The 56,330-nt window shown below is 75.0% G+C and carries 52 protein-coding genes, 2 pseudogenes and 1 riboswitch; of the genes and pseudogenes, 22 read left to right on the top strand and 32 right to left on the bottom strand.

Annotated features, from left to right (window positions below):
• Positions 1 to 128: 128 nt before the first annotated feature.
• Together LCD35_RS08355 and LCD35_RS08350 are read right to left on the bottom strand one after the other, a co-directional pair.
• Complete coding sequence (locus tag LCD35_RS08355; protein ID WP_224956738.1) at positions 129 to 1,340, bottom strand: AGE family epimerase/isomerase; 1,212 nt, start codon at positions 1,338 to 1,340, stop codon at positions 129 to 131.
• 189 nt (positions 1,341 to 1,529) lie between these two features.
• On the bottom strand, positions 1,530 to 2,651 hold the full coding sequence (locus tag LCD35_RS08350) for an epoxide hydrolase family protein (protein ID WP_224977739.1): 1,122 nt from the start codon (positions 2,649 to 2,651) through the stop codon (positions 1,530 to 1,532).
• Positions 2,652 to 2,734: 83 nt separating this feature from the next.
• Here LCD35_RS08350 and LCD35_RS08345 point away from each other — a divergent pair, with 83 nt between their 5' ends.
• From LCD35_RS08345 to LCD35_RS08330, 5 genes and pseudogenes are all read left to right on the top strand, one after another.
• Positions 2,735 to 3,289, top strand: coding sequence for an ABATE domain-containing protein (locus LCD35_RS08345; protein ID WP_224956741.1), 555 nt, complete (start codon positions 2,735 to 2,737; stop codon positions 3,287 to 3,289).
• 150 nt (positions 3,290 to 3,439) lie between these two features.
• A pseudogene (locus tag LCD35_RS29855) lies at positions 3,440 to 3,847 on the top strand (SMP-30/gluconolactonase/LRE family protein); the annotation flags it as partial.
• Positions 3,848 to 3,926: 79 nt separating this feature from the next.
• The gene (locus tag LCD35_RS29850; RefSeq protein WP_308015825.1) at positions 3,927 to 4,343 is read left to right on the top strand and encodes an SMP-30/gluconolactonase/LRE family protein; all 417 of its coding nucleotides are present in this window, start codon (positions 3,927 to 3,929) and stop codon (positions 4,341 to 4,343) included.
• 271 nt (positions 4,344 to 4,614) lie between these two features.
• A complete protein-coding gene (locus tag LCD35_RS08335; protein WP_225044002.1) occupies positions 4,615 to 6,408 on the top strand; it encodes an acyclic terpene utilization AtuA family protein in 1,794 nt (597 codons plus the stop codon).
• Complete coding sequence (locus tag LCD35_RS08330) at positions 6,395 to 7,876, top strand: CoA transferase (RefSeq protein ID WP_224956743.1); 1,482 nt, start codon at positions 6,395 to 6,397, stop codon at positions 7,874 to 7,876. The genes LCD35_RS08335 and LCD35_RS08330 overlap by 14 nt, the downstream gene beginning before the upstream one ends.
• A gap of 128 nt (positions 7,877 to 8,004) precedes the next feature.
• Here LCD35_RS08330 and LCD35_RS08325 read toward each other — a convergent pair whose 3' ends face one another.
• The 10 genes from LCD35_RS08325 to LCD35_RS08280 all read right to left on the bottom strand — a co-directional run bounded on the left by LCD35_RS08325 (position 8,005) and on the right by LCD35_RS08280 (position 18,432).
• Positions 8,005 to 9,261 (bottom strand): MFS transporter, encoded by a 1,257-nt coding sequence (locus tag LCD35_RS08325; RefSeq protein WP_225044001.1) that lies wholly within the window; start codon positions 9,259 to 9,261, stop codon positions 8,005 to 8,007.
• Positions 9,258 to 10,361, bottom strand: a complete 1,104-nt coding sequence (locus LCD35_RS08320; RefSeq protein WP_225044000.1) for a PLP-dependent cysteine synthase family protein — start codon at positions 10,359 to 10,361, stop codon at positions 9,258 to 9,260. Before LCD35_RS08320 ends, LCD35_RS08325 begins: the two co-directional genes overlap by 4 nt.
• Positions 10,358 to 11,215 carry a hypothetical protein gene (locus LCD35_RS08315; protein WP_225043999.1) on the bottom strand — a complete coding sequence of 286 codons (858 nt, stop codon included), beginning with the start codon at positions 11,213 to 11,215 and terminating at the stop codon, positions 10,358 to 10,360. Before LCD35_RS08315 ends, LCD35_RS08320 begins: the two co-directional genes overlap by 4 nt.
• Before the next feature lie 153 nt (positions 11,216 to 11,368).
• Positions 11,369 to 11,554: riboswitch (cobalamin riboswitch) on the bottom strand.
• Between the two features lie 194 nt (positions 11,555 to 11,748).
• Positions 11,749 to 12,273 carry a DUF3558 family protein gene (locus tag LCD35_RS08310; protein ID WP_224956747.1) on the bottom strand — a complete coding sequence of 175 codons (525 nt, stop codon included), beginning with the start codon at positions 12,271 to 12,273 and terminating at the stop codon, positions 11,749 to 11,751.
• A gap of 242 nt (positions 12,274 to 12,515) precedes the next feature.
• Positions 12,516 to 13,490 (bottom strand): 2-hydroxyacid dehydrogenase, encoded by a 975-nt coding sequence (locus tag LCD35_RS08305; protein WP_224956749.1) that lies wholly within the window; start codon positions 13,488 to 13,490, stop codon positions 12,516 to 12,518.
• Between the two features lie 76 nt (positions 13,491 to 13,566).
• Positions 13,567 to 14,238 carry a GntR family transcriptional regulator gene (locus tag LCD35_RS08300; RefSeq protein WP_224956751.1) on the bottom strand — a complete coding sequence of 224 codons (672 nt, stop codon included), beginning with the start codon at positions 14,236 to 14,238 and terminating at the stop codon, positions 13,567 to 13,569.
• A gap of 22 nt (positions 14,239 to 14,260) precedes the next feature.
• Positions 14,261 to 15,169: a ribokinase gene (locus LCD35_RS08295; protein WP_224956752.1), complete on the bottom strand. Its 909-nt coding sequence runs from the start codon at positions 15,167 to 15,169 to the stop codon at positions 14,261 to 14,263.
• Complete coding sequence (locus LCD35_RS08290) at positions 15,162 to 16,037, bottom strand: dihydrodipicolinate synthase family protein (protein WP_224966555.1); 876 nt, start codon at positions 16,035 to 16,037, stop codon at positions 15,162 to 15,164. The genes LCD35_RS08295 and LCD35_RS08290 overlap by 8 nt, the downstream gene beginning before the upstream one ends.
• 23 nt (positions 16,038 to 16,060) lie before the next feature.
• Positions 16,061 to 17,101, bottom strand: a complete 1,041-nt coding sequence (locus tag LCD35_RS08285; protein WP_225043998.1) for an Ldh family oxidoreductase — start codon at positions 17,099 to 17,101, stop codon at positions 16,061 to 16,063.
• Positions 17,098 to 18,432, bottom strand: a complete 1,335-nt coding sequence (locus LCD35_RS08280; protein ID WP_224956755.1) for an MFS transporter — start codon at positions 18,430 to 18,432, stop codon at positions 17,098 to 17,100. Before LCD35_RS08280 ends, LCD35_RS08285 begins: the two co-directional genes overlap by 4 nt.
• Positions 18,433 to 18,628: 196 nt before the next feature.
• On the opposite strand from LCD35_RS08280, the gene LCD35_RS08275 reads away from it, so the two are divergent.
• Complete coding sequence (locus LCD35_RS08275) at positions 18,629 to 19,522, top strand: hypothetical protein (protein WP_224956756.1); 894 nt, start codon at positions 18,629 to 18,631, stop codon at positions 19,520 to 19,522.
• A 269-nt stretch (positions 19,523 to 19,791) separates the two neighbouring features.
• Here the strand turns inward: LCD35_RS08275 and LCD35_RS08270 are convergent.
• Together LCD35_RS08270 and LCD35_RS08265 are read right to left on the bottom strand one after the other, a co-directional pair.
• Positions 19,792 to 19,966 (bottom strand): annotated as a pseudogene (locus LCD35_RS08270) (manganese catalase family protein); the annotation flags it as partial.
• 3 nt (positions 19,967 to 19,969) lie between these two features.
• Entirely contained in the window at positions 19,970 to 21,148 is a 1,179-nt protein-coding gene (locus LCD35_RS08265) for an aromatic acid exporter family protein (protein ID WP_224956757.1), read from the bottom strand.
• Between the two features lie 139 nt (positions 21,149 to 21,287).
• On the opposite strand from LCD35_RS08265, the gene LCD35_RS08260 reads away from it, so the two are divergent.
• The 5 genes from LCD35_RS08260 to LCD35_RS08240 all read left to right on the top strand — a co-directional run bounded on the left by LCD35_RS08260 (position 21,288) and on the right by LCD35_RS08240 (position 24,701).
• Positions 21,288 to 22,547 carry an FAD-dependent monooxygenase gene (locus LCD35_RS08260; protein ID WP_224956758.1) on the top strand — a complete coding sequence of 420 codons (1,260 nt, stop codon included), beginning with the start codon at positions 21,288 to 21,290 and terminating at the stop codon, positions 22,545 to 22,547.
• The gene (locus tag LCD35_RS08255) at positions 22,540 to 23,238 is read left to right on the top strand and encodes a TetR/AcrR family transcriptional regulator (RefSeq protein WP_224966557.1); all 699 of its coding nucleotides are present in this window, start codon (positions 22,540 to 22,542) and stop codon (positions 23,236 to 23,238) included. Before LCD35_RS08260 ends, LCD35_RS08255 begins: the two co-directional genes overlap by 8 nt.
• 134 nt (positions 23,239 to 23,372) lie before the next feature.
• Positions 23,373 to 23,825 carry an SPW repeat protein gene (locus tag LCD35_RS08250; protein ID WP_224956762.1) on the top strand — a complete coding sequence of 151 codons (453 nt, stop codon included), beginning with the start codon at positions 23,373 to 23,375 and terminating at the stop codon, positions 23,823 to 23,825.
• Positions 23,822 to 24,508, top strand: coding sequence for a HemK2/MTQ2 family protein methyltransferase (locus LCD35_RS08245; protein WP_225043997.1), 687 nt, complete (start codon positions 23,822 to 23,824; stop codon positions 24,506 to 24,508). The genes LCD35_RS08250 and LCD35_RS08245 overlap by 4 nt, the downstream gene beginning before the upstream one ends.
• Positions 24,495 to 24,701, top strand: coding sequence for a CDGSH iron-sulfur domain-containing protein (locus tag LCD35_RS08240; RefSeq protein WP_224956764.1), 207 nt, complete (start codon positions 24,495 to 24,497; stop codon positions 24,699 to 24,701). Before LCD35_RS08245 ends, LCD35_RS08240 begins: the two co-directional genes overlap by 14 nt.
• 167 nt (positions 24,702 to 24,868) lie before the next feature.
• Here the strand turns inward: LCD35_RS08240 and LCD35_RS08235 are convergent, their stop codons facing one another.
• From LCD35_RS08235 to LCD35_RS08225, 3 genes are all read right to left on the bottom strand, one after another.
• Complete coding sequence (locus tag LCD35_RS08235; RefSeq protein WP_225043996.1) at positions 24,869 to 25,885, bottom strand: iron-containing redox enzyme family protein; 1,017 nt, start codon at positions 25,883 to 25,885, stop codon at positions 24,869 to 24,871.
• A complete protein-coding gene (locus LCD35_RS08230; RefSeq protein ID WP_224977734.1) occupies positions 25,882 to 27,033 on the bottom strand; it encodes a glutamate--cysteine ligase in 1,152 nt (383 codons plus the stop codon). Before LCD35_RS08230 ends, LCD35_RS08235 begins: the two co-directional genes overlap by 4 nt.
• Before the next feature lie 87 nt (positions 27,034 to 27,120).
• Complete coding sequence (locus LCD35_RS08225) at positions 27,121 to 28,005, bottom strand: MBL fold metallo-hydrolase (RefSeq protein ID WP_224956767.1); 885 nt, start codon at positions 28,003 to 28,005, stop codon at positions 27,121 to 27,123.
• A 138-nt stretch (positions 28,006 to 28,143) separates the two neighbouring features.
• On the opposite strand from LCD35_RS08225, the gene LCD35_RS08220 reads away from it, so the two are divergent.
• The 3 genes from LCD35_RS08220 to LCD35_RS08210 all read left to right on the top strand — a co-directional run bounded on the left by LCD35_RS08220 (position 28,144) and on the right by LCD35_RS08210 (position 29,768).
• Positions 28,144 to 29,214, top strand: coding sequence for an NAD-dependent epimerase/dehydratase family protein (locus LCD35_RS08220; RefSeq protein WP_225043995.1), 1,071 nt, complete (start codon positions 28,144 to 28,146; stop codon positions 29,212 to 29,214).
• A gap of 63 nt (positions 29,215 to 29,277) precedes the next feature.
• Complete coding sequence (locus LCD35_RS08215) at positions 29,278 to 29,475, top strand: DUF2188 domain-containing protein (protein WP_224956769.1); 198 nt, start codon at positions 29,278 to 29,280, stop codon at positions 29,473 to 29,475.
• 44 nt (positions 29,476 to 29,519) lie between these two features.
• On the top strand, positions 29,520 to 29,768 hold the full coding sequence (locus LCD35_RS08210; RefSeq protein ID WP_224956772.1) for a DUF6480 family protein: 249 nt from the start codon (positions 29,520 to 29,522) through the stop codon (positions 29,766 to 29,768).
• A gap of 3 nt (positions 29,769 to 29,771) precedes the next feature.
• Here LCD35_RS08210 and LCD35_RS08205 read toward each other — a convergent pair whose 3' ends face one another.
• From LCD35_RS08205 to LCD35_RS08140, 14 genes are all read right to left on the bottom strand, one after another.
• Positions 29,772 to 31,178 carry an MFS transporter gene (locus LCD35_RS08205; RefSeq protein WP_225043994.1) on the bottom strand — a complete coding sequence of 469 codons (1,407 nt, stop codon included), beginning with the start codon at positions 31,176 to 31,178 and terminating at the stop codon, positions 29,772 to 29,774.
• Positions 31,179 to 31,464: 286 nt separating this feature from the next.
• Positions 31,465 to 32,781 (bottom strand): UDP-glucose/GDP-mannose dehydrogenase family protein, encoded by a 1,317-nt coding sequence (locus tag LCD35_RS08200; RefSeq protein WP_225043993.1) that lies wholly within the window; start codon positions 32,779 to 32,781, stop codon positions 31,465 to 31,467.
• Between the two features lie 15 nt (positions 32,782 to 32,796).
• On the bottom strand, positions 32,797 to 33,444 hold the full coding sequence (locus tag LCD35_RS08195) for a UDP-glucose 6-dehydrogenase (protein WP_225043992.1): 648 nt from the start codon (positions 33,442 to 33,444) through the stop codon (positions 32,797 to 32,799).
• Complete coding sequence (locus LCD35_RS08190) at positions 33,441 to 34,385, bottom strand: glycosyltransferase family 9 protein (RefSeq protein ID WP_225044017.1); 945 nt, start codon at positions 34,383 to 34,385, stop codon at positions 33,441 to 33,443. The genes LCD35_RS08195 and LCD35_RS08190 overlap by 4 nt, the downstream gene beginning before the upstream one ends.
• Entirely contained in the window at positions 34,382 to 35,071 is a 690-nt protein-coding gene (locus LCD35_RS08185; RefSeq protein WP_225043991.1) for an SDR family oxidoreductase, read from the bottom strand. Before LCD35_RS08185 ends, LCD35_RS08190 begins: the two co-directional genes overlap by 4 nt.
• An 18-nt stretch (positions 35,072 to 35,089) precedes the next feature.
• Complete coding sequence (locus LCD35_RS08180; RefSeq protein WP_225043990.1) at positions 35,090 to 36,451, bottom strand: PfkB family carbohydrate kinase; 1,362 nt, start codon at positions 36,449 to 36,451, stop codon at positions 35,090 to 35,092.
• Positions 36,452 to 36,453: 2 nt separating this feature from the next.
• Positions 36,454 to 37,029 (bottom strand): SIS domain-containing protein, encoded by a 576-nt coding sequence (locus LCD35_RS08175; protein ID WP_225043989.1) that lies wholly within the window; start codon positions 37,027 to 37,029, stop codon positions 36,454 to 36,456.
• Positions 37,026 to 38,243 (bottom strand): glycosyltransferase, encoded by a 1,218-nt coding sequence (locus LCD35_RS08170; protein ID WP_225043988.1) that lies wholly within the window; start codon positions 38,241 to 38,243, stop codon positions 37,026 to 37,028. Before LCD35_RS08170 ends, LCD35_RS08175 begins: the two co-directional genes overlap by 4 nt.
• Positions 38,240 to 39,205, bottom strand: coding sequence for a glycosyltransferase (locus LCD35_RS08165; protein ID WP_225043987.1), 966 nt, complete (start codon positions 39,203 to 39,205; stop codon positions 38,240 to 38,242). The genes LCD35_RS08170 and LCD35_RS08165 overlap by 4 nt, the downstream gene beginning before the upstream one ends.
• A complete protein-coding gene (locus LCD35_RS08160) occupies positions 39,193 to 40,218 on the bottom strand; it encodes a glycosyltransferase family 9 protein (RefSeq protein WP_225043986.1) in 1,026 nt (341 codons plus the stop codon). The genes LCD35_RS08165 and LCD35_RS08160 overlap by 13 nt, the downstream gene beginning before the upstream one ends.
• Entirely contained in the window at positions 40,215 to 41,705 is a 1,491-nt protein-coding gene (locus tag LCD35_RS08155; RefSeq protein WP_225043985.1) for an HAD-IIIA family hydrolase, read from the bottom strand. The genes LCD35_RS08160 and LCD35_RS08155 overlap by 4 nt, the downstream gene beginning before the upstream one ends.
• Positions 41,702 to 43,333: a carbamoyltransferase C-terminal domain-containing protein gene (locus LCD35_RS08150; protein WP_225043984.1), complete on the bottom strand. Its 1,632-nt coding sequence runs from the start codon at positions 43,331 to 43,333 to the stop codon at positions 41,702 to 41,704. Before LCD35_RS08150 ends, LCD35_RS08155 begins: the two co-directional genes overlap by 4 nt.
• Positions 43,334 to 43,532: 199 nt before the next feature.
• Positions 43,533 to 44,441: an alpha/beta hydrolase gene (locus LCD35_RS08145; protein ID WP_225043983.1), complete on the bottom strand. Its 909-nt coding sequence runs from the start codon at positions 44,439 to 44,441 to the stop codon at positions 43,533 to 43,535.
• Positions 44,442 to 44,559: 118 nt separating this feature from the next.
• Entirely contained in the window at positions 44,560 to 45,549 is a 990-nt protein-coding gene (locus LCD35_RS08140) for an NAD-dependent epimerase/dehydratase family protein (RefSeq protein WP_225043982.1), read from the bottom strand.
• Between the two features lie 243 nt (positions 45,550 to 45,792).
• Here LCD35_RS08140 and LCD35_RS08135 point away from each other — a divergent pair, with 243 nt between their 5' ends.
• The 3 genes from LCD35_RS08135 to LCD35_RS08125 are packed head-to-tail and all read left to right on the top strand — an operon-like array spanning position 45,793 to position 48,035.
• Positions 45,793 to 46,710 (top strand): polysaccharide pyruvyl transferase family protein, encoded by a 918-nt coding sequence (locus LCD35_RS08135; protein WP_225043981.1) that lies wholly within the window; start codon positions 45,793 to 45,795, stop codon positions 46,708 to 46,710.
• Between the two features lie 3 nt (positions 46,711 to 46,713).
• Positions 46,714 to 47,172 (top strand): GAF domain-containing protein, encoded by a 459-nt coding sequence (locus tag LCD35_RS08130; protein WP_225043980.1) that lies wholly within the window; start codon positions 46,714 to 46,716, stop codon positions 47,170 to 47,172.
• Positions 47,169 to 48,035, top strand: coding sequence for a glycosyltransferase family 2 protein (locus LCD35_RS08125; RefSeq protein ID WP_224966575.1), 867 nt, complete (start codon positions 47,169 to 47,171; stop codon positions 48,033 to 48,035). The genes LCD35_RS08130 and LCD35_RS08125 overlap by 4 nt, the downstream gene beginning before the upstream one ends.
• Before the next feature lie 22 nt (positions 48,036 to 48,057).
• On the opposite strand, the gene LCD35_RS08120 is transcribed toward LCD35_RS08125, so the two are convergent.
• The gene (locus LCD35_RS08120) at positions 48,058 to 48,957 is read right to left on the bottom strand and encodes a glycosyltransferase (protein ID WP_224966576.1); all 900 of its coding nucleotides are present in this window, start codon (positions 48,955 to 48,957) and stop codon (positions 48,058 to 48,060) included.
• A gap of 328 nt (positions 48,958 to 49,285) precedes the next feature.
• Here LCD35_RS08120 and LCD35_RS08115 point away from each other — a divergent pair, with 328 nt between their 5' ends.
• The 5 genes from LCD35_RS08115 to LCD35_RS08095 all read left to right on the top strand — a co-directional run.
• On the top strand, positions 49,286 to 50,572 hold the full coding sequence (locus LCD35_RS08115) for an acetyl-CoA carboxylase biotin carboxylase subunit family protein (RefSeq protein ID WP_224956793.1): 1,287 nt from the start codon (positions 49,286 to 49,288) through the stop codon (positions 50,570 to 50,572).
• A complete protein-coding gene (locus LCD35_RS08110) occupies positions 50,569 to 52,590 on the top strand; it encodes a CocE/NonD family hydrolase (protein WP_224956795.1) in 2,022 nt (673 codons plus the stop codon). The genes LCD35_RS08115 and LCD35_RS08110 overlap by 4 nt, the downstream gene beginning before the upstream one ends.
• 31 nt (positions 52,591 to 52,621) lie before the next feature.
• Complete coding sequence (locus LCD35_RS08105; RefSeq protein ID WP_225043979.1) at positions 52,622 to 53,485, top strand: SDR family oxidoreductase; 864 nt, start codon at positions 52,622 to 52,624, stop codon at positions 53,483 to 53,485.
• Positions 53,486 to 53,546: 61 nt separating this feature from the next.
• Positions 53,547 to 54,881: a cytochrome P450 gene (locus LCD35_RS08100; RefSeq protein ID WP_225043978.1), complete on the top strand. Its 1,335-nt coding sequence runs from the start codon at positions 53,547 to 53,549 to the stop codon at positions 54,879 to 54,881.
• A gap of 4 nt (positions 54,882 to 54,885) precedes the next feature.
• On the top strand, positions 54,886 to 56,330 hold a 1,445-nt coding region (locus LCD35_RS08095; RefSeq protein ID WP_225043977.1), incomplete at its 3' end, for a phosphatidylserine/phosphatidylglycerophosphate/cardiolipin synthase family protein.

Genomic DNA, 56,330 nt, shown 5'->3' with positions numbered 1-56,330 from the left:
CCGCTGCGCGCGGATCGACACCGGCCGCCCGCGGATTTGATTTCAGTTGACACTGAACGAATTCGGATCGCAGAGATCTTCGGCCGAGAAGAACGCCCTGCCGCACGGGCAGGGCGTTCAGCAGGCGATCAGCCGGTCAGCGCGCCGATGAACGACGCGGCAGGCCGCAGCCGCGGCAGCAGCGTCGCCTGGTACGCGTGGTACAGGTCGGGCTTGCCCTCCCAGACCGTGGCGGCCGGCCGGTTGTGCTCGTCGAGCTCGTGGCGCCAGGACCCGAGCTCGCGGTCCACGAAGTGGCGCTCGGCGTGCTCGGCCCAGGTGGTGAACCAGCGGGCGTACTCCTCGTCGCCGGTGGCCTGGTGCAGCGCCCACGCGGTGGCCAGCGCCTCCGCGATCACCCAGTGCAGCCGGTTGCGCACCACCGGGGCGCCGTCGAAGTCGGTGGTGTAGACGAAGCCCGCCGCCCCGTCCACGTCCCAGCCGTCGCGGACGGCGGTGGCGAACAGCTCCCGCGCGTCGTCGAGCAGCCAGGCGGGCGCCCGCTCCCCCAGCGCGTGCCGCACGTGCAGGGCCAGCCGGGACCACTCCAGCAGGTGGCCGATGGTCACCCCGTACGGGCGGAACTGGTCGGCGGGCTTGTCCCGGTTGTAGTCCAGCCGCACGTTCCAGCTCGGGTCGAAGTGCTCCGGCAGCCGCCAGCCGCCGTCGCGGGCGAAACCGTGCACCACGTTCTCGACGATGCGGGCCGCGCGGTCGGACCAGCGGCGGTCGCCGGTGACGTCGGCGGCGGCCAGCAGCGCCTCCACGGTGTGCATGTTCGCGTTGACGCCGCGGTAGGGCTCCAGCTCGGTCCAGGAACGGTTCCAGGAGTCGGCGACCAGGCCGTGCTCGTCCTCCCAGAAGTGCGCGTCCTGCACCGCGAGCGCGTCGTCCAGCAGCTTCCGCCCACCGTCCGCGCCGATCGCGGCGGCGCTGGCGGCGGCGAGCAGCACGAACGCGTGCTCGTAGGCGCCCTTGTGGTCGGCGACCGGACCGGCGGCGGTGGCCGAGGCGAACCAGCCGCCGTGCTCGTCGTCGTGCAGCAGCCCGCGCAGCGCCGCCACGCCGTGCTCGACCCGCGGCCGCAGGTCGTCCCGGCCCTGCGCGACGGCGAGGGCGAGCACGTGCGTGGTGCGGCAGGTGATCCAGGTCTCCACCGGCCGCTCCGGCACCGGCGCGCCCGCGGAGTCCAGCCAGGCGAAGCCGCCGTCGGGGTGCGCGGCGGCCTCGGCGAAGGCGAGCACCCGCTCCGGCTCGACGCGCACCCACTCCGGCACGAACGCCTGCGATTGTTCGGTCACGACGCCTACCTTCCGACGTTTCGGGCGCGGGGCCCGTTCGATCCGACCGGTCCCGGGTTCCGCCGGGCGGTCGGTGGTCCGAACCACCAGCTTCGCACAGCGAAACACCGCGGCACCACGCCACCTCCGGCGGCGGACGCGTTCTGTCCACAGTGGATTAGTGAGTCGCGGCCGGGTGGCGACGGGCGGTCAGCGGACGAGGCGGAAGAAGCCGCGCACCTGCTCGACCAGCGACTCCGGCTGCTCCAGTGCGGCGAAGTGGCCGCCTCGCGGCAGTTCCTCGAACCAGCGCAAGTCGGTGAACCGCAGTTCGGCCTCCCGCCGCGACGGGCGGGCGAGGTCGCGCGGGTAGACCGACAGCCCGGACGGCGCCGTGACCACGTCCCGGAAACGGGCGAAACCCTCCCAGTACAGGCGCGCCGAGGACGCGGCCGACGCGGTGAACCAGTAGACCGAGATCTCGTCGAGGAGCTTCTGCAGCGGCACCGCGTCCTCGATGTCGCCGCTGTTGTCCGTCCACGCCCAGAACTTCTCGGCGATCCAGGCCGCCTGGCCCGCCGGGGAGTCGGTGAGCGCGTAGCCGAGGGTCTGCGGCCGGGTCGACTGGAGCGCCGAGTACCCCCGGCCGGTGCGCTGGAACTCCTCCGCGGCGGCGAGGTTCGCCAGCTCCGCGGGTGTCGGGTCGTCGAACGCGCCCGCCGCCACGGACCCCATGTTCAGGTGGACGCCGGCGACCCGCTCGGGCGCCACCTCCCCCAGCGCGCCGGACACCGCCGAACCCCAGTCGCCGCCCTGCGCGCCATACCGGCCGTACCCCAGCGACACCATCAACGCGTCCCAGGCGCGTGCGATGCGCGTGATGCCCCACCCGGTCGTCGACGGCTTGTCGCTCCAGCCGTACCCGGGCAACGACGGCGCGACCACGTGGAACGCATCCGCCGGGTCCCCGCCGTGCGCGCGGGGGTCGGTCAGCGGGCCGAAGACGTCCAGGAACTCGAGCACCGAGCCCGGCCACCCGTGCGTGAGCACCAGCGGGAACGCGTCCGGCTCCGGCGAGCGGACGTGCAGGAAGTGGATGCCCAGCCCGTCGACCACGTCGCGGTACTGCGGGAAGGCGTTCAGCCGCTCGGCGAACCCGAAGTCGTAGTCCTCGGCCCAGCTCCGGCAGAGCTCCTGGGCACGGGCCAGCGGCACTCCCTGCGACCAGTCGTGCACCGGCTCGGGTTCGGGCCACCGCGTCCGGCGCAACCGGTCGCGCAGATCGTCGATCTCGGCTTCGGTGATGCTGGCCCTGAACGGCTCGGCGGCCACGGCGGGCTCCCTCCCCGGATGCTGCGTGACAGGTGAAAGCGATGACGCGTGTAACATTAGGGCGTCGCGAGGAGGCACGCCAGATGCTCGATGGGCAGCACGATCCGGCGATCCGGACGGCCGTCGACCTCGCCAACACGGTCAAGCCGATCACGGGCGCGGACGAGCTGGAGACCGTGCAGCAGCTCGCGGACTTCCTCGACCGGCACGCCCCGGCCGCGCCAGGCCCGCGCCGCCCCACCCGCGCCGACCTGGCGGAGGTCCGCGCGCTGCGCGGGACGGTGCGCGCCGTGCTGGAACGGGCGAGCACCGACGCGGCCGGAACCGCGGCCCTGATCAACGACGGCCTGCGCCGCAGCCGAGCCACCCCGGCACTGCGCCACGAGCAGGGCCGCTGGTGGACCGAGACGACCTCCGACACCGACCGCTGCGCGGCGCACCTGGCCGCGACCACGCTCAGCGCACTGGCCGCCGTGATCGCCGCGCACGGATCGGCCCGCCTCGGCGCGTGCGCCGGGCTGCGCTGCCGGGCCGTGTTCGTCGACCTGTCGCGCAACGGCTCGAAGCGGTACTGCACCCGGAACTGCGCGCACCGGGCCGGCGTCGCGGCCTACCGGAGCCGGCAAGGCCGGGGCTGAGCACCGGCGGCGGATCGGATCCGGCTTCCGGCCGAGGTGAGCAGGGGCGGGCGTGCGGAGCGCCGCGGAACCTCCGCCGTCGCGGTCGAGGACACGGCGCGAGTCTGGGAGCGTGGTGATCGGCCACCAGGAGAAGAGGAGTCCCGCCCCATGCCCGAACTGCGCACCATCGCCGAAGGCCTGCGGTTCCCCGAAGGCCCCGTCGCCCTCGCCGACGGCTCCGTGCTGGTCGTGGAGATCCGCCGCGGCACGCTGTCCCGGGTGGCCCCGGACGGCGCGATCTCGGTCGTCGCGGACTGCGGCGGTGGACCCAACGGCGCGGCCATCGGCCCCGACGGCGCCGTGTACGTGTGCGACAACGGCGGGTTCCGCTGGCACGACCGGGACGGGCTGAGCGTGCCCGGCGGCCAACCCGACGACTACTCCGGCGGGCGCCTGCAGCGCGTCACCCTCGACGGCGAGGTCACCGACGTGCGCACCGAAGTGGACGGACGACCGCTGCGCGGGCCGAACGACCTCGTGTTCGACGCCGACGGCGGCTGCTACTTCACCGACTTCGGCAAGACCCGCGCGCGGGAGATGGACCTGGGCGGGCTGTACTACGCGCTGCCGGACGGCTCCCGGGGTGGAGGAACTGGTGTTCCCGCTGCACCAGCCGAACGGCGTCGGCCTGTCCCCGGACGGAGATCGGGTGCACGTCGCCGAAACCGGGTCGGGCCGGGTGTGGAGCTGGGAGGTGCTGGGACCTGGCCGGGTGCGCCGCGGTGCCGAGCTGCTGCACGGGTTCTCCGGGGCGCGGATGCTGGATTCGCTCGCGGTGGACTCGGCGGGCAACGTGTGCGTGGCGACGCTGAACACCGGCGAGATCAGCGTGCTCAGCCCGGACGGCGAGCTCGTCGAGCAGGTGCCGGTCCCCGTGCCGGACCCGCTGGTCACCAACATCTGCTTCGGCGGACCGGACCTGCGCACCGCCTACATCACCTCCTCGGGCCGGGGCGTGCTGTACGAGACCGAGTGGCCGCGCCCGGGCCTGCCTCCGCACTTCACCGCTTGATGCTCCGCCGCTCCCGCCGCGCAGCACCAGCTGCCCCCCGGGCCGGGATGGATTCCTGGTGCGCCAGTCCGCTCGCCCGCTCAGCGGCAGGCGGGCAGCGGCGTCGCCGCCGACCGGGGACCACCGGGCTCGCGGCGCAGGCGGCCGGGCGGGCGGCGTGCCGACCCGGCGGCGTGACCGAGGCGATCACGGCGGCCTTCGCCGAACGGTCGTGGCCGCGGCCCGGGGCCGGTCGTAGCGTGGAAACCGAGGAACAGCGAGGTGCACTGCCATGTCCGAACGCGCGATCCGCATCGGCGGGTTCTCCGGCTACCTCGGGGACCGGTTCACCGGAGTGGCCGAGGTGCTGGCCGGAGATCCGGTGGACGTGCTGATCGGCGACTACCTCGCGGAGATCACCCTCGCCGCGCTGTCGGTGCGCTACCGGCGCGACCCGGCGCGCGGGTACGTGGAGCACTTCCTCGACCAGCTGCGCCCGCACCTGGGGGTGCTCGCCGAACGCGGCGCCAAGGTCGTCACCAACGCGGGCGGCTTCCACCCGGCGGGGCTGGCCGCGGCGCTGCGCGAGGTGATCGCGACCGACGGCGCCGACCTGCGGGTCGCGCACGTGGACGGCGACGACGTGCTCGACCGGTTGCCGGAGCTGCAGCGGGCCGGGCACCGGCTGGAACACCTGGACACCGGGCGGGACCTGGCCGGGTGGGCGGCGGCGCCGATCGCCGCGAACGCCTACCTCGGCGGGTGGGGCATCGCCGAAGCCCTCGCCGCCGGGGCCGCCGTGGTGGTGTGCGGGAGGGTCACCGACGCCTCGTTGACCGCGGGCCCCGCCGCCTGGTGGCACGGCTGGGGCCGCGAGGACTGGGACGAGCTGGCCGGAGCGGTGCTGGCCGGGCACGTCATCGAGTGCGGCGCGCACGCCACCGGCGGCAACTTCTCCGGCTTCACCCGCATCCCCGGGATGGCGGTGCCCGGGTTCCCGATCGCCGAGGTCGCCGCCGACGGGTCCAGCACCATCACCAAGCACGCCCGCGACGGCGGCGCGGTCACCACCGACACCGTCACCGCGCAGCTGGTCTACGAGATCCAGGGCCCGACCTACCTGAACCCGGACGTCACCACGCACCTCGACGCGGTCGCGCTGACGCCGGACGGCCCGGACCGGGTGCGGGTCACCGGTGCCACCGGTTCTCCCCCGCCGCCGACGACGAAGGTCGCCGTGTTCGGCGGGATCGGGTACCAGGTGGTGAACACCGCGTTCGTGACCGGCCTGGACGTGGCCGCGAAGGTCGAGCTGCTGCGCACCCAGCTCGCCCGCGACCTGCCCGAGGGCATCACCGAGCTGGACGTCACCCCGCTCGGCACCCCCGCCGCCGATCCGGCGACGCAGTGGGCGGCGACCGTCCCGGTGCGGGTGATGGCGACGGCGGCCGAGCGGGAACCGCTGGAGCGGTTCGACGCGGCGGCGCGGCTCGGGTCGCTGTACTTGCAGGGCCTGCCCGGTTTCTTCCACGACGGCGCCGCCGGGCTCACCTCGACGCCGCGGCCGCGCATCGACCACTGGCCGGCGCTGCTGCCGATGTCCGAGGTGCCGCACCGGGTCCGGTTCGCCGACGGGTCCGAAGTGGACGTGAAGCCGCCCGTCCGCACCGAAGCCGCGGGCGCCCAGCCCGTCCACCCGGAACCGGCCGCGCCGGAGCTCGGCGAGACCCGGTCGGCACCGCTGGGGACGCTGGCGCACGCGCGCAGCGGTGACAAGGGCGGCAACAGCAACGTCGGCGTCTGGGTCGCCGAGGAGCGGGCGTGGCCGTGGCTGCGGGACACCCTGTCCACCGCCGCGCTGCGCGAGCTGCTGCCCGAGTGCGCCGGGCTGGACGTGGTGCGCCACGAGTTCCCGGAGTTGCGGGCCGTGCACTTCGTGCTGCGCGGACTGCTCGGCACCGGTGGCTCGTCGAACCTGCGCGTCGACCAGGTAGGCAAGGCCGTGGGCGAATACCTGCGGGCCAAGCACGTGCTCATCCCGGTGGAACTGCTACCGGACGGAGGAGGGAACCATGTCGCTGACTGACCGCGTCACCAAGGCGGTGGCCGAACCGTCCACTTCGGACGAGTTCGATCCGGCGGGCGAGCTGGCGGAGGTGCTCGGCGGCGTCGGCATGAGCGCCGCGGACACCGGCGGCTCCATCACCTTCCACGGCGCGGACCCGGTGGTGCCCAGCACCCTGCGCCTCGGCGGGGGTTCGGCGATCGCACTGGCCGCGAAGTCGGCGGCGATCGCGAAGCTGTGGCGGCTGCGCGGCGGCGAGGGCCAGGACATCGAGGTGGACCTGCGGTCCGCGCCGCACCGGCTGTGCCCGTTCTACGACCGCCGGTGGGAGCTGGTCAACGGCTACCCGGCGGCCTCGGCGGCGAACCCGTCGAACGCGCTCGGGTTCGCCTTCTACCGCACCGCCGACGACCGCTGGGTGATGCCGCTCAACCCCTACCCGAAGATCAAGATCGCGGCGCAGAAGCTGCTGGGTGTCCCGGACGACGCGCAGGCCGTCGCGAAGGCGATCTCCGGCTGGAACGCGCTCGACCTGGAGAACGCGGCCGTCGAAGCGGGCACCGTGCTGCCGATGCTGCGCAGCACCGAGGAACTGCTCGCCGAACCGCACTACCGCGACGCCCTCGCCGACCTGCCGCTGATCGAGATCACCAAGATCGGCGAGAGCGAACCGGAACCGCTCACCGGCGGTGGCTCGCCGCTGGACGGCATCCGCGCGCTCGGCATGGGCCACGTCATCGCCGGAGCCGGGGTGGGGCGCGCCCTCGCCCTGCACGGGGCCGACGTGCTGAACCTGTGGCGGCCCGGCGAGATGGAGCACGACACCACCTACGTGACCGCGAACGTCGGCACCCGCTCCGCGACCGTCGACCCCTACGGCGCAGACGGGTCGCGGCGCATCCGGGAGCTGCTGGCCGGAGCGGACGTGTTCTTCGCCAACCGCAGGCCCGGTTTCCTCGACTCCATCGGGCTCTCCGCCGAGCAGGCCGCCGAGGCCCGGCCCGGCATCGTCCACGCCACCACCACCCTCAACGGCGAGCGCGGGCCGTGGGCGGGGCGCGTCGGCTTCGACCAGACCGCGGGCAGCCTCACCGGCATGATGAACCTGGAGGGCGACGGGGAGACGCCGGCGCTGCCGCCGATCCTGGTGGTCAACGACTACATCGTGTCCTGGCTGATGGCGACCGGGGTGGCCGAGGCGCTGGCCCGCCGCGCCGTCGACGGCGGCAGCTACCGGGTGCACGTGTCGCTGACCCGCGCCGCGCTCTGGATCCTGAGCCTCGGCGTGTTCGACAAGGAGTACGCGGCGGCCACCGCGGGCAGCGACGCCCGGCACGCCTACCTCGACCCGGAGACGTTCACCGCCGAGACGCCGCTGGGCCACTACCAGGGCGTCACCGACCAGGTCCGGATGTCCGCGACCCCCGGCCACTACCGCACCGTTCTGGTCCCCCGAGGCTCTTCCCGCCCGGAATGGCTAGACCGCTGAGCTGCGGGTGGTCGAACTCGGGTTGCTCAGCACTCGGGTGGCGGGTGGTCGACCTGCGTACGTGGTCGGCGGCTCAGCGGCTTCGCCGCTGACAGGAGAGGGCCGAGACCCGCTTGGTCCTCGGGCGGTCAGGCCTCGGCCGGGGTGGTGGGGGTGAGCGCTCCCCGGCGTTCCAGCAGGCGGGTGCCCGCGCTGCCGGCCAAGCCCACCAGCACCAGCACCGCCCACGGCAGCCAGCGCATCCCCGGCTCGGCGAAGGCGTCCAGCAGCGCGCCCGCCAGCCAGCTGACCGCGGCCGCGACCAGGCTGGAGACCAGGTAGTAGAAGCCGTAGTAGGTGCCGGCGAGGCGTTCGCTGCCGACCGCGGGAAGCAGTTCCATCGCGAACGGGTTCGTCATCGCCTGCCCGACGGTGAACAGCACGATCGCGAGCACCACGGGCACGAACGCCAGCACCGTCCCGGCGATGCCGCCGACGGGCAGCCGTTCCGGCAGCACGGGTGCGGCCAGCAGGATCGGCACGAACGAGCCGCCCATGCAGGCCAGGCCGACCACGATGGACCGGCCGGAGCTCCACCGCGCCCGGCACCACTCGGTGATCCGCACCTGCCCGAACACGCCGATCAGCGTGGACACCCCGAACACGACGGCGATGGACCACGCCACCCCGGACACCCGCTGCGCCTCCAGCGGCAGCGTCAGGTAGAGCTGGTTGTAGAGCGCGAAGTACGCCGACAGCGCCAGGGTGAAGCCGAGGAACCGCCGGTTCAGCACCACTTCCCGCCAGCTGCCCAGCACGCTCTGGCGCTGCGGCTCGACCTCGCGGTGCGGCAGCACCAGCAGCTGCGCGCCGGTGAGCACCGCGAAGGCCACGCACGCCACCAGTGCGATGACCCGGAAGTCCACCGCCAGCAGTGCCGCGCCCAGCAGCGGCCCCACCAGGGTGCCCGCGTGCTGGAACACGTTGAACACGGCGAAGACCTCGGCGCGCCGCTCCCCCGCCTCGTGCATCAGGTAGGTCCGCACCGCCGGGTTGAACAGCGCCCCCGCCAGGCCGGTGAGGATCGCGGCGGCGAACAGGCCGGGCAGCGTGGTGAACACGGCGAACAGGCCGAACGACACCACGCGCAACGCGCAACCGGCGATGATCATCGGCCGGCAGCCGAGCCGGTCCGCCGCGGTGCCGCCGAGCAGGAACATGCCCTGCTGGCTCAGGTTCCGCACCCCGAGCACGAGCCCGACCACGGCGGCGCCGTAGCCGAGGTTCCCGCTCATGTACGCGGCCAGGAACGGCATCAGCATGTAGAAGCCGATGTTGATGCCGAACTGGTTGATCACCAGCAGCTTCGCCGCCGGGGACAACCGGGCGAACGCGGCGCGGTTCACGGCCGCACCTCGCAGACCGGGCATTCCGCCGGGCCGTCGGCTCGCCGGGCACACGGATCGACCACCTTGCGCGACCTCCTCCACGTCGTTCTGCTGTCCACTTCGGACGGCATGCCGTCCGCGTCCACCGGTTCGGCGGCGGGTTCCGGGAAGTCCTGCGCGGCGAGGAAGTCCGGGTCGTAGATCGTCCCCCAGTAGCGGTGCGGCCCGTCCGGGAACACCGCGGCCACCTGGTCCGCGCCGAGCTCCCGGGCGCACCAGGACGCCACCAGCGCTACCGCGCCGGTGCTCCAGCCGCCGGTGACGAACGCGCCGGCCCCGAGCCGGTGGCAGGCCGCGACGGACTCCGCCGCGCCGACCAGGTGCACCTCGTCGAACGCCGCGTAGTCCACGTTGCCGGGGTGGATGCTGCTGCCGAGGCCGCGCATCAGGCGCTTCGCCACCGGGTCGCCGAACACCGCGGACCCCGCCGCGTCCACCCCGACCAGCCGCACCCCGGGGGCGCGCTCGCGCAGCGCCCGCGCGATGCCGGCGCTGTGCCCGCCGGTGCCGACGCTGCACACCACGACCTGCGCGTCCGGCAGCTGGTCCAGCAGTTCGTGGCCGAGCGCGCGGTAGCCGGTGACGTTGTCCGGGTTGTTGTACTGGTCCGGCCAGTACGCCCCGGGCAGCTCGGCCAGCAGCTCCCGCACCCGGTCCAGCCGCGGGGGGTGCCAGCCGCCCACCGGGTGCGGGTCGCGCACCAGCTCCACCCGCACCCCGTGCGCGGTGAGCAGCGCGCGGGTCTGCCCGTCGAGCTCCGCGTCGGCGACCACGACGACCGGGTGGCCCAGCGCGGTCCCCACGTACGCCAAGCCGATGCCCAGGGTGCCGCTGGTGGACTCGACGACCGTCCCGCCGGGGCGCAGTTCTCCGCGGGCTCGGGCCGCGGTGAGCATGGCGTGCGCGGCGCGGGCTTTCATGCCGCCCGGCGCGGTGCTCTCCAGCTTCGCCCAGAAACCCGGGTGCGGGAACGCGATCGGCGCGGCGACCCGCAGCAGCGGGGTGCCTCCGATCAGGTCCAGGGGCGAGTCGCAGCGGGCGGGCGCGCGACCCGTCACCGCACGACCTCGGTGGCGCGGGCGGCCTCGTAGGTGTGGATCGTGGTGTCCTCGCCGGAGAGCCAGAAGAACGGGTAGGGCTCCGCCGACAGCGCGCGCACCGGGCCGCCGAGCAGTTCCCGCAGCACCGCGGATCCGGTCTGCGCGAACAGGGTCAGCGGCAGGTCGCGGGCGGCGCAAGTCGCGGCGATGTCGTCGAAGGTGCCGTTGCCGAGGACCATGCCGGACGCCAGCACCGCGTCCGCGCCGTCGATCGCGGCGGCGTGGTCGGTGCGGATCGGCTCGTCCCACTCGGTGCGGCCGCCCTTGAGGTCGCAGGGCACGTAGTCGAGGCCGCGGTCCCGCAGCGCGGCGAGCAGCGAGTTCACCACGCCGATCACCGCGACCCGGCCGCCATCGGGGACCGCGGTGATCGCGGCGACCGCGCGGGCGCGGGCGGTGGACTTGGCCAGCGAGTCGCCCGCCGGGATCACCACCTGCCGGGACAGCGGGTGCGCGGGGTGCGGGGTGAGCGCGGCGAGGTAGGCGTCCAGCGCCGCGACCCGCACCGGCAGCAGCGGGTGCCGCAGCAGCTCGGCCGCGGTGCGGCCCACGGCGGCGCGCACCGCGTCCTCGTCCAGGGCGCCGGGTTCGACGGCGCACGAGCCGACGGCGTCGGCGATCCGGACGCTGAGCACGGTGTTGGTGTAGCCGGTGCCGCGGCCGGTGTGCCGGGCGGCCTGCACGGTCAGGAACGCGACGGCGGCGGAGAGCTCCGCCGGGCCGTTCCCGCCCGCATCGCGGACGTGGCCGGACAGCGCGGACTCGACCAGCGAGTCCACGTAGGACTGATCAGTGGTGGTGGCAGGACGCACGTGTCTCCCCGAGCTGGAACCGGAACGGAACGCACAGCGGCGGGACGAACCCGCGGGGACGACTAGTGTCCGATGTGGACGGTTTGCCGGACTTCCCGGCGCGATGCGGCGATGCGCGACACCACGTACCTCCTCCGGGGCTCCGCGACCCCGCACGAATCGGCACGACGGTGCCAGTCTCCTGGCTCGCGGATCGGCACCGGCCTCCGGCCTTCCCGCCGGGGACCGGCAGTGGCTCGGGTGGAGGACGACTCCCCACTCACAGTGGCGGGACCGCGCCGGATTCGCACCGGCTTCCTGCACACCGTCGTTCGAACGGCTCAGAAGTTCGCAGCCCCGGTGGCCGATGTCAAGGCCGCGGCCACCGCCCGGAACCCGCACCGCGGTCGGCGGAACCGGTGTCGCCGCAGGTGGCGGACACCGGCGCACGCATCGCCGTTCGCGAATATGACATCGGCGACTCCGGCTCCCGCGCCCGGTGCTGCCACCTCACCGGACGCGGGATCACCGCGACCTCGCCGTGCGCCCGGCGGCTAGGCGGCGGGCCAGGAGGGGACGGCCGCGTCGAGGGCCCGCTCCACCAGCTCGCACGGGTCGGCGGTGGCACCGCTGGGGATCTTCGACTTCGCCGACACCGCCTGGTCCGAGTCGGCGGCCACGACCAGTTCGCAGGTGCCGTCGGCCTTCGGGTCACCGGAGTTCGCGCGCACCGCCGGGTGCCCGCCGATGGTCAGCTCGCCGAAGTCGGAGTACTCCTCGGCCGCGTCCTGGAAGTCCTGCAGCGACCGGTCCGCGACCACACCGACCTCCAGCCGCACGCTGTCCCGCGGGGTGCTCCAGGTGCACGCGCCCGCGCTCTCCTTGCCGCCCAGGTGGAATCCCAGCTCGTGCACCGTCTGCTCGGGCACCAGGTCGCAGGGCTTCTCCCCGCTCGCGTCCTTCGGGGAGTCGACCTGCACGCCGCCGCATCCCGCCAGCGACAGCGCGGCGACGACGGCCAAGCCGACCGAGCCGAGCCGAACCGCGCCGATGCGGGGCACCGCAACCTTCTCGTTCACACTCATCACGCCTGCCGTTGATCCGGTCCGGATCGGGTCGATCCGGAGAACTCGCGCCCTCCCCGCTGGACGCGCTGATCATGTCCCGTGCGTCCAGCGGGCGGCTCCGGCAGCAACGCGGTTTCGGCCGTAGCGCCCAAGAATCGAGCGACCGGCCCGGCGCACCGGCTGCCCCGAGCGGACCAGGACCACCGGCGCTCCCACCCCCGAAAACAGCCCCCGATGACGAGAACCCGCCAACTTCAGCGGGGGCGCGGCTCGACCCCGTTGACCACGTCGGCGGGCCGCTCCCCGGTCAGCACGGCGGCGAGCTTCGCGAACAACCTCCCGCGGAGGTTGTGGTAGGCGTCCCAGGTCACGCCCGCGGTGTGCGGATTGAGCAGCACGTCCGAGCGGCCCCGCAGCGGCGAGTCCGCGGGCAGCGGTTCCTGCTCGAACACGTCCAGCGCCGCGCCCGCCAGCTGCCCGGAATCCAGGGCCCGCACCAGCGCCCGCTCGTCCAGGACGCCGCCACGCCCCGCGTTGAGCACGTAGCCGCCGCGCCGCATCCGCGCCAGCAGCTCGTCACCGACCAGGCCGTGGGTGGCGGTGTTCAGCGGCAGGTGCAGGCTCAGCACGTCCGAGGCGGCCACCGCCTCGGCCAGCGGCAGGTACTCCCGGCCCGGCTCGGACGGCACCGGGTCGTGCACCACCACCCGGGCGCCGAAGCCGTCCAGGCGACGGGCCACCGCGCGCCCGATGTTGCCGAAGCCGAGGATGCCGACCGTCAGCGCCGCCAGGTCGCGGCCGCGCAACCCCTCCGGTCCCCAGCCGCCGGATTCCACCTTGCGGTGCCCGGCCGCGTAGTGCCGCAGCAGGTACAGCAGCGAACCGACCGTCCAGTCGGCGACCGCGTCGGCGTTGAACCCGGGCAGGTTCGCCACCGGGATGCCGCGCTCGGCCGCGGCGAGGTGGTCCACGCCGTCGAAGCCGACCGCGACGGACTGCACGAGCTCGCAGCGCGGCATCGCGTCCAGCAGCTCGGCGCCGATCCGCCGCTCCTTCTCCAGCGGGGCCAGCACGATCGTCGCGGTGGCCAGCGCGTCCAGGTGGGCGGCGGGGTCCTGCTCCGGCCCGATCTCGGTGATCCGCAGCCCGGGCAGGTCCGGCAGGTGCTCGCGCAACGACGCCTCGGTGATGTCGTTGAGGTCGTAGAAGCTGACGATGTGACCGGTCATGGTTCCTCTCTCGGGGTGTTCCGGGCGCGCGGAACCCGCTCCCCGCCGGTGGCGAGGAGCCGGGTTCCGCGTGGTGTCAGGAAGTGGCGGCCCAGATGCGCTGGAGCGCGGCGAGCATCCGCTCCTCGGAGCCCGCCAGGTGCGCGGTGAGCAGCGAGGTGGCGCGCGCCGCGTCGCCGTCGGCGATCGAGGACCGCAGCTGCTCGTGCGCGGTGCACACCGGGCCCAGGTCCTCGTCCTCGCTGTTGGTGACCGCGAGCATGCTGGCGAACAGCGGCTCGATCTGCAGCCAGATCGTCAGCAGCCTGCGGTTGCCGCTGGCCTCGTAGATGCCGCGGTGGAACCGCAGGTCGTGCTCGGCGAACTCGGCGGCCCGGGGCGGCGTGGCCGTCTCGGACATGCCGCGCAGCCCGCGGAGCATGCCCGTCTCCGAGCGCTGCTCGCCGAGACCGATGGCGCTGGTCACGGCGAGCGTCTCGATGGCCTGCCGGATCGCGTAGAGCTCGCGGACGTCCGCGGCGCTCAGCCCGACCACGTGCACCCCGCGGCGCTGCGGTTCGACCAGGTTCTCCAGCCGCAGCAGCTTCAGCGCGTCGCGGACCGGGCCCCGGCTGACGTCGAAGCTCTCCGCCACGGAGTCCTCGACGAGGTGCGTGCCCGGCGAGATCTCCCCGCGCACGATCCGGTCCCGGAGCGTGCGGGCCAGCCGCTCCCCGAGCGAATCCGCGCGGACGAGCGAGTCGGACATGCATCCTCCCTCGATCACATCGTCAACCGTGGACAATAGTGGTCGCCGCCAGCAGCTCGGTCACCTCGTGCCGGTGCGGCATGCCGCCCGCGCCCGTCCTGGTGACGCTGAGCGCGGCGGCCGCGGCGGCGACCCGGGCGGCTTCGGGCAGCGCGGCCCCTTCCGCGAGCAGCGCGCCGAGCGCCCCGGCGAAGGTGTCCCCGGCGCCGGTGGTGTCCACGGTGGACACCGGCACGGCGGGCACGCGCCCGAGCGAGCGGCCGTCGGCGGCGAGCTCCACTCCGCGCTCCCCGACCGTGACCAGCACCGACCGTCCGCCGGTGGACAGCGCGCGCGCCGCGGCGGCCGGGTCCCGCTCACCGGTGAGCTCGGCGGCCTCGTGCTCGTTGGGCACCAGCACGTCCACCGCGTCGAGCAGTGCGGCGGGGAACGCCCGCACCGGGGCCGGGGTGAGCACGACGGTGCGGCCGAGCCCGGCGGCTTCGACGAGCACCGGCACCGGAACCTCGCCTTGCAGCAGCAGCACGTCCGCGGTCGCGATCGCCGCCCCGTCCGCGGCGCTGAGCTCGGTGAACTCGTCGTTCGCGCCGCCGCAGAAGACGATCGTGTTCTCCCCGGCGGCGTCCACGGCGATATCGGCGGTGCCGGTCGGCGCCGAGGTGCGCAGCACGCCGGACAGGTCGAGCCCGTCGGCCGCCAGCCGCCGGGCGAGGAAGTCCGCTTCGCCGTCCGCGCCGACGCGCGCGCGGAAGTCGACGGTCGCGCCCATCCGGGCGGCCGCCACCGCCTGGTTCAGCCCCTTGCCGCCGGCGAAGCGGTCCCGGCCGAGGCCGCGCACCGTCTCCCCCGGCAGCGGCCTGCGCTCGACCCGGACCACGGTGTCCACGTTGGCGCTGCCGAGCACGCACACGCGCCCGCCGCGCTCAGCCATGGGCGGCGACCGCGCGTTCCAGTTCGGCGCGCCCGGCGGCGTCCACCGGGTCGAGCGCCATCCGGCTGGTGCCCGCCTCGACGCCCTGCAGCGCCAGGCCGGCCTTCATCCGCTCCGGGTCGCCGCGCACCGCGTCCACCGCGAGGTCGACGCCGTCCTGCGCCCGGGACACCGCGGCCGGGTCCCCGGCGGCGACGGCGCCGGCGGCCGCCACGAACGGCTTGGGCAGCACCGAGGCGACCCCGGAGACCACGCCGTCGATGCCGCGCGCGGTCACCTGCGCGATGTCCCGATCACCACCGGTGAAGATCTGGAAGTCCGCCGGGACCGCGTCCCGGTAGGCGGCGACCGCGTCCAGCGACTCACCGCTGATCTTGGCGCCGACGACCGCGGGCAGCGCCGCGATCCGGCCCAGCAGCTCCGGCCGGACGGCGTTGCCGGTGCGGTCGGTGAACAGGTACGCGTACACGTCGAGCCCGTCGGCGTCGGCGGTGGCGGACCGGAAGAACTCCACGATCGCCTCGTCCCCGGCGGGCAGGTAGTACGGGGTGAGCACCGCGACCGAGGTGGCCCCGAGCTCGCGGGCGTCGGCGATCAGCCCCCGCACCTGGAACGCGCTGGGCGCGCCGACGTGCACGACGACCCGCTTGCCGCGCAGCACTTCCAGGCTGAGCCGTGCGAGGTCGTGCCGCTCCCGCTCGGTCAGCGAGGGGAACTCGCCGGTGGTGCCGAGCACGAAAGCCCCGTCGGTGCCGGAGGCGGCGATGAACTCGAGGATGCGGCGCGAGGCCGCCAGGTCCACCGACCCGTCCGCGGCGAAGCCGACGGGGGCGGCGGTGAGGATGATCGGCCGGTTCGGCGCGGTCATGTCGGTCCTTTCGGGGTGGTCGGTCACAACAGGCTGGTTTCGAGGGCGGCGAGTTCGGCGAGGGTTCCGGGCGGCAGCGCGACGGAGGTACCGGCTTCGGCGCGGCTGCACCGTTCCAGGTCGCCGGGCACCAGCACCCCGTCGGCGCGCAGCGCGGCGGCGACCCGGCCGGTGGTCGCGGCGTAGGCGTCCCGCTCGCCGAACGCGCCCGGGTCGAGCGCGATGATCGTGACACCGCCGAGGCCCGCCGGGTCCTCGTCGGGTCCGCGCAGCCGCGCCAGGCCGCGCAGCGAGGCGGCGGACCCGTCGGCGTGCGCGAGGCCGCCGAGCAGCGCGGCGGCCAGGGCCAGCCCGTAGCCCTTGTGCCCGGCGAGCGCGCCACCGAGCGGGGTCAGCGTGCCGTCGGCGTAGAAGTCCTCCGGGTCGGTGCCCGGCAGGCCGTCCGCGGTCAGCACGGCGCCCTCCGGCAACGGATCACCGGTGCGCTTCGCGGCGTGCACCTTGCCCTCGGCGATGGTCGACATCGAACCGTCGAACACGATCGCGCCGTCGGCGGCGGGGACGCCGACCGACCACGGGTTGGTGTTGAGGAAGGGCCTGCCGCTGCCGCTCCCGAACGGCGCCATGCTGCCCACGCCGGGTCCGGCGGCGCCGACCTGCACGAGCGCGACGAGCCCGCGCGCGGCGAGCCGTTCGGCGTACTCGCCGAGGCGGCCGATGTGGGTGCTGCGGCGGACGGTGGCGGCGGCGACGCCGAGGCGTTCGGCGGCGACGGCGGCCTCCTCGGTGGCCAGCGCGGCGGCGTGGTGGCCGAAGCCGTGGTGGCCGTCGACGACGATCGCCGCGGGTGTCGCGCTGACGACTTCCGCGCGCGCCCCGGCGACGATCAGCCCGCGCTCGATCTCGGCGGCGTACTGCGGCAACCGCAGCACGCCGTGGCTGGCGTGCCCGGAGAGCTCGGCCCGCACCAGGTGGTCGGCGACCTCGGTGGCGACCTCCGCGGGGGCGCCGAGCGCGCGCACGACGCCGCGCACCCGGTCGGTCAGCTCGCTGATCTCGATCACGCGGTCTCCTCGGTGGCGAGCGGCCGCAGCCGCGGCATGAAGAACGCGTAGTTCAGCGCGCCGAGCACGGCCACCCCGCCCGCGATCAGCAGCGGCACCGCGAACGACGAGGTGATCCCGGTGATCACGCCGATCAGGATCGGCGAAACGATCCCGGCGCAGTTGGCGGCGGCGTTCTGGATCCCGCCGAGCGAGCCGACGTGCGCGGCGGTGGGCGCCACGTCCGCGGGCAGGCACCACACGGACGCGGCGGCGAACGTGCTGGAGAAGTACGACACCGACAGCGCCACCAGCGCCGTGCCCACCCCGGGCGAGACCACGGCCAGCGCGATCACCGAGGTGCCGAGCAGCCCGCCGACGAGGCAGCCCTTGCGCGCCGTCGTGAGGTCGGTGCCGCGGCGCACCAGCCAGTCCGACACGAGCCCGCCCGTCCAGCCGCCGAGCATCGAGGCGATGCCGGGGACCATCCCGAGGAACCCGAAGTTGAGCAGCGTCAGGTCGTAGGTGTTCACCAGGTACGTCGGGAACCAGGTGATGAAGAAGTACGCGACGAAGTTGATGCAGAAGAAGCCGATCATCATCGACCACACGGCGCGGTGGCGGAACAGCGACTTCCAGGACACCGCCACCGGCTGCTCGGCGTCCGCGCGTTCCTCCTGCCCGGAGCGGATGTGCGCGAGTTCGGCGTCGCCGACCCGCCGGGATTCGCGCGGCGAGCGGTAGAAGAACCACCACCCGACGGCGTAGGCGACGGCGAGGCCGCCGGTCACCAGGAACGAGGCCCGCCAGCCGAAGCTCGCGACGAGCAGCGCGACCAGCGGGATGCACAGCGTCGAGCCGATCGGGTTGCCGTTGTTGAAGGTGCCGGAGGCGAAGCTGCGCTCCCCCTTCGGGAACCACTCGGAGACCACCTGGGCGGCGGCCGGGAACGCGGGCGCCTCCCCGATTCCCAGCAGCAGCCGCAGCACGACCAGCGAGCCGACGCCCCAGGCGAGGCCCATCAGCATCGTGACCGCGCCGAAGACCAGCGCGGACAGCGCGATGAGCTTCCGCGGCCCGAGCCTGCCCGCGAGGAACCCGGCGGGCAGCTGGGCGGCCGAGTAGGTCCAGAAGAACGAGGACAGCAGCACGCCGGCCAGCGCGTCGGACATGCCGAGGTCGGCTTCCATGTCCGGCAGCGCGACGCTGATCGTGGCGCGGTCGAGGTAGTTGACCGCGATGCCCAGCGTCACCGCGGCGAGCACCAGGTAGCGGTACCGGCCGACCTTCGAGCCGGGGGTGGCGCGGCCGGGCGCGCGCTCGCCGCCGGAGGTCAGCGAGTCGGATTCCATGAACGGTTCTCCTTCGAAACCGAACCGGTGGCCGCGTCGCCACCGGGTTCGTGAACCGTAAACCGTTAACGAAGACCCCGCAAGAACCGCTTCCCGGCGGGGATCGACGACCGGGCGAGCACCCCGGAGCGTCGATATTAGGTTAGGCTCGCCTAAGATTCAGTTCCGTCCCCGCCGACCAGTGAGGACCTCGACGTTGCACCCACCTGATCCGTCCCGCGGCGCCGCGGGCACCGGCTCCCGGACCGACCTCGACCTGCTGCTGAACCGGCCCGGCTCGCACGGCGCACGGCTCGACCTCGACGTGGACGCGCTCGCCGCGCACCTGCCGCTGCTCGACGAGTGCGTCGCCATGACCGCCAACGGCACCGCGCTGATCAGCGACCTCGGCACCTACGCCCCGCCCAGCTTCACCGGGGACCCGCTGCCGCTCGTCCCGGACGCGGTGCTGCTGCGGCTGCACCGGCCGTCGGTGCGGGCGTTCGTCGCGATGGACGCCGACGAGGGGCGCCACGAACCACCGGGGCTGTGGATGTTCGACCACCTGCACCGCGTGGTGCACCGCGGCTACCTGGTGTCGCACCGCGGAACCTTCGCCATGGACCTGCTGCGGATGGCGCGGCCCGCCGCGGCGGAGGAATCCCGCGCCGAACCGGCGGGCGACTCCTCCGACCAGCTCGGCACCCTCGACGGGCTGCTCGCCGACGCCACCTCCGGAGCCGACGCGGGGGTCGCGGTCGAACCGGCGCAGGTCGTCGACCTGCTCTGCCACCTGTGCGACACCGGGGTGCCGCTGAGCATCGGCGTGCTCAACCGCGGCTGCCTCCAGCTGCACACCGGCGCGCTCGACCTCGTCGAGCACCGCGGCAACATGATCACGATGGTCTCCGGCGGCTGCAACGCCGCCTTCCACCCCGCCGACCTCGCCGAGGCCCGCATCACCCGGCCGCACGGCGTGCGCGGTCCCACCTCCGTGGTCCGGCTGCACGCCGCCGACGGCCGCTGCGTCGCCGTCCTCGCCCAACTCGGCCTCACCACCCCGGCCCTCGCCACCACCTGGGAGCAGACCATCAGCGGACTGGTCGGCTGAGCCGGATCCGGCGGCCGCCCGCGGGCCGTCCGTCCCGCCTTCCTCCATCCCGCCCGGTTTCCGGTCCCTCGACGCGGTTCCGCCGCCACGCCGAGGAATTCCGGCGGTCCACTTCGGACTCGGCCCCCTGGTCGCCGCAGCGGGCGACGCCCCGACGCGTCCAGGCCCGGCGGCACCCCCACGCGAACAGCGCCGCACAACCGGCAGGACGACGACGCGTTCCGCAGCCGGCGTGCGGCGTCCACCGCTGATCGCGATTCGCGACGGGCGCGTGGTGTCGCGGGCCGGCAAGAAGGACGGCAGGTCGCGAACACCCTTGTCGTCGGTCATGTGGTGGAGCCGCGCGACCTGCGCCCGTCCCTGCATCTCCGCGTCGGCGTTGGAGGTGAAGTCCACCAGCAGGTTCCCGCTCGCCGTGATGAACGCGCCCCTGACCGGCACCCCGCGTCAGCCGAGGCGCTTCAGGTCGTCGTGGGCGCTGATCAGGTCGTCGACCAGGCGGCGGGCGTCGGTGGTGAGCGCGCGGAAGATCGGCCACGGCGTCGCCGCGTCGATCCCCTCCGCCACTCGCCGCTCGGCGAGTTCCGCCCCGCACCGCCGGGCGCGTTCGACGCGGTCGGCGAGTTCCCCGCCGTCGCGCAGGTCGGCCGCGGAGTGCACCTCGCCGAGGCTGCGGCACGCTTCGCCGACCGCGGACAGCAGCTCCCCGAAGGACGAGGTCCACCGCCGCTGCGGCTCGTCCTCGGCCTCGTCGTCGGTGTCCAGCGAGCGCGCGACCGATTGCAACTCGTTGATCACCCGGGTGAGCGCGTTGACCGTGTAGTGGTGCCCGGTGAACGACCGCGGCGCCCCGGCCAGCAGCTTGCGCGGGTTGAACCGCTGGGTCTCGGCGGCGTCGTCGAGGCCGTGCCGCGCGCTCGCCGCGAGCCCTTGCAGGTCCTGCGCGCGAGACCACAGCTCCTGGGCCCGGTCCCGGGACGGCAGGCCGTCGTCCACGGCCTCGGCGAACTCGTCGAGGCAGTTCGCGACCGACCGGCTCAGCGCGCGCACGCCGTGCTCGGCCGACCGGTAGCGCAACGGCGGGACCAGCAGCAGGTTCGTGCCGACGCCGACGACCGAGCCGAGCAGCACCAACCCGCACAGGGCGCCGAGCTGCGCCCAGCTGGCCTGCTGGTCCTCGGACTGCACGAAGTACTGGTAGGCGAACATCACCGCGACCGCCACCTGCCAGCCCTGGCTGCCCAACCGGCGCCACTGCCCGATGAGCAGGGCCAGCGCCACCACGAGCGCGAACACCGCGATGCCCGCGCCGCCCAGCGTGATGACCACCCCGGCCAGCACGATGCCCGCGACCATCGCGGCCAGGTACCGCACCGAGTGGTTCAACGACCGCGAGACCGTCGAGTGCACCAGCAGCACCGCCGAGAACGGGGCGAAGGACGCGGCCTGCGCCCCCAGGGCCCCGGCCGCGATCCACCAGGACAGGGTCGCGGCCACCACGCCCTTGAGCAGCAGCAGCCAGGTGTCGGCGTGGTCCCGGACGTGCTCGGAGAGCGAGCGCAGCCAGCGCCGGAGCAGTTCCGGCCCGCCTGCGGCACCTCCAGGTCCGGGCTCCTGGGACGTCACCCTCCGCCTCCTCCCGACGGCGCGATCGACGAGCACGCGTTCACCGGCCATACCCGGACGCGGGCTCCGCGCACACGTGATGGTGAGACCCACATCACTGACTGACCGAATGAACATTTTGGTCAGTATGGTCTGAGGCATGGGCAACGACACCACCGCGGGCCGCGCGCTCGTGATCGGAGCGGGCATCAGCGGACTCGCCACGGCGGCGCGGCTGCACCGGGCGGGCTGGACACCGGTGCTCGTCGAACGGGCGCCCGCGCGCCGCTCCGGCGGCTACTTCGTCGCGTTGTTCGGCGCGGGCAGGCACGCCGCGCGGCGGCTCGGGATCCTCGACGCGATGCACGACCGGTCCGGCACCGCGCAGCACCTCGACCTCGATCGGAAGGGTCGGCGCCGGCCCGGCACCTCGTTCGCCGACATCCCCGGCAAGCCGTGGGTCATGCTGCGCGGCGACGCGGAGCGGGCCGCGTTCTCGGCGCTGCCCGCGGACGCGGAAGTCCGGTACTCGACGGTGCCGACCGCGATCGAGCAGGAGCCGGGCGGAGTGGACGTGACCCTGCTCGACACCGCGACGGACACCACGACCACCGAGCGCTACGACCTGGTCGTCGGCGCGGACGGGCTGCGCTCCACCGTGCGCTCCCTCGTCTTCGGCCCGCACGAGGAGCACCTGCACCGGCTGGACTACATGATCGCCGCGTGCGAATACCCGGGCACGCCCCCGGGACTCCTGCCCGGCCAAGGCGCCACGCTGCTCGAACCGGACCGCTCGATGTGGGTCTTCGCGTTCACCGACCACGACCCCACCGTCCTGCTGACCTACCGCACCGACGACGTCGACGCCGAGTTCGCCCGGCCGCCCGGCGAGAGCATCCGGGCCGCCTTCAGACCCCGGCCGCTCGGCGGCACCCTCGGCGACGTGGTGGCCACGGCCGAATCCTCGGACCGGCTGCTGTTCGACTCGGTCGAGCAGGTGCGGCTCGACACCTGGCACCGCGGCCGGGTCGTCCTCGTCGGCGACTCGGCCTGGTGCGTCACGCTCTACGCCGGGATGGGCGTCTCGGCCGGGTTCACCGGCGCGGACCTGCTCGGCGCCGTGCTCGAACGGCACCCGGACGACGTCGAACGGGCCCTGGGCGAGTGGGAGACGATGCTCCGCCCGCACATCGAGCGGTTCCAGCGCAACGCCTTCGAGCAGCGCAAGATCTTCGTCGCGGACTCCCGGCGCCAGATCCTGCTGCGCCGGGCGATGCCGAAGCTGGCGAAGACCCGGCCGGGCAAGCGCCTGGTGCAACGGCTGATGCGCCAGGACGACGCGGTCACGGGAGCGAGCGTCGATATCGTGGGCGACGTCCTGGGGGAACCCGCACCGGAACAGGAGGCACCCGTTGGCTGACCTGCCCGAGCACGCTTCGCCGAAAGCGGCGCGCATCCTCGCCGCCGCAGGCGAGCTGCTGCTCGACCGCGGGAGCAAGGGCGTCACGATCGCCGAGGTCGCCAAGCGGGCCCACATCGGCAAGGGAACCGTCTACCTGTACTGGAAGACGAAGGAGGACCTGCTGCTCGGCCTGGTGTGCCGGGACTTCCTCGCGATGGCCGACGAAGCGATCGCCGCGGTCACCGCCGACCCGGACCTGGCACGGCCGTCCCGGCTGTGCCCGCGGATGCTGCGCACCGCCACCGAACGCCGGTTCGTCAGCGGACTGCGCAGCGGGGACGACCACCTGCTCGGCGTGCTGGCCGACGATCCCCGGTCGGCGGAGCTGCTCGCCGCGCTGGGGCCGGACGCGGTGATGGCCGACGTGCTGCCGATCTGGCGGGACCACGGGCTCGCGCGCACCGACTGGCCGCTGGCCGAGCAGGCGTTGGCGCTGCACGCGCTGACCACCGGGTTCGCCGCCGCGGCCGTTCGCCCGCCGCGGCTGCCGGTCGACGACCCCGAACGGGTGCTCGCCGCGGCCGTCACCGCGCTGCTCGGCCCGGAGCAGGCCGGTCCGGAGCAGGTCGCGTCGGCCGCCGCCGAGGGGATCCGGCACCTCGTCGCCGGGCGCGCCCTCGCGCTGGAGGTCATCTCCCCCGGCGCCTGATCGCGGCACGCCGGGCCCGCCGGGGACCCGTTCCGGAGATCGGCGGTGCGCGGATCCGCGGAGGCACGTTTCCCCGGCCCGCCCGGCGGCGACCCCTGGAAGGCGAAGGAAACTCCTCGCGAAAGGGGTCCATCATGACCGAGCGGACGTCGCGCGAAGCATCGATGCGCGATCACCCCGACGTGGTGTCGTTGCAGCAGCAGTACGGCGGCGCTCTCGGCTCGCCGCAGACCGTCGTCGCCGACGGCGTGGTCGCGCTGGCCGGGCTGTGGGCGGCGATCTCCCCCTGGGTCCTCGGCTTCGACCTGGCCCAACCGGGCATGCGCACGCACAACCTGATCATCGGTCTGGTCGCGGTCGCCATCGGACTCGGGCTCACCGGCTTGTTCGAGCGCGGCGGCGGGCTGAGCTGGGTGCTGGTGCCGCTGGGCGCCTGGCTGATCGTGTCCACCTGGATCGTTCCGACCGCCACGCCCTCGGCGGGCATGGTGTGGAGCAACGTCATCGCCGGTGCGCTGCTGATCCTCGCCGGGGCCGGGGCGCTGGGCACGACCCTGATGGGCGGCCGCGGCGGCCGGGCGCGATGACGCGCACCGCACCCGGGACCACCGCCGCCCCACGCTGGCTCAGCGCACCGGGCGTCTACCGGCCGCAGGGCGACACGCGGCTGCTGGAACGGGCGCTGCGGCAGGAGGCGGTGGACGCCGGAACCCGGGTGCTCGACGTCGGGACCGGCACCGGGGCGCTCGCCCTGGCGGCGGCGCGCGCCGGTGCCGAGGACGTCACCGCGATCGACGTGTCCGCGCGGGCGGTGCTCACCGCCCGCGCGCACGCGCGCCTGCACCGGTTGCCGGTGCGGGCCCGGCGGGTGCGCTCGCTGGAACTCTCGGCGCACGAGCGGTTCGACCTGGTGCTGTCCAACCCGCCGTACGTGCCCTCGGCGCGGGAACGTCCGCCGCGGCACCGCGCCGCGCGGGCCTGGGACGCCGGCCCCGACGGGCGGGCGGTGCTGGACGCGCTGTGCGCCGCGGTGCCCGGGATGCTGCGGCCCGCCGGGGTGCTGCTGCTCGTGCAGTCCTCGGTGTCCGATGTGGACGAAACGGTGCGGCGGCTCGGCACCGCCGGGCTGGACGTGTCGATCCCGGCGCGCCGCACCCAGCCGTTCGGCCCGGTGCTGCGGCGCCGTGCCGGTTTCCTGGCCGAGCGCGGGCTGATCGAACCCGGGCAGCGCTGCGAAGAACTGGTGGTGATCCGCGGTGCCCGGACGTGACCCGGCGCGCCGGGTGCGCGTCGTACCGGACGGCCCGGTGCTCGTCGACGGGCCGGTGGAGCTGGTCGCGCCCGACGGCACCACCGTGCGCTGCGACCGGTTCGTAGTGGCCGTGTGCGCCTGCCGGCGCAGCCGCCGGTTCCCGCTGTGCGACACCAGCCACCGGCGCCGCACCCGGCGGGACGCCGGTTAGTCCGGCATCCGCGGGGACGTCGGCCGGCCCAGTGATCACCGGGAAACTGGCTGGCCCAGCGGCCACCGGGCCGCGGGCTGATCCAGCGCTCGCCGGGCCGCCGCTGGTTCAGCGGACGCCGGACTGCCGCTGCTCCAGCGGTCACCGGACGCCCGCCGGCTCAGCGGTCACCGGACCGTCGGCTGATCCAGCGGTCGCCGCAACGAGCTCACCTCCGCGCGCCACGACCCGAGCAGCCGCTCGGCGAGTGCGCCTTCCAGGAACTCCGTCGCCTGGACGCCGAAGACGACGTCGCCTGCCAGCTCCGGTTCCCGGTCGAGCAGGTCCCCGACCACGTCGTGGCGCATGATCTGCTCGTGCACGGCGTCGGCCTCGATGTGCTCGGTGAAGAACCGCAGGCAGGGCGCCGGTGCGTCCAGCCGCTCCAGCGCGGTCGCCAGCCGCTGCGCGCTCGGCGCGGTGCTGATCTCCGCGGCCGCGAAGTGGCCGACGAGCGCCCCCCGCGACGAGCGGTGCAGGCCGAGCATCGACATCAGGTTCACGATCGCGAGCTGCGGCGCGGGCACCACGTCCAGGTACCGCAGGTAGCCGGAATCCATCTCGGCCGCGTCCAGCAGGTCGGCGAACAGCTGCGCGTGCACGTCCTCGCCGCGCCCGCCGCCGAACTCGTCGAACTCGACGGCGACCAGCGCCGCCTTCGCCCGGCCCTGCAGGCGCGGGATGACCCAGGCGTGCGGGTCGGCCTCCTTCAGGTGGTAGATCGACCGGTGCGCGAAGTACTCGCGCATCTGCTCCCACGTCCCGTGGTCGCGGAGGTGGTGCGAGACGCCGTCCCCGGGCACCACCTCGGTCAGCAGCCCGTCGAGCTCGCCCGCCACGTCGTCCCCGCCCGCGACGTGCGCGCGCAGCGCGTCGTGGAACAGGTGTTCCAGGCTCGCGCGCCAGTGCAGCAACCCGGCGTTCCACTCCCAGTCCGGTGCCACGCCGCGGAAACCGCGGTAGTGCAGCTCGTAGCAGGTGTGCAGCGCGAGCGCCACGTCCTCGCCGAACGGGTCGGCGCCGTCCGGCTCGGGCAGCGGCGGAGCGGGCGGCGCGGACCCGAGGGCGGCGATGACCGCCTCGGACAGCGGCCCGCGCGGGCTCGGCAGGCGGGCCGAGGTGGTGCCGGTGGCGGGGGCGCTCATCTGCTCTCCTCTCGGACGTGCTCGGCGCTCGGTTCAGCGGTGCGGCGCGCCAGCGCGAACGCCACGGCGCGGGGTCCCCCGACCGCGGCGCGGCGCTGCCGGTCGGCGCCCGCGCCCCGGCGCACCAGGTTCGCGATCCCCTCGTGCACGACCGCGGCGTCCCCCGCGGCGCGCAGCGCGGGCTCGATCCACTCCAGCAACCGCCGCAGCAGGACGGCGGCGGGCGCGCGGGCCTCGCGGACCGGGTCAACGAGCGAACCGCCGATGCCGTGCCGCGCCGCCGCCCACACCGCGGCCGCCGCGACCTGGTCCCGGACCGCGGGTGGCCGCACGCCCGCCGTCACCGCCAGCAGCGCGGTCCGCACCGCCGCCCGAGCCAGCACCGCGTGGAACACGGCCTCCTCGGCGGTGGTCAGCGCGTCGGCGACCCGCAGCTCCACGGTCGGCAACCGGGGTGACGGGCGGGCCAGCCAGAAGGACATCTCCGGATCCACCAGGCTCCCGCAGTCCACCAGCCGCGCGACCTCGTCGCGGTGGGCCGCGGGGGAGTCGAACCGCGGTGGGACGCCCGAACCGGGGAAGCCCAGCTGCTGCACCATCCGCCAGCTCGCGCAGCCGGTGTCCCGGCCCCGGTGGAACGGCGAGTTCACCGTCAGCGCCAGCAAGGTCGGCAGCCACGGCCGCAGGTGGTTCACCACCCCGACCGCCGCCTCCTCGTCCGGAACCGCCACGTGCACGTGGCACCCGCACGCCTGGTACTCGGTCATCACGCTCGCGTAGGCGTCCGCGATGCGGGCGAAGCGGGCCTCATCGGTGATCCCGGGCGGCGGGCCGTCCAGCACCGGCGTACCGGCGGACACCAGCATCGCGTCCCGCCCGGCCGCCGCGGTGGCCAGGCGGCGGCGGTCGTCCACCAGCTGGGCGCGCAGCGCGTCCGCGGTCGTGCACCGGCCGGTCGCGGCCTCCACCTGGCTGCGGTGCAGTTCCGGCTGGAACGTGGCGCCCTCGGCGCGGCCCGGCAGCGCGCCCGCGTCCGCGAGCACGTCGCCCGCGCGCGGGACCGGGCGCGCCGAACGGGCGTCGAGCAGCAGGAACTCCTCCTCCACGCCCATCGTCACGCCGGGGATCGAGGTTCGAGGTTCGTTCATCCGGCTGCGCCCCCTGTCGTCGCCGCGGGCCGTCCCACGCGTACCCGCGGCCGCGGGATCGACACACCTCGAACGCGTCCCGCCCCGTCACCGCCCGCCGAGCGGTGCGCGCCGCCGCACGGTCACCCGCGCCGGATCGGCGGTGGGGCCCGGTTCCTCGCCCGGGGCGAACAGGGCGAGCGAGTCCCCGCGCACCACGTGCTCGACGCCGGCGATGCCGCGGCGGCGGACCTCGCGCTCGAACTCCGACAGCGGCGACTTGAACAGCCCGTAGTCGTCGTAGTGGATGGGAACGGCCTTGCTCGGGCGCAGCAGCTCCAGCAGATCGGCCCCTTCCGGCCCGTCCATGGTGAGCAGCTGCCCGAGCACCCGGGTTCCGCCGAGGTGCACCAGCGCCACGTCGATCCCGGGGAACCGCTCCCCGATCGCGGCGAGGTCGTCGTGCACGAGGGTGTCGCCGGTCAGGTAGAGCCGGAGCCCGCGCCCCACCGGCGGCTCGTAGTCCACCAGGGTGCCCATCACCGGGGGCACCACGGCGCTCAGCACGCCCCGCGCGTGCTTGCCGGGCAGGGAGGTGATGGTCAGCCGCGCACCGCCCTTGGTCATCGTCTCCCGCCCCCAGCGCGGCAGCGGCACCGGTTCGGTGAACCCGGTCCGGCCGAGCCGTCGCGCCGCGTGGTGGGTGGTGAAGATCGGCAGGTCGCGGGGCAGCTCGCGCGCGGCGACCCGGTCGAAGTGGTCGCCGTGCAGGTGGGACAGCACGAGCCCGTCCAGCGGGGGCAGTTCGTCGATCGTCATCGCCGGTTCGGTGCGCCGCCGCGTGAGCAGCCCGTGCCCGATGTGCACCCACTGCCCCCGGCGCACGAAGTTCGGGTCGCTGAGCAAGGCGAACTCGCCGAGGCGCAGCAGCACCGTCGCCGTGCCCACGAAGGTGATCGTGCAGTCCTGCCCGCCGGTCGGATCGGCGTCCATGGCCGGCCTCCCGTCTCGCCGCGGCCGCGTCCTGCTCCCGGCTTGCCCCGCGGACCACCGTCGCAAACCGCGGCGCATGTGCCCGGCGGGGGCCGGGTACGCGGGACGGGACCGGAATCGACGACCGTGGAGACCGCGATGACCACGTCACCCCGCCGCGACGGCCCGCACGTGGTCGTCGTCGGCGCCACCGGCAACATCGGCACGAGCGTCGTCGCGGCCCTCGCCGCCGACCCGGGCGTCGGCCGGATCACCGGGCTCGCGCGCCGCGTCCCCGCGCGGGGGCTGCCGGGGGTGGACTTCGCGCGGTGCGACATCACCCGCGACGACCTGGCTCGCCGGGTGCGCCACGCCGATGCGGTGATCGACCTGGCGTGGATCTTCCAGCCGACGCACGACCCGGTCACGACGTGGCGCAACAACGTGCTGGGCCGGTTGCGGTTGTTCGAGGCCGTCGCGGCGGTGCGGGTGCCCGCGCTGCTGTACGCCTCTTCGGTGGGCGCCTACTCCCCCGGTCCGGGCCGCACCGTCGACGAGGACTGGCCCACCGACGGCTGGCCGGGTGCGGCCTACACCAGGGAGAAGGCGTACCTGGAGCGCTGCCTGGACGCGTTCGAGCACCGCGGCGGCGACACCCGGATCGTGCGGTTCCGGCCCGGTTTCGTGTTCAAGGCGGGGGCCGCGGCCGAGCAGCGGCGGTTGTTCGGCGGCCCGCTGGTGCCGGGCCGGCTGGTCCGCCCCGCCGCGTTCCCCGCCTTCCCGGACGTCCCGGGCCTCCGCTTCCAGGCGGTGCACAGCGCGGACCTCGCCGAGGCGTTCCGCGCGGCGGTGCGGAACCCGGTCCGCGGCGCGTTCAACGTCGCGGCCGACCCGGTGGTGGACCCGCGGCTGCTGGCGGAGCACTTCGGCACGCGCCCGGTGCGGATCCCGGCGCGAGCGGTGCGGGCGGCGCTCGCCGCGGCCTGGCGGCTGCACCTGGTCCCCGCCTCACCGGACCTGTTCGACGCGGTGCTGCGGCTGCCGCTGATGGACGTCTCCCGCGCCCGGGAGGAGTTGGGGTGGTGTCCGTCCCGCTCCGGTCTCGAAGCGGTGCTGGAGATGCTGGACGGCCTGCGGCGCGGCACCGGCACGGCGACTCCGCAACTGGCCGCCCGCGCCCCGGGCGGCCGGTGGCGGGAGCTCGCGACCGGGGTGGGGTCGCGCCAGTGATCGGGGGTTTGGCGTCCGGTGCGGGCGGCTAGGCCTCGGGGGCGACCACGACGAGAGGATCACATGAGCGTGCTGCACGTCGTCCCCGCCGAACGCGACGGCTGGAAGGTCGTCGGAGGCGGCGCCGCCGAACGCCACGTTCCGTGCCAGGCCGACGCGGTCGAGGACGCCTGCCTGGAACTGCGCTACGAGGGCGGCGAAGTCGTCATCCACGACCTGCGCGGGCGGGTCCGCGACAAGCGCACCGTCCGGCCGGGTTGACCGCGCACCGTTTCGCGTCCGCGCCGCGCGGCTAGCCGGAGAGGATGCCGCACGACGAGACCACCCCACCGCCGGATCCCGACCCGGACCGCACGCCCGGTCTGGAACCGGGCGGCGGCGTGCCCGCCGGGGAGACGCCGCCGGAATCCGGGGAGGCCACCCGCGGGCTCGCGCACACCGAGAAGGCGACGGCCCGGCCCGCGAAGTGGGTGTGGTGGGCCGTCATCCTGCTGGTGGTGCTGCTCTTGGCGGGATTCTTCGTGACCAGGGCGCTGGACCTGCTGCTGTGGTGAGCCTCAGCGCTCGGCGGCCGCCGGGACCTCCGGTTCCGCGGAGCCGGTCCGCGCCCGTCGGCCGCCCGCCCGTAGGCCACCCGCGCTGCGCCGGTGCACCGGCCGCGGGTTCCGCGGTCCGCGGGGCGGACCGGTGCCCGCCGCCGGTTCGGGGGTGCGCACGTCCGCCAGCCGCACCCACTTGACGTGGGCGGGCAGCTCGCGGCGCTCGCGCATCTTCGCGAACCGGGACCAGGCCAGGGCGGTGGCCGCGACGGTCGCCAGCCCGGCGACCTCCAGCGCCCGCCCGGGCCCGGCGTGCTCGGACAGCCAGCCCAGCACCGGGCCACCGACGGCGCCGGAGGCCGCGGTCACCATGCCCTTGGCGGCGAGGACGCGACCGCGCATCTCCTCCGCGGAGTCCAGCTGCATGCGGGTGCTGGCCGCGGTGTCGATCACCACCGCGCCCGCAGCGATCGGCAGCAGCACCAGCGCGAACACCACCAGGTTCGACGCGGAACCCGCCACCGCCTGCAGCACGCTCGTCGCCACCGCCATGACCAGCAGCAGCCGCAACGTCAGCTCCTGCCGGGAGGCGGCCAGGAAACCGCCGATGACCGTGCCCACCGCGAACACCACGGACAGCACGCTGTAGCCGACGGGCCCGGCGCCGAGCGGTCCTTCGCTCATCGCCGCCATCGTGACCTGGTAGTTCCGGCCCAGGCTGGAGAGCACGAAGGTCAGCGCGAACAGCACCAGCAGCGGTCCGCTGCCGAGCACGTAGCGGGCGCCCTCCTTGACGCCGCTGCGCTCCGGCGGGCTCTCCGCGAGCGAGAACATCTCCTCCTCGCGCACGAGGCAGATCACCGCGATCACCCCGGCGAAGCTCGCTGCGTTGAGCACGAACAGCATCGGTTCCCCCGTGAACGCGACCAGCGCGCCCGCCAGGCTCATGCCGAGGATCCGGCCGCCGGAGCTCAGGATCGAGCCGAGGCCGAGCGCGTTGCCCAAGGTGTCGCGCGGCACCAGCTGGGAACCGAACCGTCCCAGCGCCGGACCGTCGAACACGGTGACCAGCCCGGTGAGCACGGCGCTGCCGTAGATCACCGCCAGCGGCGCGTCCCACATCGCCGCGCCCGCCAGCGCCAGCGCCAGCAGCACGTGCAGCGATTGGGTGACCACCAGGACGCGGCGCGCGGGCCAGCGGTCGGCGACGGTGCCGGCCCACGGGCCCAGCAGCAGCGCCGGAACGGCCTGGAACAGCAGGGAGAGCCCGAGCAGGCTCGCCGACCCGGTCTTGGTCAGCACCAGCCAGTTCAGGCCGAGGTTCTGCATCCACGCACCGGTGACCGACACGAAGTCGGCGGTCGCCCAGCGGCGGTAGTTGCGGTGGCGCAGCGCTTGGAACATCGTCGTCAGTGCAGAGCGCACGATCCAGTCCTCGGGCCGATCGGGGGTCAACTCCGGCCAGGGGCTCGACGTCACCGGGGGTGAGCAGGCACCTGGACCGCGCTCCACCGTGACGAGGCGACTCCCGAGATCGGCACAATTTGTGTTCGCGCTCTCCCGAACTCCCTGCTCGAAAGGGTGAAGCGGGACGCTGGCGGGGAGAATTGAGCACTGGGCGTGTTCGACTGCGGCGCGCGCTCAGCCCGGAGCCGCACGGCCTGCGCTCAGCCCGGATCGGCCACCTGCGTTCAGCCCGCGCGGCCCGCGTTCAGCCCGGATCCACCGGCGGACGCCCCACACCGCGCCAGCGCAGCCCCGCCCGCCGCAGCACCGCCGGATCGAGGTGGTCCCGGGTGTCGACGACCACCGGGCGCGCCAGCGATGCCGCGAGCCGCCGCCAGTCGAGCGAGCGGAACTCGGGCCATTCGGTGAGCAGCACCAGCCCCGCCGCGCCCGCCGCGGCCCGGTACGGGTCGGCGACCAGCCGCACGTCCGCGCCGACCTCGGCCGCGCCGGGCCGCAGCGCCGGGTCGCAGGCGACGAGTTCGGCGCCCTCGGCGGCCAGCGCCCGCGCCACCGCCAGGGCCGGCGAGTCCCGCAGGTCGTTCGTGCCCGCCTTGAAGGTGAGCCCGAGCAGCCCCAGCCGCACCCCGCGCAGCGACCGCGCCGAGCCGGACCCGCACGCGGCGGCGACCTTGCGCACCATGCGCGCCCGCTGCCGCGCGTTGGCGTCGATCGCCGCGCGCAGCGCGGGAAAACCGGTGCCCGCGGCCTCCGCGAGCCGCAGCAGCGCCGCCGCGTCCTTCGGCAGGCAGGACCCGCCCCAGCCCGGCCCCGGGCGCAGGAACTCCGGGCCGATGCGGTGGTCCCGTCCCATCGCCGCGGTGAGGTCGGTGATGTCCGCGCCGGGGCGCTCGCACAGCTCCGCGACCGCGTTCACGTAGGACAGCCTCGTCGCCAGGAAGCAGTTCGCCGCGTACTTGACGAGTTCCGCGCTCGCCGCGCCGGTACGCACCACCGGTGCGTCCACCGCCGCGTACAGCGCGGCGACCCGCTCCACGGCGGCCGGGTCGTCGGAGCCGAGCACGATCCGGTCCGGGCGCAGGAAGTCGCGCACCGCGGACCCCTCGCGGAGGAACTCGGGGTTGCTGACCACCCGCACGTCGTCCCGGCCGAGCAGCCGGGCCAGCCGCGCCGAGGTGCCCACCGGGACCGTCGACTTCGCCACCAGCAGCCCGCCGCGCGGCACCCGGTCGCCGATCTCCGCGACCACCGCCTCGACCGCGCGCAGGTCGGCGGCGCCGCCCGCGCCCATCGGGGTGGGTACGCACAGGAACACCACCTCGGATCGGGCGGCCGCGCGCGCCGAGCCGACGGCGAACTCCAGCCGGCCCGCGGCGACCCCGTCGCGCACCAGGTCGGCCAGGCCGGGTTCGAGCAGGTCGATCTCACCGCGGGAGGACCGCTCGACCTTCGCCGCGTCCACGTCGCTGCACACCACGCGGTGCCCCAGCGAGGCCAGGCACGCGCCGGTGGTCAGCCCGACGTAACCGGTGCCGACGACGAGGATCCGCTTGCCGTGCAACGGTTCCCGCCCCGCTCAGCTCGCCGGGCGGCGGTACGCGCGCTCGGCGAGCGCAGCGCCGTCGTCCACCGCGGGCATCAAGGGCGCCCGGCCGGTGCGGGCGTCGTAGGACAACGCCTCCGCGACGCTGCCGATGTCGGCACCGAGCGCCGAGCAGAGCGCGGTGAGCTCATCGGTGAAGGCTCGCCGGACCGCGAGGTACCCGTCCACCGCCTGCGGCAGCAGGTCCGCGGTGGCCGCGTCGGTGCGCAACCGCGGCGCGGCCACGCCCCGGTACAGCTCGTCGGCCACATCGGCCGCGGCCGCGGTGGCGGCGCCGAGCACCACCAGCTCCGGGTGCAGGAACTCGGCGGCCGATTCGTCGGCGCGGTGCGGGTTGCTCACGGCGAGCAGGTCCGCCCGGCCCAGCCGGGACGCCAGCCGGGCGGTCGATTCCCACGGCGGGGCGCAGCAGTTCAGCACGACCGCGCCGCGCGGCAGGCGCCGCCGCAGCACGTCGACGCCCGCCCGTGCGCCGCACACCACTCCGAGGTCCGGTGCCGGTCCGTCCGGCGGCGGGTCCGCGTCGAACGGGCCGGTGACGTGGTGGCCGAGGGCGGTCAGGGCGTCGGCGGTGGCTGCGGCCGGCGCGCCGCCGCCCGCCAGCAGGACGCGGGCGCTCATCGGCCGGCCTCCGCGACGGGAGCGGGAGCCAGGAGCGCGTCCGCGGCCGCCAGCACCTCGCCCACCGGGATCCGGAGCAGGCCGGGGTCGGGCTGCTCCGCGAACGTGTCCCCCGTCGTCCCGGCCCACAGCGCCGTGTGCGGCCCTTGCTCGGGCGGGCCCCAGCGGCGCGGCGGCACCGGGCCGAACAGCACCACCGAGGGCGTGCCGGACGCGGTGGCCAGGTGCGCCATCCCGGTGTCGCCGCACACCACGAGCCGGGCGCGGCCCACCAGCGCGGCCAGTTCGAGCAGGTCGGTCCGCCCGGCGACGGCCGCGGAGTCCGGGAGCCCGGCGCGGCGGGCGACCTCCAGCGCCAGCGGCCGCTCCGCCCCGCTGCCGGTGATCAGCACTTCCGGCGCCCGTCCGGCCAGCTCGCCCGCGACCGCCGCGAACCGCTCCGGCGGCGAGCGGCGGGCGCCGTGGGAGGCCCCGGGGTGCACGAGCACGACGTCGCGCCGCGCCCCGCCGGGGACCGGCAGCAGCAGGTCGTCCGGGTCGGCGGGCACACCGCCGTGGCGCAGCAACCGGCACCACCGGTGCACCTCGTGCTGCTCGTCCAGCCAGCGGGGGCCGTCCAGTTCCGGGTGCGCGCGGTGCCGGTGGGTCAGCACCCGGCGGGCTCCGCTGGACAGCAGCGCGTCGATGCTCCCCGGCCCGCGGCCGTGCAGGTTCACCGCGAGGTCCGGCGGCGGCCGGCCCCAGCAGAACGCCTCCGGGGAACCGGTCGGGTGCACCTCGTCGACGGCTCCGGTGCGGTGCGCCAGCCCGGCCAGCCAGCGCGGTGCCGCCAGCACCAGGTGGTGGCCGGGGTGGGCCCGGCGCAGCGCGCGCAGCGCGGGGACGGCGGTGAGCAGGTCGCCGAGCCCCAGCGCGCGCAGCACCAGCGCGGTCCCCGTCACGGCCACGAGCCCTCCTCCGAGGGGCACACCACCAGCTCCCGCACCTCGCAGCCGGCCGGTTGGCGCAGCGCGAACAGCACGGTGCGGGCCACGTCCTCCGGCCGGTTGAGCTTCGCGTCCGGCGGCGGCTTGTACTGCTCGTCGCGTCCGTCGAAGAACGAGGTGTGCATCCCGCCCGGCACCAGCGTGGTGACCCCGACCGCGCCCGCGGTCTCCGCGGCCAACGCCCGCGAGAACCCGAGCACGCCGAACTTCGAGGCGCAGTACGCCGTCGCGTCCGGCACCGCCTTGAGCCCGAGCGTCGACGAGCAGGTGACCACCCGGCCCGCGCTCTCCTTCAGGTGCGGCAGCGCGCAGCGCACCACCGCGACCGTGCCCAGCAGGTTGACCTGGACGACGCGCTCCCACTCCGCGGCGGGCACCGCGTCCAGCGCGCCGCACGAGTCGATGCCCGCGGCGGTGAACACCCCGTCCAGGCGGCCCCCGGCGAGTTCCACCAGCCGGTGCACGGCCCGTTCGGTCGCCGCCCGGTCGGCGAGGTCGGCCCGGACGTGCGGCACGTCCAGCTCCGGCTCGACGCGGTCGAGCACGAGCGGCGTGCCGCCCTGGTCGCGGACCTCCTGCGCGGTGGCGGCGCCCAAGCCGGACGCCCCACCGGTGATGAGCACGTTCCCCACCGGTTCCATCGATCCTCCTCCCGTCGTTCACCCGGCCGACCGCAGCGAGGTCAGCAGCCGGCTCGTCGAATACCCGGCGATCTGCGGCACCAGGACCGTGCGTCCGCCGTGGCGGTGCACCACCTCGGCTTCGGGCAGCGTCGCCACGTCGTAGTCGTCGCCCTTGACCCACACGTCGGGCCGCAGCCGTTCCAGCAGCGCGCACGGCGAGCTCTCGTCGAACACGACGACCGCGGTGACCGATTCGAGCGCCTCCAGCAGCCGTTTGCGGTCGGCGTGGCCGACCAGCGGGCGGTGCGCCCCTTTGATCCGCCGCACCGAGTCGTCCGAGTTGAGGCAGACCACCAGCGCGTCGCCGAGCTCCCGCGCGCGTTCCAGCAGCCGCACGTGCCCCGGGTGCAGCAGGTCGAAGCAGCCGCCGGTGACGACGAGCCGCCCGCCGTCGCGCCGCACCCGCTCCGCCACCTCGAACGCGGTGCCGGTGCCGCCGTTGCCGGGGCGCGGTTCCGGTTCGGACAGCTGCGCGGCACCGCCGGAGGCGACGAACCGGCCGGCCCGCCGCACCCCCTCGGTCACCGCCTCCACCGGATCGGCCCCGTCGGCGAGGGCGAGCGCGGTGATCACCGCGAAGCAGTCCCCCGAGCCGCACGCGTCCGCGCCGGGCGGGGCCGGCTGCACCGGGATCCGGCCGGTGACCGCCTGCGGTACCACCACCGCTCCGGCGGCGCCGAGCGTGACCGCGACCCCGCCGCACCCCCACCGCCGCAGCAGGGCGCGGGCGAGCAGCGCGGGATCGTCCACACCGGACCCGCCGGTGAACGCGACGGCCTCGGCCAGGTCCGGTACGACGAGGTCGGCGCGGCCGACCGGCACGCCACCGCGCGGGTGCGGGTCCCACACCAGCGGGACGTCCGCGGGCAGCTGCCGCAGCGCCCGCCGCAGGAACGGGTTCGCGGTGGCACCGCGCCCGTAGTCGGAGACCAGCACCGCGCCCGCGGAGCGGAGCAGCCCCGGCAGCTCCGGGTCCAGCGGCCCGTCCAGGACCCGCCCGTCGCCGGAATCGGCGCGCAGCAACGTCCGCCCGCCGGAGCGGATGCGGGTCTTGCCCGGGGTCTCCCCGGAGAACGGCAGACCGGCCAGCCGCACCCGGTCCCCGAGCAGCCGCACCACGTCCGCACCCGCCTGCCCGCCGACGCCGGTGACCAGCACGACCTCCGCGTTCGCGCGGGCGGCGATCGAGGCCGCCAGCCCGGCACCGCCCGGACGCCGCTCGCGGCTCGCCACGTCGACGACCGGCGCGGACGCGTCCGGGCAGGTGCGCCGGGCGCTGCCGTGCACGTCGACGTCCAGCAGCACGTCGCCGACCACCACCAGAGGTCCTCGCCGCACGGTCAACGCCCTCCTCCCGCGGTCACCCCGGTCACCTCGTCGAACACCGAGCACAGCGCGTGGACCAGGGCCAGGTGCAGCTCCTGCACGGTGGCGGTGCTCGGCGACTCCACCGCCACGGCGCCGTCGCAGATCGCGGCGAGCGTGTTCGGCGCGGGCCCGGTCAACGCCCAGGTGGTCATGCCGATCTCGTGCGCGCTCTTGACCGCGGCCAGCACGTTCTGGCTGCGGCCGCTGGTGGACAGCGCGATGAGCACGTCACCGCGGCGGCCGTGCGCCCGGACCCCGCGGGCGAACATCTCCTGCTCGCCGTAGTCGTTGAGCACGGCGGTGAGCGCGGAGGTCTCGGCGTGCAGCGAGATCGCCGAGTACGGCCTGCGGTCGTGCAGGAACCGGCCCACGAACTCGCCGGTGAGGTGCTGGGCCTCGGCGGCGCTGCCCCCGTTCCCGCAGGCGAGCAGCCTGCCGCCGGAGCCGAGGACGTCGGCGAGCCGCCGCCCCCACTGCTCGATCGTGGCCGCCGAGGCGCTGGTGCGCGCAGCGGCGTCGGCCAGGTCCGCGAAGTGCCGTTCGATCATCGCGCGCCTCCCGTCCGCGCGGGCAGCGGCGCCCGGCGGCGCACCGCCCCCCGATAGGCGGTCTCCACCTCGTCGGCGAGGCCCGCCCAGCCGTAGCGTTCCCGGACCCGCGCCGCACCGGCCGCGCCGAGCCGGTCCCGGCGACCCCGGTCGGCGAGCAGGGACCGCAGCTCGCGCGCCAGCCCGTGGTGGTCGCGCGGTGGGACGAACAGGCCGGTGCCGTCCTGCACCACGGTGTCCAGGTGCCCGCCGACCGAGGTGACCACGATCGGCGTGCCGCAGGCCATCGCCTCCAGCGGCACCGTCCCGAACGGCTCGTACCAGGGGACGCTGACCACCACGTCCGCCGAGCGGTACCAGTCCGGCGTCTCGTCGTGCGGCACCTGACCGGCGAAGCGGACCCGGTCGCGCACCCCGTGCCGCGCGGCGACGTCGCGCAGCCGCGCCACCTCCGGGTCGGCGTCCCACTCGGCGGCGCCCGGCCCGCCGACGACGACGAGCTCGGCGTCGGGGATCTCGGCGAGCGCGCGGATCGCGGTGTCCACGCCCTTGCGCTCCACCAGGCGGCCGATGCTGAGGACGCGGGGGCGCCCGCCGCGCTCCGGCCGCGGGCCGGGGGCGAACACGTCCAGGTCGATGCCGCAGGGCACCACCCGCAGGCGGTGCCGCGGTGCGCCCATCGCCACCAGCTCGCGGACCTCGTCCGAGCAGGTCGCCAGCACCAGGTCCGCGTCCCGGGCGAGCCGGGCCTCGACGGCCTCCCGCTCCGGGGGGCTGGTGTCCTCGGCACCCTGGTGGGCGCGCTTGACCCGGCCCAGCGCGTGGAAGGTCTGCAGCACCGGGACGTCGAGCCCGGCGGCACCGCGGTGCGCCGCCACCCCGCTCATCCAGAAGTGCGCGTGCACCAGGTCCGGTGGCCGCACCGCCCAGCGGTCGGCGAGACGGTCGCCGAACTCGGCCATGTGCGGCAGGAGTTCGTCCTTCGGCAGCGGGCGGGGCGGGCCGGCGTCCACGTGCGCGACGGTCACCCCGGCGGCGGCGCGCACGTTCGGCGGCTGCTCCGGGGAGTCCCGCCTGGTGTGCACCACGACCTCGTGGCCGCGGCGCCCCAGTTCCGCGGCGAGCGCCGCCACCTGCACGTTCTGCCCGCCCGCGTCGGCGCCGCCGAGCGCGGCCAGCGGGCTCGCGTGCTCGGAGACCAGGTCGAACCTCATGCCGTCACCTCCTTGAGGAGCACGTCCCAGTCGGCCAGGAACCGGCTGAGCGGGTAGCGGCGGAGCGCCGCGCGGCGGGCGGCCCCGCCCATCTCGCGCGCCAGGTCCGCGTCCGCGAGCAACGCCCGCACCGCGACCACGAGCGCCCCCGGATCGGTGGACAGCACCCCGGCGTCGGCCGGGACCGCCTCGACCGCCTCGGTGGTGGCCAGCGCGACGACCGGCATGCCGAGGTGCATCGCTTCGACCAGCGCCAGCCCGAGCGACGTCCACCGGTACGGGTGCAGGTAGAGGCGGCGGCGGGCCAGCGCGCGGTGCATCTCCCGCTGCGGCGGGTCCTCGTGCGCGCGCACGCGCTCCGGGTCCAGGCCCAGGTGCCCGGGGAGCTCGGTGACGCGCATGCCGAACACGTCGAGCGGTGCGGCCACCGCGAACCGCGGCAGCAGGTCGGCGCCGGTGATCCGGGCCCGCCGCACCGGGTCGTTGACGACGACGCCCGCCCGCGGTTCCTCGCCGGTGTAGCGGGGTCCGGGGTCGACGACGCCGTGCTCGATGACGGTGGTGGGTGCGCGGCCGTTGTCCCAGAACACCGAGTTGAAGTGGGTGACGTGCACGAGCGGGATGTCCGCGCGCCCGGCCACCGGGTGCGCGGAGTCGACGGGGGCGCCGCGCGGGGTGTCGTGCTCCACGTACACCGCCGGGACGTCCACGCCGGGCTTGCGCCCGAGCCACCGCTCGGTGAGCTCCAGGTCGCGGGGCCGTTGCAGCACCACCACGTCGACCTCGGCGGTGCGCAGCTGCTCCGGGGCGACCTCGACGGCCCGCTCCGGCCACCGGTAGGTCCGCGCGCGGCCGCGGCCGTCGGCGTCCCGCCGCGGCGTCACCGGCACCAGGTAGGTGTGGTCGCCCTGCACGAACGACGTGGTCCACGCGCCGTGCACGTGCCAGATCAGGATTCGCACCGCACCGCCCCCCGCAACCGCTCCACGGCCCGCAGCACCTCGTCGGGGCCGACCCCGGCCAGGCAGGGGTGCCCGGGCACCGGGCAGTCCCGGGCCCGGGTGCCGCGGCACGGCGCGCCCTGGTCGCCGAGCAGCTCCACCGGCACCCCGTGCGGCGACCAGCGCTCGGCGGGCACCACGGGCGCGAACAGGGACACCACCGGGGTGCCGACCGCGGCCGCCAGGTGCGCGGGCCCGGTGTTGGGCGCGACGACGACGTCGGCGCCGTCCAGCACCGCGCCCAGCCCGGCGAGGTCGGTGCGACCGCCCAGGTCCAGCCCGTCCTCGCCCGCCACCAGCGCGGTGCGGGCCTTCTCCTGCGGCGCCCCGGTCACCACGACCCGGTGCCCGGCGGCGGCCAGCGCGCGCACGGCGGCGGCGCAGTGCTCGGTGGGCCACTGCCGCGCGGGCGCGGTCGCGCCGGGGTGCAGCACGACGTAGCCCGGTTCGCCCACCAGCCCGGACACGTCCGGCAGCGGCCGCCGCACCGCGAGCCCGCCGTCGTCGCCGGGCGGCGGCGCGTACCCGGCGGCCCGCGCCAGCGACAGGGCCCGCTCGGACTCCGGCGGATCGCCCTCGACGCGGTGGCGCAGGTCCAGCAGCGAACCCGGGTAGTCCTCGCTGATCGCGCCGATCCAGCCGACGCCCGCCATCCGCAGCAGCAGCGCCAGCGGCAGCGCCGACTGGTGGAAGGAGGTGAACACGAGCGCGGCGCGCGGACCGATGGAACCGATCAGCTCGACGAACCGCCGCACCTGCGCCGGGTCGACCGCGCCGGGTTCCGGGTCGATCCACGGGACGCACCACTCGACCACCCGGTCCACGCCGGGCAGCAGTTCGGCGCCGGCCCGGCCGCGCGGCCCGGCGAGCAGCACGACCTCCCGTTCGTGCGCGGCCACGGCCCGCACGGCGGGTCCGGCCAGCAGCACGTCGCCGACGTTGTCGGAGCGCACGAGCAGGACGGGGGCGCTCATCGCGCGGCCCCCAGGACCCGGTCCACGGCCTCGCCGAGGGTGGCGGCGACCTCGGCGCGCCGGTGGGCGGAGCGGATCTCGGCGGGCAGGGTGCGCGCGGTCGGCACCAGGATGGCGCGGGCCCCGGCGGCGAGCGCCGCTTCCACGTCGGCTCCCGTGTCACCGACGACGACGCAGTCCGCGGGCGCCACGTCGATCGCCGCAGCGGCTTCTTCGACCATGCCCGGCTCCGGTTTGCGGCAGGTGCAGCGCGCCGCGTCGTCGTGCGGGCACACCTGCCAGGTGCCGAACGGGCCGAGGCGCCGCTCCACCGCGTCGTTGACGGCGGCGACCTGCGCCTCGTCCAGCAGGCCCCGGGCGATGCCGGACTGGTTGCTGATCACGCCGATCCGCAGCCCCCGCTCGCGCAGCCGCCGCAGCGCCGCCTCCGCCCCGGCCACCGGTTCGACCAGCGCGGGTTCACCGTTGTACGGCACGTCCCGGATGAGGGTGTCGTCGCGGTCGAACAGCACCGCGGCGGGCGTGCTCCGCCGGGGCCGCGACCGCGCCAGCTCGCCGCGGACGCGGTGCCGGACCGCGACCGGCGGGATCAGCGCGCTCGTCACCACCATGCGGGTGATCTCCGCCGCGGTGCGCGGCCCGGGGAGGATGCGCCGCAGCGCGAACTCGGCGGTCGCCAGCGCCCAGACGGCGGCGGCGGTGCGGCTCGGCAGCGGGTGCTTGGCGGTGAGCAGCGCCAGCACCGCGGCGCCCGTGGTCAGCAGGTGCGCGGGCAACCTGCCGGGTCCTTCACCGATCCTGGTGCGCCAGCCGCGCCCGTGCTTGCGCCGCATCAGCACGTCGTCGGCGTTGCCGCGCTGCGCCCGCACGCTGGCGGTGAACCCGGCGGGCGGGACCGGGTGGCGGGTGGTGCGGCTCCCGGCGACCAGCCGCCTGCCGGTGGCGCGCACCCGCAGCGCCAGATCGGCGTCCTCCCGGTAGGCGCGCAGGAAGTCCTCGTCGAACCCGCCGGACCGCACCAGCGCGTCCCGGCGGTAGGCCATGTCCGCGGTGATCCACCACGCCCCGGCGAGCCCCGCGACGTTGCGCTCCCAGTCCGTCGGCCGCCGGTCCCGCGGGAGCGGGACCTCGATGCGCGCCTGCGAGGCCGCGACCTCCGGGGGCAGCGCGGCGAGGTCGTGCTGCAACCGCCGCTTCCAGTCCTCGTCCGGCACGACGTCGTCGTCCAGGAACACCACCCATTCGGTGCCGGTCGCCCGCCATCCCGCGTTGCGGGCCCCGGCCGGCCCCCGACCGCCGGTGCGGACGACCCGCAGCGTGGTGACGCCCACGCCCTGCGCCAGCGGTGGCGCGGGGTTCGCGCGGTCGTCGACGACGACGATCTCCCGCGGTGGGACGCCGTCGGCGGCTTCCAACGCGTGCAGCAGGGTGCGCAGGCTCGGCCGCCCCACGGTGGGGACGACCACGGAGTACACCGCCTCGCTCATCGCGCCCACCTCCCGCGGTGCACCACGAACGGGCCGAGCGCGAGCACGTCGATCGGCGAGGAACCGAAGCACTCCAGCGCGTCCACCGGGCCGTCCACCATCGGGCGGCCCGCCGTGTTGAAGCTGGTGTTGACCACCACCGGCAGCCCGGTCTCGGCCTCGAACGCGCTCAGCATCCGCGCGAGCAGCGGTTCCCGGTCGCCGTCGACGGTCTGGATCCGCGCGGTGCCGTCCACGTGCACCACGGCCGGGATGCGGTCCCGCCAGCGCTCGACGACGTCGTGCACGAACAGCATGTGCGGACTGGGGATCGGCCCGCGGGCGAACAGCTCCCCGGCCCGTTCGGCCCGGACCATCGGGGCGACCGGCCGGAACTGCTCGCGCCCCTTGATCTCGTTGAGCCGTTCGAGGTTGTCCGCGTGGCCCGGGTGCGCCAGCAGCGAGCGGTGACCCAGCGCGCGCGGTCCGAACTCCGACCGCCCCTGGAACCAGGCGACGACCTCGTTGCGCGCCAACGCGGCGGCGACTTCGGCCCCGACGTCGTCGGGCTTCTCGTACGGCAGCCGCGCCGCCTCCAGGCAGGCCTGCAGTTCGGCGTCGGTGAAGCCGCGGCCGAGGTCGGCGCCGGCCATCGGCGCGACCGGTCCGCGTTCGGCGGCGACGTGCAGCGCGGCGCCGAGCGCGGTGCCCGCGTCCCCGGCGGCGGGCTGCACCCACACGTGCTCGAACGGTCCGTCGGCGGCGATCCGGGTGTTCGCCACGCAGTTCAGCGCCACCCCACCGGCGAGCGCGAGGGCGTCGGCACCGGTGCGCTCCCCCAGCCAGTTCGCCAGGTCCAGCAGCACTTCCTCGACGCGGGCCTGCGCGCTGGCGGCGAGCTTCGCGTGCACTTCGGACAGTTCGGCCCCCGGTGCGCGGCGCGGCGCCCAGCGGTTCCAGTCGACGGGGTCGACCTCGAAACCTCCGCCGCCGCAACGGATCCGCTCGGTGAGTTCGGGGAGGAACTCGGGTTCGGCGTAGGCGGCCAGCGCCATCACCTTGTACTCGTCGCTGGAGCGGCGGAACCCGAGGTGTTCGGTCAGGTCCTCGTACATCAGGCCGAGCGAGTGCGGAAGTCGTTGCTGCGCCAGCACTTCCAGCCGACCGCCGCGGTAGTGCCCGGCGAGCATCGACGTGCTCTCGCCCCTGCCGTCGACGGTGAGCACCGCGCAGTCCGGCCACGGCGCGGCGAGTCCGGCGGACGCGGCGTGCGCCACGTGGTGCGGCACGAACCGCACCCGCTCGGGCGGCAACCCGGGCAGCGCCGTCGCGAGGAACCGGGGCGCGTGCTCGGCGTAGGTCGTGCGCAGCCGCTCCCAGGCCGGGTAGATGTCCGGCGCGTCCCGGTCGACCAGCGACGGGTCGTAGGAGCACGCGACCGCGTCGAGCTCACCGGGTTCGAGGCCCGCGTCCCGCAGGCACCAGGCGGCGGCCCGCACCGGTTGTTCCCAGGCCGCGAACGGCACCGGTTCCTTCCCGTGCTTGCGGCGGGAGAAGCGCTCCTCCTCCGCCGCCGCGACGACTTCCCCGTCCACCACGAGCGCGGCGGACGGGTCGTGGAAGACCGCGTTGATGCCGAGGACGCGCACGATCGGACCTCCGGGACTTCGGAAGGATTCCTGCCGCGTTCCTCCGGAAGTCGAAGGACCCGCACCACATCGCTACCCAACGAAGCGGCTCTCCCAAACCGCGGCCTCCGGCCCGGCACCGCCATTTTTCCCCGCACAGAGCGGAAATGCCGCGTTCCGGATCCGCGGCGTCGCGTCCCGACCAGGCGCGGGGCCGGGATCAGCGGGAGTTCGCCGCCCCGTCGCGCAGGAAGTCCACGGTCCGGTCGAGGGCGTGCCGCGCCTCCGGAAACCGTTGCAGGATCCAGCCGTGGAACATGCCCTCGTACTCCTCGTAGTCGATCGCGGCACCGTTCGCGCGGGCGAGGGCCTCCAGCCGCCGCGCGTCGGACAGCAGCACGTCCCGGGTGCCGCTGAGCACCCGCATCGGCGCCAGGCCGCCGAGCCGCCCGTACAGCGGGCTCACCCGCGGGTCGTGCGGGTCGAGATCTCCCGCGTAGAGCAGCCCGGCCTCGCGCAGCCCGGCGATGGCCAGGTACGGGTCCTGTCGGTCGAGCGCGGGCATCGACGGGTGACTCACCGCGATGTCCAGCCACGGCGAGATGAGCACGAGGCGACCGGGTTGGGGGAGACCGAGCTCGGCGCAGCGCTGCGCGAGGTGCAGGCTCAGCGCGCCGCCGGCCGAATCGCCCATCACCACCTGGTCCTCCGGCGCGGCGGTGGCGGCGGTGCGCTGGAACGACGACCACACCATCGGCAAGGTCTCCGAGTACCGGTGCGCCGGTGCGAGCGGGTAGATCGGCACCGACACCGTCGCGCCGGTGCGGGCGATCAGGCGATCGATGAAATCCCAGTGGGCGCCCTCGATCTGGTGCACGTAGGCGCCGCCGTGCAGGTACAGCACGTGCCGCGGGCTGCGGGGTTCCAGCGGCGCGATCGTGTAGCAGGAGTGGCCGTCCACGTCGAGCTCGGTGACCTCGAACCGGTCGCGGAACGACGCCGGCAGCTGCGCGTGCTCGGATTCGTGGCTCTCGGCGCTGTGGCGCAGCAGTGCCGGGTCGGCGAACACGCGCTTGCGCCGGGTCAGCCGGTACTTGCCGATCGTCAGCCTGCTCTGCCAGCTCACCATCGCCGAACTTCCTCCGGTCGTGGTCGTGGAACCGTCCGCCGCGCGGGGTTTCCCGGCCGAGCCGCGGCAAAACCGGCCGGCCGCACCCGGTCGCCGGGCGGTCCGGTCGACGGCCGCGTCACCGGCGGACCGCGCTGCGTCCGGCGGCGGGCAGCGGTAGCCCCCACTCCGCGGCGAGCCCGTCGACGGCCCACCGCAGACCGGTGCGCAGCTCGACGCGGGGGGCCCAGCCCAGCAGCGTCGCGGCCAGTGCGATGTCCGGGCAGCGGCGTGCCGGGTCGTCGGTGGCGGCGCTGCGGTGCTCGATCGCCGAGCGGGTTCCGGTGAGCTCGCGGACGAGCTCGGCGACGTCGAGAACGGTCCGCTCGTCCGGGTTGCCGATGTTGATCGGGCCGGTGCCGCCGTGGCGCGCGAGGTCGAGGATGCCGCGCACGGTGTCGCCGACCCAGCACAGAGATCGGGTCTGCTCGCCGGAACCGAGGACCACCAGCGGATCGCCGCGCAGGGCGCTGCGGATGAACGACGGCACCATGCGCCCGTCGTCCTCGGCCATGCCCGGCCCGTAGGTGTTGAACAGGCGCACGATCCCGGCGTCCACGCCGCGCTGCCGCGCGAACGCGAGCGTCAACGCCTCGGCGTAGCGCTTGCCCTCGTCGTACACCGCGCGCGGGCCGATCGGGTTGACGTTGCCCCAGTAGCTCTCCCGCTGCGGGTGCTCGCGCGGGTCGCCGTAGACCTCGCTGGTGGAGGTGAGCACGAAGCGCGCTCCCTTCGCCGCCGCCAGTTCCAGCGCGTTCCGGCATCCGCTGCCGCCGACGAGGATGGTCTCGACCGGCAGGCGCTGGTAGTGCTCGGGTGAGGCGAGCGAGGCCAGGTGCGCCACCAGGTCCACCGGGCCGGGGACCTCCCACGGCTCGGTGACGTCGTGGCGCACCGCCCGGAAGCGGTCGGACCCGGCGAGGTCGGCGACGTTGCGCGGGTCGCCGGTGCTGAAGTCGTCCACGCAGAGCACGTCGGTGCCGGTCTCGACCAGTGATCGGCACAGGTGCGCGCCGAGGAATCCCGCGCCGCCGGTGACCACCGCGCGGCGGAAGTGCCTGTGGGACAACGGTTCCTCCTCCCCGGGCCGGTCGATCCCGGTCCGGTTCGCTCCCGGCCCGGTGCGCGCCGAGCCGGTGCGCACCGAGCCCGATGAGTCCTCGACCCGGTGAGCCCCCAGCCCAGTGAGCCCGACCCGATGAGCCCCGACCCGATGAGCCGAGTACCCCCGCGCGCGCCGCGACGAAACCCGGGGGTAGCGCCGCCCGCGACCGGGTAGGCCCACGTGGGGGTCGAACCGGAGGGAGTGCGCATGCGGGTCCTGGTCCTCGGCTGGGCGAGCTTCCTGCACGGGGAGGCGACGGCGGGTGATGTCGCCGCCGCCGAGGCGGTGGCCGGTGCCGCCGCCTCGGCCGGGTTCCGCTGCGACGTCGCCTGGAGCCCCGGTTTCCGGCCCGGGGAGCTGACCGTGGCGGAGGCGGCGCGGCGCGACTACGACGTCGTGGTGTTCGCGTGCGGACCGCTGCACGGCGCGCAGGTGCGCGAGGTACACCGGCTGTTCCCGCGCGCCCGGCGCATCGCGGTGGGCGCGTCCGTGCTCGACTGGTCGGACCCGGCCGTGACCGGCTTCCACCGGGTGCTCCCGCGCGACGCGCCCGGCAGCCTGCCCGTGGTCGACCTGGCCGCGGAGGTGGGGCCCGCCGAGGTCCCGGTGGCGGGGATCGTGCTCGCCGGTGGCCAGCCGGAGTACGGCGGGCGCGGTCGGCACGAGGACGTGCACCGGGTGCTGCGGTCCTGGCTGGCCGGGGTCGCGTGCGCGCCGGTCGAGCTGGACACCCGGCTGGATCCGGGTTCGTGGCGCCACTGTGGCACTCCGGAGCGGTTCGCGGCGCTCGTGGCGCGCACCGACGTGGTGGTCACGACCCGGTTGCACGGCCTGGTGTTCGCGCTCGGCGCCGGGGTGCCCGCGCTGGCGGTCGATCCGGTGCGCGGCGGCGGGAAGGTGGCGGCGCAGGCGGCCGCCTGGGGATGGCCCGCGGTGGCCGTTGCCGAGGAGGTGCTCGCCGACGGTGGCGTGCTCGACGCGCGGTGGGCGTGGTGCACCTCCGCGGACGGTGCGCGACGCGCGGGCGAACTCGCCACCGGGGTTCGGCGCGCGGGGATCGCCGCCGTGCTGGACGAGCTGCGGGCCGCCGCCCCGGCGGTGCCCGCGCCGAGCGCCGGGCGCTGAGCGGTGGCGGCCGTCGTCGACTGCTCGGCGCTGCTGCGCGCCGCCGCGCCCGAGGCGGCCAGCGCCGGGGTCGTGGTCGTGACCGGCGGGGAGCCGGACCTGCGGTGCTGCACCGATCGGCGGGCGCGCCAGCTGGACCTGGTGCAGTTCCTGCTCGGCAGCGGGCCGTGCGTCGAGGCGGCGCGGGGCTGCACCGCCCGCGCCAACACCACCGAGATCCGCACGCACTGGCCGGATTTCGCGCTGTGCGCGCGCACCCTGCACGTGCACAGCTTTCTGTGCGCGCCGCTGCTGCTCGACGACGAGGTGGTCGCCACGCTCGACCTCTACGGCGACCGCTCGTACGCGTTCGACCGGATCGACGAGCACCGGATGGCCGGGCTGGCCGGGGCCGCCACCGCCGCGTTGCGCCGCGGTGCCGCTCCCCTCGCACCGCCGCGGCGGCGGAGAACGCTCCGATGAGCACCGCGACGGACACGACGATCGTGATCGCCACCCGGGACCGGGAGCGGGAACTGCTGCGCACGCTCGGCGCGCACGCGCGGTCCCACCCGCGCACCCCGGTCGTCGTGGTGGACAACGGATCCGCGGTGCCGCTGGCCCCCGCGGTGCACCGCGAATTCCCGGACGTCCGGGTGCTGACCTCGCCGCGCAACCTGGGCGCGGTGGCGCGGAACTTCGGCGTGCGGCACGCGGGCACGACGTACGTGGCGTTCAGCGACGACGACTCGTGGTGGGCGCCGGGCGCGCTGGCCGCCGCCGAGGACGTGCTCGACGCGCACCCGCACCTGGCGCTGGTGGCGGCCACGACCCTGGTGGGCCCGGAAGAGCGGCCGGACCCGGTGGTCGCCGAGATGGCGCGCAGCCCGCTGCGCGGCTCGCACCCGGTGCCCGGCCCGGCGCTGCTCGGGTTCACGGCCTGCTCGGCGGTGGTGCGCCGGGAGGCGTTCGCGGCGGTGGGCGGGTTCAGCCCGCTGCTGTTCTTCGTCGGCGAGGAGAAGCTGCTGTCCTACGACCTGGCCGCCGCGGGCTGGGACCTGGCGTTCGTGGCGTCGGTCGTGGCCCACCACCACCCGTCGCCGCACCGGCAGAGCTCGCACCGGCGGGACGCCACCGAGCGGCGGAACGGGGTGCTGATCAGCTGGTTGCGCCGTCCACTTCGGACGGCCGCCGCGGAGTCGGTCCGATTGCTGCGCGACGCGGTGCGCGACCCGGTGGCGCGGGCGGCGCTGCCCGGCGCGCTGCGGCGCCTGCCGGAAGCGCTGGCCCGGCGGCAGCGGCTGCCCCGTCGAGTCGAAGCGGCCGTCCGCCTGCTCGGCCACTGAGCCCTGCTCGCGGGTTGGCGGCTCAGCCGACGTAGCGGCGCGCCACCGAGGTGCGCTGCGGTTCTTCCAGCAGCCGCAGCTGCGCTTCCAGCTCCGGTGGGACGCACCGCCGTTCCCGCAGCAGCCACGGCAGCGCCCGCAGCACCCCGCCGACCGCCGCGACCGTGTGCCGGTCCTTCGGGCAGCCGGCCAGCACGCTCGCGCTGCGCCGCAGCGCCGCGCCGAGCGGTCGCCGCGCCCAGGTCGTCAGCAGGGTGTTGCGGATGCCGAGCCTGCGCCGCCCGCGCGAGTCGCGGCGCCCGGACGGGCGGTGGTGCACCACGACCTCCTCGGCCCAGCACAGCCACCAACCGGCGCCCACCAGGTCGATCGCCAGCAGCTCCTCCTCGCCGCCCAGCCACAACCGCTCCGAGAACCCGCCCGCCGCGCGGAACGCGCTCACCCGCACGGTGGTCAGCCCGGCCATCACGCTCAGCAGCGCGGTGCCCGGCAGCCACGGCGGCGCGGGCACCGGCGAGTCGCGCAGCTCCGGGGTCAGCGGATCCTCGACGAGATCGGGTTCCACCAGGCAGCGGCCCATCACCGCGCCGATGTCCGGGTGCCGGTCCAGCAGGTCGACCGCGGTGCGGATCGCCCCCGGCTGCCAGCGCACGTCGTCGTCGCAGAACGTCACGTACGGGGTGGTCGCGCAGCGCACCGCGTGGTTGCGCGCCACCGCACCGGCGTTGACCGGCTCCACCAGCACGGTCACCTCGGGGAAGCGGGCGCGGACGGCTTCCGCGCTGCCGTCGCCGGAGGCGTTGTCGACGACGATTACGGGCGCCCGTTCGGGCAGCGCGGTCATGTGTTCCAGCGTCCGCAGCAGTTCTTCCCGGCGGTCGTGGGTGATCACCACGACCGTCGAGCGGGCTCCGGTGCTCACCCGACCGGCGGGTCGGGAAGTTCCGGTTTCGCGGGCGTCTCCGGCGCGTCCGGTTTCGCCGGCTCCCGGGGTGGTTCCGGTGCGGGAGCGGTCGGCGGGTCCGGGACCTCGGGGGCGTCGGGTTCTTCGGCGGGCGGGGGTTCGCGTCGCGGGACCTGCTGCAGCATCGCCTCTCCGATCGCTCGGCGTCCGCTCGGAGCCGAGGACTACCCGCGCGCCCGGTCGCGCACACCGGCCGGTGCCGACGATCACCGCTGGACGCCCGCGATGATTGCGGGCGGACCACGCGGGGTAGGCGGGTGCGAAGTCCCCGCACGGTGAGGAAAGCATGGTCTCCCACGTCTTCGTACTCGGTCTCGACGAGCGCAACCTGGACACGTTGCGCGGCCTGCCCGCACTCTCCGACTGCCGATTGCACCCGCTGCTGGACGTCGACCGGCTCGTGCACGTCGACGAGATCGACCTGCCCGCGCTGCTGGAGGAGGCCGATCGCGAACTGGACGCCTCCGGCGGGCCGGTGGACGCGATCGTCGGCTACTGGGACTTCCCGGTCAGCTCGCTGGTGCCGATGCTGTGCGAACGGCGCGGCCTGCCCGGCGCCGACCTGCGGGCCGTCGTGCAGTGCGAGCACAAGTACTGGAGCCGCGTGGTGCAGTCGGAGGTCATCGACGAGGTGCCGCGCTTCGGCCTCGTCGACGTCGACGAGGACACCGCGCCCCCGGCGGGCGTGCGCTACCCGATGTGGGTCAAGCCGGTGAAGTCCTTCTCCTCGCAGATGGCCTACCGCGTCACCGACGACGAGGAGTTCCGCGCCGCGCTCGGCGAGATCCGGGAGGGCATCGACAAGGTCGGCAAGCCCTTCGAGGACGTCCTGGCCCGCATCGATCTCCCGGCCGAGATCGCCGACGCGGGCGGGCGCTCCTGCGTCGCGGAGGAGGCGGTCAGCGGGCGGCAGGTCACCGTGGAGGGCTACGACCCGGGCGACGGGGTGCGGGTCCACGGCGTCATCGACTCCGTGCAGTACCCCGGCACGTCGAGCTTCCTGCGCTACCAGTACCCGTCCTCGCTGCCGGACGAGGTGATCCGGCGGATCACCGACGCCACCAGGCGCGTCATCGAGCACATCGGACTCCGCCACGTCCCGTTCAACGTGGAGTTCTTCTGGGACGAGGAGTCCGGCGCCGTGCACCTGCTGGAGATCAACGCCCGGCACTCCCAGTCGCACGCGCCGCTGTTCGAGGACGTGGACGGTGCGCCGAACCACCAGATCCTGGTGCAGCTCGGCCTCGGCCGGGACCCGGACTTCCCGCACCGCCGCGGGGAGCACGCGGTCGCCGGCAAGTGGTTCTACCGGACGTTCGAGGACGGCGTGGTGCGCCGCGCCCCCACCGCCGAGGAGGTCGCCGCGGTGGAGCGCGACCACCCCGGCGTCCGGGTGCACCTGATGGCCGAGCAGGGCGTCCGGCTGTCCGAGCTGCCCGACCAGGACAGCTACAGCTACGAACTGGCCCACCTCTACATCGGTGCCGCCGACCCGCAGGAGCTCCGGAAGAAGTACGAGCGCTGCGTCCACGACCTGCCCTTCGACATCGATCGAACAGGAGGAACCGCATGAGGGCGGTGACGAACCTCCCGCACGAGGTCCGCGCCGAGGAGCACGTGTGGATCCCGTTGCCGGACGGGACCCGGCTGGCCGCGAAGATCTGGCGGCCGGTGTCCTCCGACGACGAGCCGTGCCCCGCCGTGCTGGAGTTCATCCCGTACCGCAAGCGCGACCTGACCGCGCTGCGCGACTCGATTCACCACCCGTACCTGGCCGGGCACGGCTACGCGTGCCTGCGCGTGGACCTGCGCGGCAGCGGTGAATCCGAGGGCGTGCTCACCGACGAGTACCTGGAGCAGGAGCTGCGCGACGGCGAGGACGTGCTCGCGTGGATCGCGAAGCAGCCCTGGTGCACCGGCCGCACCGGGATGATGGGCATCTCCTGGGGCGGCTTCAACGCGCTGCAGCTGGCCGCGCGCGGGCCGGAGAGCCTCGGCGCGATCGCCGCGGTGTGCTTCACCGACGACCGCTACGCCGACGACGTGCACTACATGGGCGGTTGCCTGCTCAGCGACAACCTGTCCTGGGCGTCGACGATGTTCGCCTACAACTCCTGCCCGCCCGACCCGGCGCTGGTCGGCGACCGCTGGCGGGAGATGTGGCACGAGCGGCTGGAGGGCAGCGGCCTGTGGCTGCGGGAGTGGCTGGAGCACCAGCGCCGCGACGACTACTGGCGGCACGGCTCGGTGTGCGAGGACTACTCGTCGGTGCGGTGCCCGGTGCTCGCGGTCAGCGGCTGGGCCGACGGATATTCGAACGCGGTGTTCCGCACGCTGGAGAACCTCGACGTCCCGCGCAAGGGCCTGATCGGCCCGTGGTCGCACAAGTACCCGCACCTGGGCCAGCCCGGCCCCGCCGTCGGCTTCCTGCAGGAACTGGTGCGTTGGTGGGACCGCTGGCTCAAGGACGTCGACAACGACGTGCTGGACGGGCCGATGCTCACCACCTGGATGCAGGACAGCGTGCCGCCGTCCACCGCCTACGCCGAACGGCCCGGCCGGTGGGTGGGCGACCCGGAATGGCCGTCGCCGCTGGTGGAACCGGCGCGGCACCCGCTGCGCCCGCACCACGTCGGGCTGCCCGGCGCGGAACCGGAGGAGGCCGAGCTGGTGGTGCAGTCGCCGCTGTCGGTGGGCCAGTTCGCCGGGAAGTGGTGCTCCTACAACGCTCCCCCGGACCTGCCCTACGACCAGCGGGAGGAGGACGGCGGCTCGCTGGTGTTCGACACCGACGAGTTCACCGAGCGCGCCGAACTCCTCGGCGCACCGGTGCTGGACCTGGACGTGGAGGTGAGCGAACCGGTCGCGATGCTCGCCGCCCGGCTCTCCGACGTGCGGCCGGACGGTTCGGCGACCCGCGTCACCTACGGCCTGCTGAACCTCACCCACCGCGATTCGCACGACGAACCGGCGGAACTGGTGCCGGGGCGGCGGTACCGGGTGTCGGTGGCGCTCAACGGGGTGGCGCAGGCCTTCCCGCCCGGGCACCGGCTGCGGATCTCGCTGTCCACGTCCTACTGGCCGCTGGCCTGGCCGCCGCCGCGTCCGGTGCGGCTCACCGTCCACACCGGACGCAGCAGCGTGCTGCTGCCGTGGCGGCCCGGCGGCGCCGACGAACCGGAGGTGCGGCCGTTCGAGGAACCGGAAGGGGCGCCACCGGTCTCCTCCACCCCGCTGTCACCCGGGGAGGAGCGCTGGACGGTGTCCCGCGACCTCGTCGGCTACGAGTCGGCGCTGGAGGTGGTCAAGGACCTCGGCGTGGTCCGGCTCGACGACATCGACCTCGAACTGGCCCGCGACGCGTGGGAGCGCTACAGCTGGACCGGCGACGACTTCGACTCGGTGCGCGGCGAGAACGTGTGGCGGATGGGTTTCCGGCGCGACGGCTGGGACGTGCGGACCGTGACCCGCACCGTGCTCACCTCCACGCCGGAGGAGTTCCAGCTGCACGCCCAGCTCGACGCCTACGAGGACGACGAGCGGGTGCTGTCGAAGAACTGGCGGCACTCCATCCCCCGCGACCACGTGTGAGCACGCGAACGCACGACGAAGGAGGAGCACCATGTCCGCACGCAACTCTCCCCCGGCCCAGCAGCAGACCGCGCCCGGGGCGACCGAGGGGATGGTTCCCGCTCCCCGCGACGAGATGACCGAGTACCGCGGACGCGGGTTGCTCGACGGCAAGCGGGCCCTGGTCACCGGTGGCGATTCCGGCATCGGACGGGCGGTTTCGGTGGCGTTCGCCAAGGAGGGCGCCGACGTGGCCATCGCCTACCACGCCGATCTGGAGGACGCCGACGCCGAGCACACCGCCGAACTCGTCCGCGCCCAGCAACGGCAGTGCGAGCTGCACAAGACCGACCTCGGTGACGAAGCGGCCTGCCAGCGGCTCGTCGACGAGGTCGCCACCGAGCTCGGCGGGCTCGACGTGCTCGTCAACCACGCCGGGACGCAGGCGCCGGTGGAGCGGTTCACCGACACCACCACCGAGCAGTTCGACCGCACCTTCAAGGTGAACGTCTACGCGCCGTTCTGGCTCACCCGCGCCGCTCTCGCGCACCTGCCGGCGGGGTCGGCGATCGTGAACACCGGATCGGTCAACGGGTTGCGCGGCAACAAGACCCTCATCGACTACGCGGCGAGCAAGGGCGCGGTGCACGTGCTCACCATGTCCCTCGCGCAATCCTTGGCGCAGCAGGGAATCCGGGTGAACTGCGTGGCGCCCGGTCCGGTGTGGACACCGCTGATCCCGGCCACGCTGCCGGAGGAGTCGGTGGAGGGCTTCGGCGAGCACGTGCCGATGGGGCGGATGGGCCAGCCGGACGAGATCGCCCCGTCGTACGTCTTCTTCGCCGCCGACCAGCTCTCCAGCTACTACACCGGGGAGGTCCTCGCCCCGGTGGGCGGGGAAACGCACCCTGGGTGAACGTGTGAGCCGATCTTGCGGCGGGTATCCGGGTGGCCCCGCACAGGACAGGAGGGAGATCGTGCTCGATCCCGCATCCCGGGCACCGCGAGCGTCGGCCCCGGACACCGCCCGGATCGCCGCCCGCGTGCTGCTGCCGACCCTGGCCACCGGTGTCATCGTCCGCAGGCCGCGGGTGATGGCGTTCGCGGAGCGCAGGCAGCTCGACCGGTCCGCGATCCGGCTGCTCGCCGAACTCCGCTCCCGGTACGGGGACGGCCCGCTGCGGCTGCCGATCCCCGGCCGGGAGTTCGCCGTGGTGCTCGATCCCGCCCAGGTGCGGGACGTGCTGCGCGACTCGGCGGACCGCTTCACCCCCGCGAACCTGGAGAAGCGCACCGCGCTGCGGCACTTCCAGCCGCACGCGGTGCTGATCTCGCGCGGGCGGGCGCGGGCGCGGCGGCGCGAGTTCAACGAGGACGTGCTGGAGATCGACCGGCCGGTGCACGAACTGGGCCCGCGCATCGCGGAGATCACCGCGGAGGAAGGCGCTCGGCTCGCCGAGCAGGCGGGCGGGCGGCTCGACTGGGACGCGTTCGCCGCCGGGTGGTGGCGCGCCGTGCGCCACATCGTGCTCGGTGCCGGCGCCCGGGACGACCGGCGGCTGGTCGAGCTGCTCAACGGCCTGCGCTCGGACGCGAACTGGGCGTTCCTGCACCCGCGCCGCACCGCCCGCCGCCGCGAGTTCGACCGGCGGCTGCGCGCGCACCTGTCCCGGGCGGAACCCGGCAGCCTCGCCGGGGCGATCGCCCGTGATTCGTCCGATGTGGACGGAGCGGATCAGGTGCCGCACTGGCTGTTCGTCTTCGACGCCGCCGCCATGGTGGCGTACCGCGCGCTGGCGGTGCTCACCGCGCAGCCGGAGCGGCTGCGCGCCGTGCGCGAGGAGGTCGACGGCGCGGACTCGCCGATGCTGCCGCTGCTGCGGTCCTGCGTGCTCGAATCGGTGCGGCTGTGGCCGACCACGCCCGCGCTGCTGCGCGACGCCGTCACCGAGGCGAGCTGGGGCGGCCGCACGATCCCCCGCGGCAGCGGCCTGTTCATCTACACCCCGCTGTTCCACCGGGACCGGCGCACCGTCCCCGACGCGGACCGGTTCGCCCCCGAGTCCTGGTTGGACGGTGCCGCCCAGCAGCACCCGGGTCTCGTCCCGTTCAGCGCGGGCCCCGGCCGCTGCCCCGGGGAGAACCTGGTGCTGCTCACCGCGAGCACCCTGCTCGCCGCCCTGCTGCGCGGCCACGAGTTCCGGCTGGACGGCGAGCACGAGCTGGGACCCGACGGGCCGCTGCCGCACACGCTGGACAACTTCGAGCTGGAGTTCCGCGTCGCGGCCCGCGCGGCCTCCGGGACGCGGTGAGCCGGTGCTGGAGGAGAGCGCGACCGCGGCGCCCCGCAGCCGCGCGGACCTGCCCGCGCACTGGCTGCTGACCGCGGCCGAACGCGGCAACCCGGCCACCGGCCTCGACGAACGGCACCCCGGCGGGATCGCGTGGTCCACCGGCAACTCGGTGCGCCCGCTGGTCGACGGCACCGAGTACTTCGACCGGCTCGTCCCCGCGCTGCGCGACGTCGGTGCCGGGGACCGGATCTTCTTCTCCGCCTGGATCGGCACCCGGGGCAAGCCGCTCGACGCCGAGGGCATCACCCTCGGCGAGCTGCTGCTGCGGGCGCTGCGCCGCGGCGCCTCGGTGCACGCGCTGTTCTGGTGGCCGTTCCTGACGCTGCGGCGGGACCTGGTGCCGGACAACCGCCGGTTCGCCACCGCGCTGCGCCGCCACGGCGGGGCCGCGCTGCTGGACCAGCGGGTGCGGCCGATCGGCTGCCACCACCAGAAGTTCCTGGTGGTCCGCCGTCCCGAGCGGCCGGACACCGACGTGGCCTTCCTCGGCGGGATCGACCCGTGCGCGAGCCGCCGCGACGACCACGAGCACCACGGCGACCCGGACGTGCAGACCTCCATCGACGACCGCTACGGCGCGCGACCGGCCTGGCACGACGCCCACCTGGAGGTGCGCGGCCCGGCGGTGCAGGACGTGGAGCACTGCTTCCGGGAGCGGTGGGCCGACGCCACCGCGTCCCGGCGCGGCCCGATCTCGCGGACGCGCCGGTTGTTCGCCCGGCGCGCCGACCCGCTGCCCGACCGGCTCCCGCCGCCACCGCGGTCCGGGGAGCAGGCGGTCCAGCTGCTGCGCACCTACCCGGCGAAGCGCCCGCGCTACCCGTTCGCGCCGGACGGCGAGCGCAGCGTCGCGCGCGGCTACGCGAAGGCGCTGCGCCACGCCCGGCGGCTCGTCCACGTCGAGGACCAGTTCCTGTGGTCCCCGGTGGTGGCCGAGGCGTTCGCGGCGGCACTGCGCCGGGAACCCCGGCTGCGCCTGGTCGCGGTGGTGCCGCACCGCCCGGAGAACGGCGGCGTCGTGGAGGCGGCGACCAACGACGTGGCGCACCGCGAGGCGCTGGACCTGCTGCGCGCGGCCGGCGGTGACCGGGTCGACGTGCACGACCTGGAGAACACCGCCGGGCTGCCGATCTACCTGCACTCGAAGGTCTGCGTCATCGACGACCGCTGGGCGGCGGTCGGCTCGGCGAACCTCAACCGCCGCTCCTGGGCCTACGACTCGGAGCTGACCGCGGCCGTCGTGGACGAGGGCGCGCACCCCGGGTTCGCCCGGGACCTGCGGGTGCGCCTGTGGTCCGAACACCTCGGCCGCTCCCCCGGCGACACCGCGGACCTCGCCGACTCGGTGCGCGGCGCCGCCGTGCTGCGCGAGTCAGCCGCCGCGCTCGACCGCTGGCACGCGCAGGG

Source organism: Saccharopolyspora sp. 6V, from assembly GCF_020176785.1.
Lineage (GTDB): Bacteria > Actinomycetota > Actinomycetes > Mycobacteriales > Pseudonocardiaceae > Saccharopolyspora_C > Saccharopolyspora_C gregorii.
Note: the sequence above shows the minus strand (reverse complement) of the source record. Positions and strands in the feature narration are given on the sequence as shown.

What these genes read in the sequence shown, in the direction of transcription:
- LCD35_RS08220 (WP_225043995.1), top strand. Translation starts at nt 28,144, where the DNA reads ATGACCACGTCACCCCGCCGCGACGGCCCGCACGTGGTCGTCGTCGGC.
- LCD35_RS08230 (WP_224977734.1), bottom strand. Translation starts at nt 27,033, where the DNA reads ATGAACGAACCTCGAACCTCGATCCCCGGCGTGACGATGGGCGTGGAG.
- LCD35_RS08115 (WP_224956793.1), top strand. Translation starts at nt 49,286, where the DNA reads ATGGTCTCCCACGTCTTCGTACTCGGTCTCGACGAGCGCAACCTGGAC.
- LCD35_RS08160 (WP_225043986.1), bottom strand. Translation starts at nt 40,218, where the DNA reads ATGAGCGCCCCCGTCCTGCTCGTGCGCTCCGACAACGTCGGCGACGTG.
- LCD35_RS08210 (WP_224956772.1), top strand. Translation starts at nt 29,520, where the DNA reads ATGCCGCACGACGAGACCACCCCACCGCCGGATCCCGACCCGGACCGC.
- LCD35_RS08305 (WP_224956749.1), bottom strand. Translation starts at nt 13,490, where the DNA reads ATGACCGGTCACATCGTCAGCTTCTACGACCTCAACGACATCACCGAG.
- LCD35_RS08280 (WP_224956755.1), bottom strand. Translation starts at nt 18,432, where the DNA reads ATGGAATCCGACTCGCTGACCTCCGGCGGCGAGCGCGCGCCCGGCCGC.
- LCD35_RS08335 (WP_225044002.1), top strand. Translation starts at nt 4,615, where the DNA reads ATGTCCGAACGCGCGATCCGCATCGGCGGGTTCTCCGGCTACCTCGGG.
- LCD35_RS08195 (WP_225043992.1), bottom strand. Translation starts at nt 33,444, where the DNA reads ATGAGCGCCCGCGTCCTGCTGGCGGGCGGCGGCGCGCCGGCCGCAGCC.
- LCD35_RS08245 (WP_225043997.1), top strand. Translation starts at nt 23,822, where the DNA reads ATGACGCGCACCGCACCCGGGACCACCGCCGCCCCACGCTGGCTCAGC.
- LCD35_RS08110 (WP_224956795.1), top strand. Translation starts at nt 50,569, where the DNA reads ATGAGGGCGGTGACGAACCTCCCGCACGAGGTCCGCGCCGAGGAGCAC.
- LCD35_RS08170 (WP_225043988.1), bottom strand. Translation starts at nt 38,243, where the DNA reads ATGAGGTTCGACCTGGTCTCCGAGCACGCGAGCCCGCTGGCCGCGCTC.
- LCD35_RS08330 (WP_224956743.1), top strand. Translation starts at nt 6,395, where the DNA reads ATGTCGCTGACTGACCGCGTCACCAAGGCGGTGGCCGAACCGTCCACT.
- LCD35_RS08155 (WP_225043985.1), bottom strand. Translation starts at nt 41,705, where the DNA reads ATGAGCGAGGCGGTGTACTCCGTGGTCGTCCCCACCGTGGGGCGGCCG.
- LCD35_RS08235 (WP_225043996.1), bottom strand. Translation starts at nt 25,885, where the DNA reads ATGAGCGCCCCCGCCACCGGCACCACCTCGGCCCGCCTGCCGAGCCCG.
- LCD35_RS08290 (WP_224966555.1), bottom strand. Translation starts at nt 16,037, where the DNA reads ATGACCGCGCCGAACCGGCCGATCATCCTCACCGCCGCCCCCGTCGGC.
- LCD35_RS08145 (WP_225043983.1), bottom strand. Translation starts at nt 44,441, where the DNA reads ATGGTGAGCTGGCAGAGCAGGCTGACGATCGGCAAGTACCGGCTGACC.
- LCD35_RS08135 (WP_225043981.1), top strand. Translation starts at nt 45,793, where the DNA reads ATGCGGGTCCTGGTCCTCGGCTGGGCGAGCTTCCTGCACGGGGAGGCG.
- LCD35_RS08215 (WP_224956769.1), top strand. Translation starts at nt 29,278, where the DNA reads ATGAGCGTGCTGCACGTCGTCCCCGCCGAACGCGACGGCTGGAAGGTC.
- LCD35_RS08185 (WP_225043991.1), bottom strand. Translation starts at nt 35,071, where the DNA reads ATGGAACCGGTGGGGAACGTGCTCATCACCGGTGGGGCGTCCGGCTTG.
- LCD35_RS08300 (WP_224956751.1), bottom strand. Translation starts at nt 14,238, where the DNA reads ATGTCCGACTCGCTCGTCCGCGCGGATTCGCTCGGGGAGCGGCTGGCC.
- LCD35_RS08345 (WP_224956741.1), top strand. Translation starts at nt 2,735, where the DNA reads ATGCTCGATGGGCAGCACGATCCGGCGATCCGGACGGCCGTCGACCTC.
- LCD35_RS08125 (WP_224966575.1), top strand. Translation starts at nt 47,169, where the DNA reads ATGAGCACCGCGACGGACACGACGATCGTGATCGCCACCCGGGACCGG.
- LCD35_RS08225 (WP_224956767.1), bottom strand. Translation starts at nt 28,005, where the DNA reads ATGGACGCCGATCCGACCGGCGGGCAGGACTGCACGATCACCTTCGTG.
- LCD35_RS08250 (WP_224956762.1), top strand. Translation starts at nt 23,373, where the DNA reads ATGACCGAGCGGACGTCGCGCGAAGCATCGATGCGCGATCACCCCGAC.
- LCD35_RS08105 (WP_225043979.1), top strand. Translation starts at nt 52,622, where the DNA reads ATGTCCGCACGCAACTCTCCCCCGGCCCAGCAGCAGACCGCGCCCGGG.
- LCD35_RS08295 (WP_224956752.1), bottom strand. Translation starts at nt 15,169, where the DNA reads ATGGCTGAGCGCGGCGGGCGCGTGTGCGTGCTCGGCAGCGCCAACGTG.
- LCD35_RS08260 (WP_224956758.1), top strand. Translation starts at nt 21,288, where the DNA reads ATGGGCAACGACACCACCGCGGGCCGCGCGCTCGTGATCGGAGCGGGC.
- LCD35_RS08175 (WP_225043989.1), bottom strand. Translation starts at nt 37,029, where the DNA reads ATGATCGAACGGCACTTCGCGGACCTGGCCGACGCCGCTGCGCGCACC.